We start from the raw sequence: 57,179 nt of genomic DNA on the forward strand, positions 1-57,179 counted from the left end.
AAGGACATTGTGGGCGGGAGGGGCCCACCTTCTCCTTCCGGGGGGGGGGGGGGTGGGTTGGGGGGGGGGGGGGGGGGGGGGGGGGGGGTTTTTTTTTTTTTTTTTTTTTTTTTTTTTTTTTTTTTTTTCCCCCCCCCCCCCCCCACCCCCCCCCCCGGCCCCGTACCCGCAGGAACACCGCTCCAGACGCAGATTCACGTCATGCCGCGGGCAAAACCGCGAAACTCCGGGCCATGTTGTCCGCGCCGTCGAGATGGCGTCAGATGGCATCCCATGCGTAGCGCAGTTCGTACGACTCTCCCGACATCACCATGTCGTTCACCTCGACCACTCGGTCGCCGCTCCACGTCCGGCGGCGAACCGCCAGCACGGGACCGCTGCCGAGGCCGAGCAGCTTCCGTTCGTTCGCGTCCGGCATCCGGGCGCTCACGATCTCCTCGTGCCGGGTGATCTCGTAGCCCTGTTCTTCCAGCCTGGCGAACACACCGCCCGGCCCGGTCTCCACCTCTTCCAGGGTGGTGCCCCTGGTGATCTCACGGGGCAGCCGCGAAACAGCCAGCATCACCGGTTGATCGTCCGCACTCATCACCCGGTCGCGAACGCAGAGCTCGGAACCCTCTTCAACATCAAGGAGTTCCGCGTAATCCTGAGCAGGCTCGAACCACACCCGGACCGAGGACGACGGGGCGAAGTCCTGTGCCGCCGCTTCCGCTAGGAAAGCAGCCTTGTTCGCTTCCCGCCGGGCCTTCGACAGACGTTCGCGGGAGTCCAGCCGCCGGACCACCTTCGGTGGTGCGACGAACACGCCCACTCCGTGACGCATCTGAACCAGGCCGGCGTCACGAAGCTCCTTCAGCGCCTGGCGGACCGTTGTGCGTGATGCGTCGAACCGGTCCTGCAGAGCCTGCTCGGTCGGCAACTGATCGCCAACCGACAACTCGCCCCGGTCGATCTGACTGCGCAGCGTCGCCGCGATCTCTTGGTACTTCGCTGCGGCGGACATTGAAACACCTCGCACTAGACGTCTGAGTCCTCCCGAACGAGTGTGCCACCAGGTGACCGCTCGCCCATAACCTCACAAGCCGGGTAGGTTTCCGCCGGTGAGACCGCTTGACTGTGCTGAGCAGGCCCTATCTTCCCAGCACCGGGACGAGGCCCCGGAGCAGGTACGCTCCGCACCACCGGGACTCGGCGTCGGAGTCCAGGAGGGTTTCCTTCGTCAGGGCCTTTGCCAGCTTCCGGGGATTCGGCGCGGTGGTTGGGTCTTTCGCAACCGCCTTGGACGTATCCCAGTCGTGTTGCATCACCTTGGACACCTCGGACGCCAAGGACAGGAACCGGACCTTCTCGTCCGTCTCCAAGCACTCCACGATGAGCTCGATGTCCTCGCGCATCGACATCTTCGAAAGCACCGCTAGCGCGTTTGCGCGCAGCGTCGACGTCTTCCCGGTGCGGACCCACTCCCGCAGGTGGTTCGCCCCCGACTCACCGAGCTTCGACGCGAGGAAGAAGTCGACGGCGCGGCTGGACGGCGCGGTCGCCAACGCTCCGGGGTCGCCGCTGTCGATCGAATGGGCCAGCTCGGTGAGCGTCGGTCGGTCAGCTTTCATGGTGCGAGGGTGCGTGATGTCCCGGCGACGCAGCATGTCGTCTCCCAACGGGCCGAGTTCGCGTTCGTACGCCACCACGATATCTACCGTGATCGGCCGCCGACCAGTCTCGATCAGCCCGAGGTAGGGCTTGGAGTAGTTCGTGAGCCGCGCCATCTGCGCAAGGCTGATTCCCGCGTCAACCCGCGCGGACCGGAGTTCGGCACCGACCTCATCACCGGCAGAAGACACCTGTAGACCCCCAGAAGCTTCCGAGTCACGCCCAGTAATCCGAAGACTACAGAAAGACACCTCTCCGTTGACCAGTAGGCGGGGTTGTCTTTCCAGAGATCGGGAGGCGCGATGTGGAAACGCTTGCTGGAAAGGCGTCAGTACCGGCGCGAGTGGGCCGCCATGCGGAAGCAGAGGAAACGGGTGGACCTGCGGAAGTGGCCCGTGCCTTGGGGGCTGCGATGAGCGAACCGCTGTCGCTTGAGCTGACGGAGCTGCTCACCGAGTTGCGCTTGCGGGGTTGGACGCTGATTCGCTGGGGTCCGGAGCACGCCCCTCAGCTCATGGCCTCGATGTTCCAGCACCCGCAGGACTGCGCCGACGTCTTCATCCTCCGCAGCCAGGACCGGGCCACCGCGTACCGCGTGCCCACGCCGGAGAGCACTGGGGTGTTCAACCCGCAGGCCGTGGCTTACCAGTACCACGCCCCGCCACTGTGGACGCTCCGGGCGATTCTGGCGCTTCCAGCGCCAACACACCCGCAAGCTCCGTTCTGCATCCAGGAACCGGCTCATGAGTGCTTCTTGCCGGAGAGGCTGGCCCGGCCGGTTCTGATCCGCCCGTTGTCACCGTCCGCGAGTTAGCGAATGGCAAAGCTCCCGTGTCAATGGCTGTACCTGGGCGGCTTCACCTTCCGCTGGGGGCGTGGGGACTCCGCTGTCGACGTCCTGCGCGGTGACACCGGACCAGTGCACGAGAACCACCAACGGGTGGCCTCGATCCCGGTCGATCACAGCTGGGACGACATCCGAGACCTGGACCAGAAGGCGCGAGGGTGGCTGCACGCCACCGCAGCGCAGCGCGCAGCCGTGAGCCGGCGGAAGTCGAGATGACTTCTCAACCCATCCCTCAGGATCGGTCTTGCTGGCGGCTGGTGGGGAGCAGCGTTCGGAGTTCCAGTGCTGCTCTCAGTCTGGTGGACAGTGGGCGGGTCGCTAGTGCTCGCCGGACCTGTCGGACCTCTTCCCAGGCTCGCCGGGGTTGGCCGTCCGCCACCGGGACTCCCGACCACAGCGCCATGTCCAGCACCTTCGCCAGCCTTACCACCGGCTCCGCCGTTCGCTCTCCGATCATCGCGCCCGCCGACTCCGCCAGATCTCGCGGTGTCATCCCGATCCGGTACGGCACGCCGTGGGCTCGGATCCGGTCGCGGGCTTCCGCCCATGCACCCAGCACGCCGTCGGCGCCGGCCAGGCGCCTCCTGCGGCGGGTTCGCACGGACTTCGCCAGCGGCACTCCGACCAGCCAGCAGGCGAGCAGGAGCAGGACCACGGCAACCGGAACCACCACTGCCCACAGCATCGGGGCGGCACCGGATTCCTGTTCGCCCGCGTCCTCCTGCTGTCCCGGCGGGAGTTGGGGCGGGCGCAGTTGGTTCTCCGGCGGTAGCTGCTGCCTGGCCTGTGCGGCCGCCATGGCCAGGCCGGACCGCTCCCGGCCGGACTGGGTCGCGGTCGCGGTCGGGTCCAGCGGCACCCAGCCGACTCCCTCGACCGCCACCTCCGGCCACGCCAGCACGTCGCCGTTGCGCACCACCTTGAAGTCGCCCTCGGTCTTGTTCGAGCCGCGGAACCCGACGACCAGCCGGGCCGGGATGCCGTTCAGCCTCGCCAGGAGCACGTACGCGGCGGCGAACTGCTCGCTCGTCCCGCGCTTGCTCTCGAGGAGGAAGTGCCGCAGCTGCGGCCAGCCGTGCCCGGTCGGCAGGTCTTCGCCTACCGCGACCTGGTAGTTCTCGCTCAGGAACCGGTCGAGCTGCAGGGCCGCCTGGAACGTCGGGCGCAGCCCGCGCACCGAATCCCTGGCCAGCCGCCCGATTTCCGGTGGCACCACGCCGAGTCCGCCGAGCCCGCCCGCCGCGTGCGGATCCACCGGGGCGACGCCGAGCCGCGCCGCGTCGACCTGGGGCGTCGACCAGCTCAGCCGGTAGGAGACCTCCTGCCCGGTGGGCACCGGCGGATCCACCAGCAGCGCGCCCGAGGACTGGTCCACCAGCGGCGCGAGCCCGGTCACGCCCACCGGAACCGGCTGGCTCGGCAACCACGGCCCGAGCCCGCCCCGCACCCGCAGGTCGGCCGCGCCCGCGGTGCCGCCCGGCACCCCGTCGAGGCCGGTTCCCATCCGGCGCAGCCGCGCGCCGGTCGACCAGTTGGTTCCGTCGAAGCCGTCCAGCACCACCAGTCGCCACCGGTCGACCGGCGCATCGCTGCGGTAGCGGAACACCTCCCGCTCGCGGTCGCCCAGCCGCGCCGCGATCTGGTCCAGTGGATTGCTGAGCCGGTTCTGCTGCAACGGCGCCAGTCGGCCGTCCGCCAGGCGGTACGGATCGCCGCCGACCGGATCGAAGCCGCCGATGAGGACCGAGCCGGCCACCACGCCCACGATCGTCGGCACCACGAGCAGAATCCGCGCCTTGGACCCCCGGCGCGCCGGTTGGAGCCCACTGCGGGGCCGGGCGGCCGGGCGCCCGGGGCGCTCAGCCCAGAGCACCACTCCGGCCGGGACCGCGTAGGCGATCGCGGCAAGCAGTGCGGCGAGCCCGGTCAGCGCCTGGTACGCCTGGGCGAGCGCGACCACGGCCAGGCCCGGCAGCAACGCCACCATCGGCCTTCGCAGGCGCAGCAACAATTCCAGGCCGAGCGCGACGGCGAGCAGCACCGCCAGCGGGACGAACAGCAGCTGCTCGGCATCCGGGCGGGCGGGCCAGGTCGACTGCAGGCTGAGCAGCCAGCCCTCGGTCAACCCGCGTTCCAGCACCCGCAGCGTCTCCCCGGTGGGCAGGCCCACCACGGTGGTCGGGAACAGGACCGACTCGATCAGCCCGAGAAGAGCGCCCAGCAGCACCAGAACCGGGCGCCACGGCGCGAGTTCCGGCCACCGCGCGGCCAGTTCGACGCAGCCGTAGCCGACGAGCCCCACGACGAGCACCGGGACGATCAGCGGCGCCAAGCCGAAGACCGGCGCGAACAAGAACCCGGAAACCGCTGCGGCGCAGAGCAATCCGGCGACCGCCAGCCGGTTGCGCGCGGTCATGAAGGACCCGCCTGCAAGACGTTCCACTTCGCCGCGGCATCGGCCGCGTCCGACGCGGCGATCAGCCCGTTGCCCGCCGACGACTGCCGGGCGCCGAGCCGGACCAGCACATCCGGCCGCCAGCGGTGCGCGGCCACATCGGCATCCGGCCCGGTGATCACGACCAGGATGCCGCCGGGACGCGTCGCGTCGAGCGCGGCCGGCACCAGCGGCGCATCCGCCGCCGCGTCCTGGCCGACCAGGCACAACTCATCCAGCAGCGACCTGACCGCCCGCAGGCCGCTGTCGACCGGCGTGTCGATGCCGTGGGACGTGATCAGCCGGCAGTGCTGTCCGGCCGAGGCCGAGGCGTAGAGCAGCGAGGCCGCCACCTCGACGGCTTCCTCGAAAACGGCCGGGCTCATCGCGGCGGGCCGGGTGTCGAGGACCGCCGTGAACCGCAGCTGCGCCGGGTCGGCGTACTCGCGCACCATGAGCTGACCGGTCCGGGCCGTCGCTTTCCAGTGCAGGAAGCGCACTTCGTCACCGATCACGTACGGCCGGACGGCGCGCAGGTCCGCCGAACCGCGCAGCGGCGGATCGGTGATCGGCCCGTCGTGGTGGTGCCGCGGATACCCGGCCCGCGCGGGGCGCACCTGGTGCCGGCGCGGATGCGCCCACAGGTGCGCGGTGCCACCCGCGGTCCGGTCGCCGTGGGCGAGGCCGAAGGGATCGAACCGGCTCAGCACGAGCGGGCCGACCTGGAGCCGGCCGCGCGCCGTGGTGAGCAGCTCGTAGTGGTAGGTGGCCTCCGCGCCGGGCGCGAGCGGGCGGACCCGCACCTCGTTCGCCTCGGTGCCGACCCGGTCGGCCGCGGCGAAGCCGCCGTGCCGACGAGTGGTGCCGTTGCGGACCACCAGCGACGCCAGCGCGGGCTTGCCCCGCTCGACCCGGTCCGGCGTGACGGAGCGGATGACCTCCACCTTCGGCTGGACGAAGGTGGTGGCCACGGCGGCCAGCACCGCGCCGACCGCGACCCCTGCCAGAGCCCGGAACAGCGGGTACCCGGCCACCTCGCCGAAGGCGAAACACAGTGCGGCCCCGAGGAGAACGAGGATGCCGCGGCGGGTGAGCCGCACCCCTACCTCCTCGCCGGGTCCGTCGGCACGGCGGTGTCCGCCAGCAGCTCCGCCACCACGTCGCTCGCCTGCCGCTGGCTCAGCTCCGCGTCCGGGGTGAGCACGAGGCGGTGGGCGAGCACCGGGACGGCCACGTCCTTCACGTCGTCCGGCGTCACGAAGTCGCGGCCGTGGGTGGCGGCGAGCGCCTGGGCCGCCCGGATCAGGGCGATGCTGCCGCGCGGGCTGGCGCCGTAGCGGACCGCCGGATGGGTGCGGCTCGCCGCGGCCAGCCGCACCGCGTAGGAGATGACCTCGGGGGCCAGGCGCGACTTGCGCACCTCGGCGATCACCTGCTGCACGCCGCTGATGTCGATCACCGGCTGCAGCTCGTCCGGGCTCACCCCGGCGCAGTCGCCCATCACCACGCGCACCTCGGCGTCGTGCTCCGGGTAGCCGACGGACAGGCGCATCAGGAACCGGTCCAGCTGCGCCTCGGGCAACCGGTAGGTGCCCTCCATCTCGATCGGGTTCTGCGTGGCCACGACGAGGAACGGCCGGGGCACGTCCTGGCTGACCGAGTCGACGGTCACCCGGCGTTCGGCCATCACCTCCAGCAGCGCGGCCTGGGTCTTCGGCGTGCCCCGGTTGATCTCGTCAGCCAGCACCACGTTGGCGAAGATCGCGCCGGGGTGGAACTGGAACCGCTCGGCGTTCTGGTGGTACACCATCACGCCGGTGATGTCGCCGGGCAGCAGGTCGGGCGTGAACTGGATGCGGCTCCACCCGCCGCCGATGCTGGCCGCGATGCACCGCGCCATGGTCGTCTTCCCGACCCCGGGCACGTCCTCGATCAGCAGGTGCCCCTCGGCGAACAGGGCGGCCACCGCGAGCCGGACGACGTCCGCCTTGCCGCGCATCACCACCTGCACGTTCTCGGCGATGAGGTCGTAGGCGACCTTGGGGGTGGGTGTCACAGCAGTTCCTTGCCCTTTCCTCGACGCGAACCCGCCGGCCCGATCCAGAACACGACGCCCCGGATCCGCCCGGCTATCCCGGCACTCCCGTCCAGCTGTCCGTGGCCTGACCCGCCGGGGTCGTCATGTTGACCGTGATCTTGATGCTGCCGAACCAGGCGGCGTTGTTGAAGACGATCTCGGAAGGCCCGTCGCAGGACGCGGAAGCCGACAGGAAGTCGATGAAGCGCGCCTCGCAGGTCGCCGACGAGCCCTTGGTGTCGGCGTTGACGCTCACGATCAGCTTGCCGTTCTCGCCCCGCACGCGGGTGATCTCCACGGTGGGCGGGCCCGACGGCACGGTGACGCTCTGCTTGCCGGGCTTCCCCGTGAGCACGGGAGAACCGGACGGGCCGTACCGGGTGACCGCCCGGACCGTGATGGTGGTGGTGCCCGTGATCCCCTGGAATTCCGCGCTCTGGCCGGAAACCTCGCGTTCGCCCTTGCCGGACGCGCTCACCAGGTAGTGCACCAGCTCCGCCCCGTGGCGTTCGGGTTCGGTCCACGTCACCGAGACCCGCCCGTCGGCGCCCGCCTTCGCGGTGACCTTCGGTGCTTCGGCCGCGCGTCCCGGCACCACCGCCTTGGCGCTGGCGCCCGAGCCGCGGCCCGCCGAGTTCTCCGCGGTCACGGTGATCACGTAGGACTTGCCGTTGGTCAGCCCGCTCACCGTGGCGCTCGACGCCGACCCGTCGACCGTGGTCGACCCGCCCGACCAGCTCAGCCGGTACCTGGTGATCCGCGCGCCGTTGTTCGCGGCGGCGCCCCAGGTCACCGTGGCCGAGCCGTCGCCGGCGACCGCCTTGACGTTGCGGGGCGCGCCGGGCGGCGTCGCGGCCGCGACGACATCCGACAGCACGCCCGGCACCAGCGGCTCGGAGTCCGGTGGGTCGTCGGTGGTCGCCTCGTCGGCCGTCCCGTTGCGGGCGGCGTCGTCGATGGACACCTCGGCCGCCGATCCGTCCTCGCCGTCGACCACCAGCACCCGCGAGCCGTCCGAGGTGTCGACGTAGATCCGGTCGTCCTCGCCCAGCGCCGGTCGCGGCGGTTCGCCGTTCTCCGGAAGCTTCTTCGAGCTCTTCAACTGGCCCTTGCTGTCGTAGGTGAGCACTTCGTGCCGGGTCTCGTCGACCACCATGACGACGTGCGAGGCCGCGACGGGTCCGGCGATCTTGCCGTCCTTGGGCAGGTCCACCGAGACGGGCCGGGCGGTCGGGCCGTTCTTCTCCAGCCCGGCGGTGTCGATCAGGTGCAGCTGCTTTCGGTCCGGGTCGACGACGGCGAGCCGCCCGTCGACGGCGCTGTTGGCGACCTGCGCCGTGGGCGGCAGTTTCAGCCCGATCTCGGCGGATCCGCCGAGCCCGTCGCCGCTGATGGTGTGCAGCGTGTCCGCCGTGGTGTCGATCACCACCGCCCGGTCGCCGACGACGGCCAGCGCGCCGCCGTGGCCCTTGGGCAGTTCGGCGGGACAGGCGAGCCGGGTGGCGTCTCGCGGCAGCTGGCAGATCGAACCGGTGTCGATCCGGTGCAGCCACACCGTTCCGTCGGAGGTCGCCACCGGCGTGGACAGCGGGCCGCCCGCCGGGACGGTGGCCGTCGGGTCGCCGAGGCGCGCTACCCGGCCCGCGTTGCGGTAGACCAGGTACGGGCCGCCCGCGACCTCCAGCACGACCGGCCGCTCGGCGGCGGGTGGGGCGACGCTGTTCTCGACGCTCAGCGTCGACTTGCTGAACTCCGTGATCCGCGACCGCTCGACGACGTATCCGGAGCGCTCGCCCTGCACGACCTGGCTGCCCTGTTCCGCGCCGGGCACGCTCGCCCGCGCATCCACCTGGCCGGTCGACCCGTCGACGTGGAACGCCGACTGCGAAGCGCTGTTGTAGACCCAGTGGCCGACCTGGACGAACTGCAGGCCGGGCGGAACGGACGCCTGTCCGGTCACGGCCAGGCCGACCAGTCCCACGCAGCCGGCGACCAGCAGCGCGATCGCCGCGCGGCCGCGCGCAACGGCCCGAAGCCGCTGCAAGGCCGGGGATTTCGAGCCGGACGAGTCGTCAGTCACCCGATGACATTAACAAGCGGTCGATGAAGATTTGATGATAATCGCCAACTTCGGGCGGGAGCGTTCCGCTGTCACCGAATCCTCATTTTCCCTGCGGACACTGGGCCCGGGGGAAGGCACGAGGAGGCAGCACGGTGACCGATCCAGGCGCGACCCGAGCCGGCGTGCGAATCAACGCACCGGCGATCCCGCAACCGCGACCGATTCCGGCGTGGCAACCGGCGCACCCGGTCGCCGCCCCGGCACCCGAGCCCCCTGCTCGTTCTGCCGCCGGGCCGCCGGAAACGACGCCCGCGCAAGCACGTCCGCTCGGCAGGATCGGGGTGCTGCAGATCATGTGCTGGCAGCTCGTGCTGATCGCGGTCGTGCTGGTCATCGGCCGGCCGTGGCCCGCGATCGCCGCGGTCGTCGTGGTGGCCGCGATCGTCCTGGCACTGACCGCCGTGCGCACCCGCGACCGTTGGCTGTACGAATGGCTCGCGTTGTCGTGGAAGTACTTGCTGCGCAAGCGCGACCGGGATCTGCGGAGCGCGGACGAGGCCGGGCGCGCGCTGCTGCGCCTGATCTCGCCGGAATCGGTGTGGCTCGTGGACGACGTCGGCGACGACGTGGTGTCGATGCTCAGCCGGGCCGCCGGGATCTCAGCGGTGCTGCAACCGAGAACGACCGCACGCGCCCCGAAACCGATGCCGCCGCCGGAGACGATGCTGCCACCGCTGAGCGAGCAGGCACCGGCCTTCGCCGTGCAGGTGGTGCACCACGCCGGGTTCAGCCAGGCGCACGCACCACGTGTCTGGCTGACCCTGCAAGTGCTGCGCACGGTCGAAGTGCATCGGGACGCGGAAGTCCGGCAGGCGCTCGGCAACGCCGTCCGGCGGGTGAAGCGCCAGCTCCGCCGCGACGGCACGCCCACCAGAGGACTCACCGAGCACGAGGTCCTCGGCACCATCTCCTCGCTCGCCCACGTCACGGCCGCCCGCAGCCGCATCCGGGAGCAGTGGCGGCTCTGGCACACCGGCCCGGTCTCGCAGGCGACCTTCGAACTCGAAGGCTGGTCGGGCCTTTCCCCGGCGGTCGCAACGCAGGCATTGCACCGGCTGCTCGCGGCCGCGCCGCACGCGGCGGTGACGATCGCCGTGACGGCCCACCGGTCGACGACCGACGCAGAGCCCCGCGTGAGCGCGACGATGCGCCTAGCGGCGGCGAACCTCCAGGCGCTGGAGCACACGACCCAGGTGCTGACCGGGCTGGCCCGCGGCTGGGGCATCGGCGTGGACCGCCTCGACGGACGGCACGTCCGGGGAGTGGCAGCCACCCTGCCGATCGGTCTCTCGGACGCACGTCGCCCGTGAGTGTTTTGGGGTGCCATAGCGCCCCAAAACACTCACGGGCAGTGCGCGAACCCGCGTCCAGGCGAGCAAATCTTCGCCGCACGTCATGTCAGCTCAGCGGCCGGATGCCCCAGACCTCTTCGAGCACCGGCGGGGTCAGGACGGCGGCGGGTGCGCCCGCGGCGATCAGCTTTCCGCCGTCGAGCACCAGGCAGTGATCCGCACGCATCGCTTCGGCGAAGTCGTGGGTCACCTGAACCACGGTCGCCCCTTGCGCTTTGGCGTTCTCGAGGGCCGCTGAGATCAGGCGGCGCGCTTCGGCGTCCAGTCCGGAACCCGGTTCGTCGAGCAGGAGCAGACCGGACTCCTGGGCGAGCCCTTGCGCGAGCAGGGCGCGCTGGCGCTGGCCACCCGACAACGAACCGAGCCGGCGGGCCGCCACCGGGAGGAGTTCCAGGCCGGCCAGACATTCCTCGACGACGGCCCGGTCGTGGCCGGTCAGGCGCCGCCACGGGCCGCGGTGCGCCCATCGCCCCATGGAAACCGCGTCGCGGACGCTGATCGGCAGCGAATCCGACACCGCACTTCGTTGCGCGACGAACGCGGGTTCCCGGTCCCGCTCGACCGAACCCGCGGCGGGCCTGAGCACACCCGCGAGCACGCCGAGCAACGTCGACTTCCCGGAGCCGTTGGGACCGACGACGGCTGTCATCCGCCCGCGCGGGAACGTGGCGCTGAGACCGCGCAGCACCGGTTCGCGCGTGTACCCGACCGTCAGGTCGCGGACGGTGATCTCCGGTTGATCGCTGGTGATCGTCACAGCACCCCTCGCACGGTGTTCGGCATCACCGAAACACTATCTACATTGATAATCATTTTCAATATAGAGTGCTGCCTCATGGATTGGCTGTTCGTCCCGTTCGAAGTGTCTTTCGTGGCGCGGGCGCTGTGGGCCGGGACGCTCGTCTCGTCGATCTGCGCGCTGGTCGGCACCTGGGTCGTCCTGCGCGGCATGGCGTTCCTCGGCGACGCCATGTCGCACGGGATGCTCCCCGGTGTCGCGCTGGCCTCGCTGCTGGGCGGGAACCTGCTGCTCGGAGCGGCGCTCAGCGCAGGCGCGATGACGCTCGGCGTGACCGCGCTCGGCAGGTCGTCGCGGCTGTCGCAGGACACCGCCATCGGCTTGCTGTTCGTCGGGATGCTGTCGCTGGGCGTGATCATCGTTTCGCACTCGCAGTCCTTCGCGGTCGACCTGACCGGCTTCCTGTTCGGTGACGTCCTGGCAGTGCGCGGGCAAGACCTCGGCTACCTCGTGGCGGCGCTGGTCGTCGCCGCGTCGGTGTCCGTGCTCGGCCACCGCTCGTTCGTCGCGCTCGCCTTCGATCCGCGGAAGGCGCACACGCTCGGCCTGCGGCCCCGCTTGGCGCACGCCTGCCTGCTCGGCCTGATCACGCTGGCGATCGTCGCGTCGTTCCACGTCGTCGGAACGTTGCTGGTGTTCAGCCTTCTCATCGCGCCGCCCGCCGCAGCCGTCCTCTGGGTCGACAGGATTCCCGCGATCATGCTCGTCGCGGCGTTGATCGGGGCCGCCGCGACGGTCATCGGGCTGGTCGGCTCGTGGCATTGGGGCACCGCGGCCGGGGCGACGATCTCGGCGGCCGCGGTCGCGCTGTTCTTCCTCTCCGCGCTCGGCGCGGAAATCCGCCACCGCGTGCAGCGGATCTCAACCACGTCAGGCGAGTAGAAGCCGGAATCCAGAGGTGATCGTGAGCCACATCAGAAGGAAATCCGTTGCCGTCGCGGGGTTGTCGGTCGCCGCGGTGGTCCTCGCGGGATGCGCCGGGCCGGACACGCCGACGCCGGCCGAAGAATTACCGCACGGCTACGTCGAAGGCGCGGAGGAGGCGGCCGAGGCGCAGTCGCGCCTGGTGGTCGCCGACGCGGATGCCGGAACCGTGCGCGTGCTGGACCTGATCACCGGCGACGTCACGGAGGCCGGTCAGGTGCACGGTGTCGAGGACGTCGTCGGTGACGGGCGGTTCGCCTACCTGACATCGGGCCGGTCGGTCCGGATCGTCGACAGCGGCTCCTGGATGGTCGACCACGGCGATCACGTGCACTACTACCGCGCCGCCGTTCGCGAGGTCGGCACGATCGCGGGAACCGGGCCGGTGCGCGCGTACCGCGATCCAGCGGTCGTCGCGGTGTCGTTCGGCGACGGCACGGCCAGCCTGCTGGATCGCGCCGAGCTGGACGCGGGCACGATCTCCGAGACGGGCAAGATCGAGGACGTGGCGCGTGGCGCGGCGGTGCTGCCCTTCGACGGCCACGTCCTCGTACCGGTCGAGCAGCCCGGTCGGGCCGGCGCGGTGCAAGTCCGGAGCCGGGACGGGCAGCCGGTCACGACCATCGACCAGCCCTGCCCCGGCCCGGCCGGTGCCGCTGTCACCCGGCGAGGCGTCGTGTTCGGTTGCGCCGACGGCGCTCTCCTGGTCGGTTCGAAGGACGGCAGGTTCAGCGGCGAGAAGATTCCGTACCCGCGGCCGGTTTCAGCGGACGAGCGCGCGCAGGAGTTCGACCACCGGCCGGGCAGCGACACGCTCGCGGCGAAAGCCGGTGAAGCCGGCGTCTGGTCGCTCGATGTCGCGCATCGCAAGTGGACGTACGTCGCCAGCGGCCCGGTGCTGGCGGCCAACGCGGTCGGCGCCGGCGGGCCCCTTCTGACCCTCACCGCGGACGGCGCGCTGCACGCGTTCGACGGCGAAACCGGCCAGGAGACGGCGGTCGTTCCGCTGCTGAACGATCCGGTGGCGGGCGGGGCCGCACCGACGATCGAGATCGACACCAGCCGGGCCTACATCAACGACGCGGCCGCGGGCGTCGTCCACGAGATCGACTACAACGACGCCCTCCGCCGCGCTCGCACCTTCGAACTCGGCGGCCGGGCCACTCACCTGGTGGAGACGGGACGATGAGCACTGGAACACGCAACGGCGGCCGGCGCTCCGCCCGGCTCCTCATCGCCTCGGGGATCGCCTTCCTGCTCGCGCTCACCGGCTGCGCCGCCGGGGAGCAGGACCGCTCGGGCGTGGTCGTCACGACCAACATCCTCGGCGACATCACCCGGCAGATCGTCGGCGACGAAGCCGAGGTGACGGTGCTGATGAAACCCGACGCGGACCCGCACTCCTTCGGGATCTCGGCGCAGCAGGCGGCGAAGCTGGAGCATTCCGGTCTTGTCGTCCACAATGGATTGGGCCTGGAAGAAGGCGTCGCGCGCAACGTCCAGGCGGCGGAAGCCGCCGGGATCCCGACCCTGGCCGTGGGCTCCGAGGTGGATCCCGTCCGCTACACCGCAGCGGGCACCAACGGCCGCCTTGACCCGCACTTCTGGACCGACCCGCAGCGCGTGAGCCGGGCGGTCGACGTGATCGCCGAGCAGGTCATCGCGCACGTCGAGGGCGTGGACCCGCAGGCCGTGCGCGCCAACGCGGCGCGGTACCGGGCCGCGGTCGACCGGCTCGATGCGGAAATGGGCCGGCAGTTCGCCGGCATCCCGGCCGAACGCCGCAAGCTGGTGACCAACCACCACGTGTTCGGGTACCTCGCGCAGCGCTACGACTTCGAGGTCGTCGGCGCGGTGATTCCCAGCGGAACAACGCTCGCCTCGCCCAGCGCGTCAGACCTGAAGTCCCTCGCGGACACGGTTCGCGCGGCCGGCGTCCCGGCGATCTTCGCCGACTCCTCCCAGCCGGACCGCCTCGCGCGAGTCCTCGCCGACCAGGCCGGACTGGACGTCGAGGTCGTGCCGCTGTTCTCCGAATCGCTGAGCCGACCGGGCCGGGGCGCCGGCGACTACCTGGAAATGATGCGGTCCAACGCCGAGTCCATCGCACGGGGACTCGGCCGGGGCTGAACCGCGCGAGCCCGGAGCCCGGGCACCTGCTGGATCCGTCCGTCCGAAGTGGAATGGAAGATGATGATGAATACGGGTTCTCGCAAGAAGATCGCCGCGGCGTCCGCGGCGTTATCCCTCACCGTCGTGCTGGGCGCCTGCGGCACCGCGCAGGCACCGCCCCGGGAGAACGCGCCGGTCACGGTGGCCGATCCGGTCACCGTGACCTACGACGGCGGCGTCTACGTCCTCGACGGCAGGACCTTGGAAGTCGTCAAGGACCTGCCGCTGGCAGGCTTCAACCGCCTCAACCCGGCCGGCGACGACCGCCACGTCCTGGTTTCCACCGCGACGGGTTTCCGCGTGCTCGACGCGGCCGGCGCGAACCTGAGCGACGTCGAGTTCAAGGGCGCCAAGCCCGGTCACGTCGTGCCGCACGCCGGCAAGACCGTGCTCTTCTCCGACGGCACCGGCGAAGTCACGGTCTTCGATCCCGAAGCGCTCGGTTCCGGCATGCCGCCGACCGAGGTGTACCGGACGCCCGAACCGCACCACGGCGTCGCGATCGAGCTGGCCAACGGCGAGCTCGTGGTCACGGTCGGGAACGAGGAGGAGCGGGTCGGCATCGCGGTGCTCGACGCCGCGCGCAAGGAGATCGCGCGCAGCGAGGACTGCCCCGGCGTGCACGGCGAAGCGACCGCGCAGGGCGAGGCCGTCGTGATCGGCTGCGAGAACGGTGTGCTGATCTACCGCGGCGGCACCATCACGAAGGTCGCCGGCCCCACCGAGTACGGCCGGATCGGCAACCAGGCCGGCTCCGCCGCGTCGCCGGTCGTGCTGGGCGACTACAAGAAGGACGAGCACGCCGAACTGGAGCGTCCCCAGCAGGTTTCGCTCATCGACACCACCAGCGGAAGCCTGCGGCTGGTCGACATCGGCACCAGCTACACCTTCCGCTCCCTCGCCCGGGGGCCGCAGGGCGAGGCCCTCGTCCTGGGCACTGACGGCCGGATCCACCAGATCGACCCGGCGACCGCCCAGGTCACGCGGACGATTCCGGTCCTGGATCCGTGGCAGGAGCCGCTGGAGTGGCAGCAGCCGCGGCCCGCGATCTTCGTCCGCGGCGGTACCGCCTACATCACGGATCCGGCGCAGAAGAAGATCCACGCGATCGATCTGGCATCGGGGAAGAACCTCGCCACCGGCGACCTGCCCGCCACCCCGAACGAACTCAGCGGCGTCCGCTCCTGACGCTCCAACGCCTCCGTCGCCCCCCCTGAACCCGCCCGGCGGTGGCCCCGCGGCTCACGACGAGCAGGGCCACCGCCGGGCGGGCAGCTCAGCGGAGCAGAGGCAGCGAGCCGACGAGCTTGTTGACCTGCTTGCGCGGGCCGTACAGGCCGACACCGACACTGGCCAGGTCGGCGGTCGGGGTGGCCGCCATCTTGTCGATGTATTCCTCGTACGTCTTGCAGCCCTGAGCCAGGGAACTGAAGCCGACGAAGAACATCCCGTCCTGCGCGGCCGAGGCCTGCACGATGGTGCCGACCTGCTCGCGCGGCGCCACCAGGATCGGCAGCGGGGTGTAGATGATGCCGGGGTGGGTCACGCCGTCGGCGTCCTTCACGTCCACGCCGACGAGGCCCTCGACGCGGTGCCCCATGGTCAGCGAGAGCACGCTCGCCGCGTTGACCGCGAGTCCCGTGGGCAGCTCGTCGCTGACCACGATCGCGCACTTGAACTCTGGCCGGCCTGTCATGCGTTGTCCTTCTCTGCGTTCGATTTCGCCGCGTTCGGTACTGCCGCGGGTCTGTCGTTCTTTCGTTGGTACAGGCCGAACACCACGCCGGCGATGACGACCGCACCTCCGATGATCTGTTGCACGCCGATGGATTCCCCAGCCAGCAACGCCGCCCACACCAGGCCCGCCACCGGGACGATGTTGAGCAGGTTGACCGCCACGCTGGGCAGCAGCCCGCGCAATCCGTAGTTGTAGAGCAGGAACGCGGCCACCGAGCAAAGCCCGGCCAGGAACAGCATGCGGCCGAGGTTGGCCGGGGACGGCCAGGCCCAGCGGTCCGTTTCGAACAGCGACATCGCGATGAAACCGAGCGCTCCGGCCAGCGTCTGGTAGTACGTCACCACGACCGGCGAGGCGCCCGAGGTGTCGCGCTGCGCCACCAGGTTGTATCCGGCCCAGACGAGCCCGCCGAGGATCAGCAGCGCGTCGCCCCACAACCGGTTCCGGAGATCACCGCCCGTTCCGCCCTGCACGACCAGCCAGACCCCGCCGATGGCGATGACCATGCCGGCCAGCCGGACGACCGAGAGCGTGGCCCGCCGCAGGATCAGCTCCAGGGCCAGGGTGATGATCGGATACGAGGCGACGATCAGCGTCGCGTCGGACGCCGTCGCCAGGTCGACGCCGAGGTTCTCCACGGCGAAGTACGCCGTGATGCCCAGCAGTCCGGCCAGGCCGATGAACAACCGCTGCCGGACCGTCGGCAGCCGCCGGTCCCGCCTGGTGTGGATCACTGCGGCGAGGATGAGGGCGGCGAAGCCGAACCGGATCGCGCCGATCGTCATCGGCGGGATCTCCGCCAACGCCACCTCGGTGACCGCGAACGACGCGCTCCAAATCAGCGCCGCCACCACGACGGCCGCGACGGCCAGGGTGTGCCCGCCCCCGCGAACGGGGTCTGCGGGGCCTGCCGCGGCGGTGAGGTCGGCGAGATCGCTGTCACGCAGGGTCATGGCGCCCAACGTAGCGATCACTGCGGATGTTCCAGGCATTCGTCGTGATAAGTTCGGCCACTCGCCGAAAATCTCGAATTCTGCACGGACGCGGGGTGCTGACGATGGTGCTGGACGAACTTGACACGGCGTTGCTGACGCTCCTGCAGGAGGACGCCCGGCTGACGAACAAGGAACTGGCCGCCCGCCTGCACGTGGCACAGTCCACCTGCCTGGAACGCATCCGCAGGCTGACCAAGCGCGGCATCCTGCGCGGCCAGCACGCCGATGTGGACCTGCGGAAGATCGGCCGCGGCACCCAGGCGATGGTGGCCGTGCAGCTGCGCCCGCCGGACCGCGCGGTGATCGAGTCGTTCCAGTCCTTCGTGGCGAGCCTGCCGGAAGTGCTGTCGTACTTCGTCATGTCCGGTGGCGACGACTTCCTGCTGCACATCGCGGTGGCCGACAACGATCAGCTCAGCGCCTTCATCCTGGACCGCCTCACCAAGCGGCGGGAGATCGTGAACGTGCGGACCTCGGTGATCTTCAGTCATGTCCGGAGTTCCGTGGTCGTGCCCCTGCCGGGCACGGAGGAACCATGACAGGCCGTCAGAGGTACTGGCCGAAGGAGTCGCTCCCGGTCGCGAGGTGGCTGATCTGGACTCCTGCCAGGTCGGCCGGGCGCAGGAGCCGGACTTCCGAAGGATCCTGCGGTTCGGATGTCGTGGTGATCCGCTCGCCCTGCAACGCGATCGCCCGGTCCAGGAGGTTCCGGACGACCCGGCCGTTGCCGAACGATTCGTCCCGGCTCGTCGCCCGCAGGATTCGGCGGACCTCCGCGCGGACGCCTTCGTGGACGGTGAATCCCGCCGTGCTCGCCAGGCTTTCGAAGATCTCGACGAGTTCCGCCTCGTCGTAGTCCGGGAAGTGCACCACCGAGGGGAAGCGCGAGGCCAGGCCCGGGTTGGTGCGCAGGAACTCCGTCATCCGGCTCTCGTACCCGGCCGCGATCACCACCAGGTCGTCGCGGTGCTCCTCCATCAGCCGCAGCAGTTCCGCGATCGCCTCCGGGCCGTAGGAATGCCTGCCGTCCGGCGGCGTCAGCGCGTACGCCTCGTCGATGAACAGGACGCCGCCCCGCGCTCGCTCCACCGCGGCGCGGACCTTCGGCGCGGTCTGGCCGATGTACTCGGCGATCAGGTCCGCGTGCGAAACCTCCACCAGGTGGCCGGAGGACAGCAGGCCGAGCTTCGCGTACACCGCCGCGACCAGCCTGGCGACCGTCGTCTTCGCCGTGCCCGGATTGCCGGTGAACACCAGGTGCCTGGTGCGGGCCGCGAGCGGCAGCCCGGCGCCGCGGCGCAGCCGGTCCGCTTCCGCTTCGGCGACCAGCAGGCGCACTTCGCGCTTCACCGACTCCAGCCCGATCAGGTCGTCGATCGCCGCCAGCGGGTCCGCCGGGAGGTCCGCGTGCACCGGCTCGACCGGCGTGTCCGGCACGTCCACGGCCTCGATCCGGTGCAGCGACTCGTCCGCGCTCACCACGCCGTCCGCGAGGATTCGCCTGGACTGCAACGAGACCGCGCGTTCCAGCAGGCTCACCGCGAGGCGGCCGTTGGTCATCGCCGCGTCGCGGCGGGCCGTGCGGACCACTGCCCGGGCCTTCTCCGGCACCCCGTCGCCGAGCGCGAAGCCCGCCGCCGCGGCCTTGCGCTCGAACAGTTCCACGACCTGCTCGTCGGTCAGGTCCGGGAAGCGCACCACCTTCGGGAAGCAGGCCGCCAGTTCCGGGGTCGCCTTGAGCAGGCCGTTCACCGCGGCGTCCGGGCCGCACAGGACCACCAGCAGATCCGCCGAGCGCGACTGCAGGCCCGCCAGCAGCGCGTCGATCACGCCCTGGTTGCGCGCCCGGTCGACGTCGATGCCCGGCCGGGCGAGCGTGCCCGCGTCCTCGATGCACAGCACGCCGCCCATGGCCCGGTCGAGCGCGCGCTGCACCCCGGTGGCCGCCTCCGCCACGTGCCGCCCGGCGAGGTCCGCGCAGTCGACCACCACCAGGTGCCCGGAGGACAGCAGGCCGAGATCCGCGCAGGTCCGGCCCAGGACCCCGGCCACGGTCGTCTTCCCGGTCCCCGGCGCACCGGTGAACACCAGGTGCCGCGGGCGCACCGCGCCCGGCATCCCCGCCTCCCGGCGCAGCTTCGCGGCCCGGACCTCGGCCAGGACCAGGTCCAGTTCGCGGCGGACCGAGTCCAGGCCGACGCAGTCCGCCAGGTCGGTGCCGGCCGAGTGCTCCGGCAGGTCGCGGCCGAGCACCTCCACCGGTCCCCCGCTGTTGCGGGCGCGGGCCGCGTCGACGCCGCGCCGCGCCAGGTCCTCGATCAGCCGGGCGCCACGCATGTTCTGCGGCCCCACCGCCGCCAGCCGGGCAGCCGACCGCGCGGCGTCGTCCGCGGTGGTGGCGCCCCGCCGGGCCACCGCGCGCCGGAACAGCTCGGCGAGGTCCTCCGGCGCGAATTCGGCGGTCCTGGCGACCCGGAACTGCTGGAGCAGCGCCGGATTCACCGCGCCCACCCGGTCGTCTCCACCGGCCCGGCACACCGCGATGACGTGCAGCTCCGGCAACCGCTTCACCAACCGCCGCAATTCCTCCAGCAGCGCGGTTCCGGACCGCTCCAGGCCCGCCAGCTGGCCGAGGCCGTTCACCACCAGCACGTCGTGGGCGCCGAGGCCCTGGGTCTTCTGCTGCAGGTGCACCACGGCGTTGCTGACGTCGAGGCTGGCGAACTCGGCCTCGGAAACCCACGCCTCGGTGCGGTTTCCGCCCGCCTTGAGCAGCATGCCGCGCAGGAGTCCCGCCGCCGTGCCCCGCCCCGTGCTTTCCGGGCCGGTCAACAACATCCGCACCACCCTGGTGCGGCCGTGCCGGAATTCCGCCAGCTCGGTGCGGACCGCCGCGGCCAGCTCCGGCTGGCCCACCAGGGCCGCCGCCGGATCCGCGGCCGCCGAGTGCAGTTCCTCGCCGCCGACCAGCTTCGGCACCAACGGGTTGAGCACCCTGCGCGGCCGGGCCAGCACCCGCAGTTGCCGCTGGAAGTCCCGCACCGGGACGAAGCAGCTCGGCGTCACGATGCCGTCCGGCAGGCCCTGCACCACGCCGCTGATCCGCATCGCCATGTCCAGCCAGGCGCGGCAGACGTCCGCCTCGCCCGCCAGCACCGCGCGCCCGAGCCACGCCAGCACGAGGTTGTGCCAGCGGTCGCCGTCGAAGTTCTCCTTGAGCCGGACGAACATGGCCTGCACGACCTCGAACATCGCGTGGCCCGTGGTGAGCGCCAGTTCGACCGGCACCTCCGCCAGCTCGGCCTGCAGCATCAGGCCGGCCAGCGCGATCTCGTGCTCCACCGAGTAGTCGATGTCGGGGATCGGGCCGGCGCCCGCGACGCCCGGCGACCGCTCCAGCAGCCGCTGGTGCGCGGCCAGGAACCCCGAGCACGCCCAGTCCAGGTAGCCGGCCGGGCCGCTGAGCTCGGGCAACGCCGCCAGGATCGACTCGTCGGCGCGCTGCGCCCACAGGTCCGCCAGCCTCCCGACCGGCGCGACGAGGTCCTGCTTGGCCAGCGCCGGGTCCGCCGCGCGCATGTCGTGCAGCGCGATCAGCGCCTGGCGGCGCGGTTCGAGCGGTTCGATCCCGGCGAACACGTCCAGGCAGCGGCGGGCCAGGCCGAACGCGAGCTCCCGCAGATCGGGGTCGTCACCGGCACCGTCGAGCAGCCACTCCACCGGCGGCCGGAACCGCGACGCGCTCGCGCTCCAGGACCAGGTGCGGTTGGGCCGCCACGGCTGGGCCGCGAAGCCGCCCATGGTCTCCCGCTGCAGGTCGGCGGCGTTGCCGCCGCGCACCGCCGCCGTGCCGACCAGGAACTCCAGCAGGAACCACAGCTCCGCTCCGATGACCGTGGTGTCCTCGGCGAAGAACTCGGGCAGTTCCACGGCCAGCGCCTCCGCCGCCGGGTCGCGGTTGAGCTCGACCGCGCGCTCCCGGATCTCCTCCCACAAGCCGTCCGGAACCCGCCACGGACCGTGGGAGTACACGTCCAGCACGGGCTCGTCGGACAGCAGCAGCTGGAGGTGCTCGGGCAGCAGGGGTCGGTCCACGGTCGGCCACCTTACTTCCGCCCGCCGGCCACCCGATTCCAGGCGAAGACCACCGATCACTCGCCGCCCCGAAGCGGATGACCACCAGTAGTCGAGTCGTCGCTGTCGGTCCGGCTTCGGCGCCGCGGCGGCTTCTCTCCGCACATGGCCGAGCACTGGGAATAACATTCCCAGTCACTGGGAAGAATTGCTGGGCAGCCGGTCACCGCCGACGTAGCGTGCCCGCCGTGACAAGCCCGGAAACCAACCGGAAAGCCGGTACGCGAGCAGCGCGGATCCTGGCCGTGTTCGCCGAACGGGAGAGCGCGACGGCGGAGGAGATCTCCGCCTGCACCGGGATTCCGTCGAGCGCCGTGTACCGGCACCTGACGACGTTCGTCGAAATCGGGCTGGTGCACCAGGCGCGCACGCGCGGCCGCTACTGCGCGGGGTCGCTGACGGTGCAGATGGCCGAGAACTACCGGCGCGAGGTGCTCAGCCAGGGCGGGGTGAAGCGCCGCCTCCGGCGGCTGGCGGCCGACACCGACGAGCTCGCGGCGTTCCTCATCGCCCGCGACAACGACGTGCTCTGCGTCGAAGCGGCCGAGGGGACACGGGTCGTCCGGTGCAGCTTCTCTCCCGGGCTGAGCAAGCCGCTCACCTTCGGCGCGAGCGCCCAGGCCCTGCTGGCGCACCTGCCCGAGGACCGGGTCGCGCGCGCCGCCGCGGCGCACGGGCTGACCCCACCGCAGATCCACAAGCTGGAGATCGACCTGCGGCGCGTCCGGGGCCAGGGCTTCGCGGTGAGCGTCGGGCAGGTCGATCCGGGCGTGTGGGGCGTGAGCGTGCCCGTGCTGAACCGGAAGCAGAACCTCGTCGGCGTGGTCAGCACGATGGCCCCGGACTTCCGCGTCCGGCCTCGGCACGAGTCCCTCGTCACGCTCACGCACGCCGCAGCGCAGGACATCAGCAGACTGGAGGAGTACGCGTGAGCACATCCGTTCCCAGCTGGACCGGACGCGTCGACGGCCCGGGGCCGGAACATCGCAGGTGGCACAACGCGATCAACGAGTCGCCCGGCGTCACCGGCGTTTCGCTGATCGGTTTTCCCTGCGACATCGGCGTCCGCCGCAACGGCGGTCGTCCAGGGGCTCAGGCAGGCCCGGGCGCGATCCGCGCGGCCCTGGGGAGTTTCGCGATCCAGCCGGAGGTCGTCGTGCACGACGCCGGCGACGTCGCGGTCGCCGGTGACGCCCTCGAAGCGGCGCAGGACGACCTCGCCGAGGCGGTCGCGGAACAGCTCCGCACCGGAAACCTCCCGGTCGTGCTCGGCGGCGGGCACGAGACCGCCTACGGTTCCTACCTCGGGCTCGCCCGCAGCGGCCTGCTGGACGGGCGGCGGCTGGGCGTGCTCAACCTCGATGCGCACTTCGACCTGCGGGAGGCCGATCGCCCGTCGTCCGGCACCCCGTTCCGGCAGATCGCCGTGGGAGAAGCCGAGCGCGGTGCCGAATTCACCTACGCGGTGATCGGAATCAGCCGGCCCAGCAACACCGCCGCGTTGTTCGCCACGGCGACCGAACTCGGCGTCCGCCACCTCCAGGACCTCGACTGCCAGGAACGGCACGTCGAGGACGTCCTCGATTTCGTCCGGGCCTTCATCGCGGACGTCGACGCGCTGTACCTGTCGATCGATCTCGACGTGCTCCCCGCCGCACAGGCACCGGGGGTCAGCGCTCCTTCGGCCCTCGGCGTACCCGCCGGTGTCGTCATCGAGGTGTGCCGGCTGATCGGCGGCGACCCGAAGCTCGCCCTGGCCGACATCACCGAACTGAACCCCGCCCACGACATCGACAACCGCACCGCTCGGATCGCGGCCCGCCTCGTGCACACGATCGTGACGAGCGCCGCCGACCGGTCTGTCCAGGAAGGACACTGAATGCCCCGTCAGCGAACCTGGGCGCGGCTCGCGACCGCGCTCGTCGCCTGCCTGCTCGTGCTCGTGCCCACGAGCGCGGCGTCCGCGGCAGAACCGCCCACCGCCAAGCTCGACGCGCTGCGTTCCGGGCAGGCCACGCTCCGGGTCGGCACCGACGCGACCTTCCCGCCGTTCGAGTTCACCGACGCCCGGGGAAAGCAGCTCGGTTTCGACATCGACCTGGTCCGGGCGCTGGCCGCGCGGGCCGGTATCAAGAACGTCGAGTTCGCCCAGATGCCGTTCGGCAACATCGTTCCCGCGCTGCAGGCGAACCAGATCGATGTGGGCGCCTCGGCGATCTACATCAGCACCGAACGCGCCAAAGCCGTTGATTTCTCGGACATCTACTACCCCGGCGGACTCGCGATCTTCGCGAACGAGAAGGACGCCTCCATCGCGTCGCTCGGTGATCTCGCGGGCAAGCGGGTCGCCGTCCAGGTGGGCACGAAGTCCGTCGAGTGGCTCAAGCAGCACCAGCCCGCCGCGGAGCTGATCACGGTGCAGACCAACGAGCAGATGTTCTCGTCGGTGCGGCTGGGACAAGCGGACGCCGTCGTGACCGGCGCACCCGCCGGGAAGTACTTCATCGCCCAGCAGGGCGGCCTCAAGCAGATCGGCGAGCGCCTGACCGAGGAGAACTACGGCTACGCCTTCCAGAAGGCCGATCCGGCCCTGCGGGACGCGTTCAACACGTCGCTCAAGCAGATGCACGACGACGGCTCCTACTCGCAGATCACCGAGAAGTGGTTCGGCGCGGAGACCACGGCGGCCAAGCCGGGCGGGCACCCCCTGTTCAACGTGGCCACCATCATCGAGTCCTCGGGGCAGATCTGGCAGGGCCTCCTCGTCAGCATCCAGGTCATCCTGAGCGCCCTGGTGCTCAGCCTGCTGCTCGGCACCATCGGCGGTTTCGCCAAGCTCAGCCGGATCGCGCCGCTGCGGTGGCTCGGCAACGCCTACGTCTCGGTCATCCGCGGGACGCCGTTCGTGGTGCAGCTGTTCTTCATCTACTTCGGGCTCCCCCAGCTCGGCCTGCAACTCCCGCCCATGGCCGCCGGGATCATCGCGCTCGGGCTCTACAGCGGCTCGTACGTGACCGAGATCTTCCGCGGTGCCGTGCAGTCCGTCGACCGAGGTCAGCTGGAAGCGTCGCGGTCGTGCGGGATGTCGCACGCCTCGGCCATGCGCCACGTGATCATCCCGCAGGCCTTCCTTCGCATGCTCCCGCCGCTGGGCAACGAGTTCGTCTCGATGACGAAGAACTCGGCGCTGGTGTCCTTCGTGACCATCCACGAGTTGTTCCTCGTGGGGCAGACCATCATCTCGCGCACCTTCGACGCGCTGACGGTCTACCTGTTCATCGGCCTCCTCTACTACCTGATGACCAACCTCATCGGTTTCGCGACGAGCACCATCGAGAAGAAGATGGCGGTGTACATCTGATGGCACTCCTGGAAGTCCGGGACCTGACCAAGGTCTACGGCGACGTCAAGGTGCTCGACGGGATCGACTTCACGATCGAGCCCGGCGAGGTGGTCGCGGTGATCGGCCCCAGCGGCGGCGGGAAGTCCACCTTCCTGCGCTGCCTCAACCTGCTGGAAACCCCGACCGCCGGCAGCGTGCGGTTCGACGGCGACGAGCTGACCGGACGCGGTGTCGACCTCGACCGGCTGCGGTCCCGGATGGGCATGGTGTTCCAGCACTTCAACCTGTTCCCCAACATGACCGCGCTGCGCAACGTCGTGCTGCCCCAGGTGAACGTGCTCAAGCGGTCGAAGGCCGAGGCCGAGGCGAAAGCTCGCGGCCTGCTGCAGCGCGTCGGCATGCTCGAACGCGCGGACGCTTACCCGAACAGGTTGTCCGGCGGGCAGAAGCAGCGCGTCGCGATCGTCCGCGCCGCCGCGATGGACCCGAAGCTGATGCTCTTCGACGAGCCGACGTCCGCGCTGGACCCCGAGGTCGTCCAGGACGTTCTCGACATCATGTCCGAGCTCGCCCGCGACGGGATGACCATGGTCGTCGTCACCCACGAGATGGGCTTCGCCCGCAAGGTCGCCGACCGCGTCGTGTTCGTCGACGGCGGGAAGATCGCCGCCGACCTCCCGCCGGAGGACTTCTTCTCGGACGGCAACGCGAATCCCCGCATCCGCACCTTCCTGGACAAGGTGCTCTGACCGGCTCCGCTGCCCGGACGCGCCTGCGCAAGGCGCGTCCGGGCAGCGGCCGCCGTGCCACGCCGCGCGATCGTCAGCCGGGCGGATCGGGCTCGGTCCGAGCGAGGACAGCACACCGAACCTCGCCGAGCCTTCCTCGACACCTCCAACCGACCCGGCGCGACCTTCGGTCCACTCAGGGGTCGCTTCAGGAAGGTTCCGGACGAGCCCGCCACGAAGGCGCCCGACGCCTGACAAGCCGCCGTTTTCGCGCGAAAGCGGCGCCCCGCCCTCACGAGGACCGCCGGTTTCGCGCGAAAACGGCGCCCCGCGCACCAGGCGGACACGTCTCGCACGCGCCCGCAGCCCGACTCTGAAACGCCCCCTCGAAACGCAGAAGACGCCCGGCACTAGCACTGCAGCTCGTACCAGGGGCGGCTGTCGTGCTCCGCCGGGGTTCCGTCGAGGATCCGGGCGGTGCGGCGGGCGGGGTCGAGCATGATCGTGGCGAGGCTGGCCCAGCGCTGGCCGAACTCCTTGCCCAGGTCCGGGTTGCAGGTCACGGGCGGTTCTCCGGGGCCGGTGATGAGCTGGCCGACGAGCTCACCGGCGCTCCGCGGCCGGGTGCGGGCGAGCCTGTCCTGGAGGAAGGCGAAGCGCTCCCCCGAATCGGGCTGGTACAGCCAGGACTTCTCGTGCGCGGCGGGCGCCGGGGTGAGGAAGTGGTTGGTGCGCAACCAAGTCCCGGGCACGACCTCCGGCACCTCGAAGATGCCTTCGGGGCTGATGTCGAGGAGGACCGCCCGCGCGGTGTCGAACAGCGCGAAGGAACCGGAGGACGCGATGGGCGCCTCGCGCAGGAGTTCCCGTGCGTGCTCGACGCTTCCGGCCTCTTCGAGGACGCATGCGGCGAGGACGTGCACGGGGATGCCGCCGACGCGATCGTCGCGGTGGCCGAGGATGTTGAAGTGGAGCGCGAGCCCGGCGTCGTTGACGCCGATCTTGGCGAGGATGCCGTGCTCGGTGATCCCGGCGTAGCGGTGCGTGCCGCCCGCGGAGTCGATGGTGTGCCAGTACGGGCCGAGTTCGACGTGCCAATCCCAGGTCTGCACGCCGAGGATCGCTCCGGCGCCGGTGTCCCGCACGATGGTGGAGCATTCGCCCGGGGGCACTGTGCGGCTGCGCGCGAGGATCTCGGTGCGCGCGTTCAGGGCCGCCACCCGCCACGTCTCGACGCCCGCACCGGCGGCGATGCCCTCGATCTGCTCGGCGAGCCGGGGGCGGAACGCGGCGATGGCGTCCAGCGCGCGGTCGGCATCCGCGCGAACGGTGTCCTCCTCGATGCTCCCCGCTGCGAAGAGGCGGTCGTAGGTGTCGATGGCGCCGGGAAGCGCGGTCGCCAGCTGACGTCCGCGCGCCCGGCCGCGGGCTCGCGGATCCGCCTCGTCGACCGCGATGCGGAGACGGGTGGCGGGCCGCTCGAAGGTGCTGTCGGTCATTTCCCGTGGTGCTCCTTGGCTGCGTGGAGGACGGCGCCGTCGACGACGGTCGCGAGGATCGGGTTGGTCGCTTGCCGTTCCGGCGACAGGGTCAGCGGGTTCTCGGCGAAGACGGTCAGGTCCGCGAGGTACCCGGGTGCGATGCGGCCCAGGCGGTCGTCCGCCCCGGCGGCGATCGCGGTGGCACGGGTCATGCCCGCGTGGGCTTCGCGCGCGGTGATGCGCTGGCCCGGCTGGACCGGGAGCGCGTCGGGCTCGTCCACGGGGCGGCGGAGCTGGGCGTCGGCCAGGGCGACGCGCGGATCGCCGACGCCGATCGGCCAGTCGGATCCGAGGGCCACGGTGACGCCGTGGTCGATGAGGTCCCGGGTGCGCCAGCCGTGGGCCACGCGTTCGGGGCCGATGCGGCGCGACCAGTTGTCGTTCTGGCCGGGATCGGTCATCCGCGTCCCGTGGACGGGCTGCAGGCTGGCGACCACGCCGAGTTCGGCGAACCGGTCGAGCAGGTCGTCGGGGATCGATTCGACGTGCTCGATGCGGTGCGGCGGCCCGGCCGCGGGATGGCCGGCCTCCTCGATCACGTCGAGCGCGAACCGGACGGCCTGGTCGCCGATGGCGTGGGTGGCGGTGGGGATGCCGCGTTCGGTGAAGAAGCGGACGGCGTCCCGGTAGGCGTCGAGGTCCTTCCACAGCGGACGGCGGTTCTGCCCGTGCACGTCGGGGTGCTCGAACCAGGCGGAACCGTTGTCCGCCGTGCCGTCGAGCATGAACTTCGCGCCCTCGACCGACCACCGCCGCCCGGACAGGGCCTGCTGCGCGGCGACCACCTCCCACGCCTCGCGCCCGGAGTCGGCCGCGACCAGCGGCGCGCAGCGCACGCGCAGGGGAAGGTCGCCCGCCGCCTCGATCTGCCGGTACACGGCCTCGGACGGCTCGTCGAAGTCCATCGCGTGCAGCCCGGTCAGCCCCGCCGCGGCCAGCCGGTGCAGCTGCTCGGACACGTACCGGGCCGCGGTCGGGACGGGGATTTCCGGGTAGTGGGCGAAGATCAGGTCCATCGCCCGGAGCTCGACGACGAACCCGGTCGGTCGCCCGTCGGCATCGGTGGCGATCCGGGAGGCGTCGTCGAAGGTCTCGGCCCCGGTGATCCCGGCCAGCTCGATCACGCGCGGGCTGACCACGAGGGCGTGGGCGTCCCGGGTCATCAGGGAGACGGGGACGCCCGGGAACCGCTCCCCGAGCACGTTCCCGGACGGCTCGCCGTCGAACACGTTGATGTCGAGGTCGAAGCCCACCGCCCAGGCCCCGTCGGGCAGGTCCGCGAGGTGCTCGGCGATCAGCGCGAAGACCTCGTCCAGCGCGCGTGCCGCGCCGAGGTCCAAGCCGCGGCCGAGCTCGATGGATCCCCACACGGGATGGGCGTGCGCGTCCGTCAGGCCCGGGAGGACGGTCGCGCCGGGGAAGTCGTGGACGACCGTGCCGGATCCCCGGTGGGTCTCCAGGATCTCGTCGCCGCCGACGGCGAGGATGGTGCCGTCGGCGATGGCGATGACGTGGGCGCGTTGGCCCGGCTCGCGGTCGAGGTTCTCGATGTGCGCGGCGCGCACGATGCGATCGGCGGTCATGTCGTTCCTGATCAGTTCACTGCGGACGGAATGGTGCGGAAGGCGCGGGAGAGGATCCAGTAGAGGACGGCGGAACCGGTGATCCCGACGGGCAGCGCGAGGTTCAGGCCGTCCATGGCGGCGGAGACGGGACCGACGAACGAGCTGGAGCTGGCGCAGAGCATCGCCGCGAGCACGCCGGCGGCGGTGGCCAGCGCGCCGGCCCAGTTCACCCCGCCCCGGTACCAGAAGGGGCCGCTCCTGGTCTGGTCGTGGAGCGCGACGCCGTCGTACCGGTTGCGGCGCAGGACGACGTCGGTGGCGTAGACGGCCATGCACGGGCCGGTGATGACGACGACCAGTTCGAACATGGTGTTCACGGCGGTGAGGAAGTCGAAGACGAGGATCGCGAAGAGCGTCATCGCGGTGCCGATGACGCCGACGACGAGCACGGCGGGAACGCGCGGCAGGCGCACCCCGATGGACTGCATGCACAGTCCGGCGCTGTAGGCCGTCATGCCGTTGTTGGCCATCGCGTTCACCACGACGGCGATGACGAAGACCGGGGCGAACCGGGCGGGCATGACGCTCTCCAGCGCGGCCTGGGGATCGCTCATGTCCACCTCCGTCGCCGCCAGGGCGCCGACGGAGGTGAACACGATGCTGGGCACGATCCCGCCGGCGGCGGCCCAGCAGGTGACGGCCGTGCCGCTGGTCGACCGGGGCAGGTACCGGGCCAGGTCCGGGCTGTTGGCGTACGACAGGGGCGTCGAGGCGACGATCGTGAACGCGGCCGCCAGCACCACGACGTGCGAGAAGCCGGTGAGCGGTTCGGCCGGGGCGTAGCTCCAGTCGGCGCGGGCCACGACGAGGGCGGAGACCACGAGGAACACGATGGTCAGGACGACGGTGAGCGCGGTGTAGAGGCGGACGATCGTGGCGTGGCCGTAGATGGCGATCAGGATCGTCGCGGCCGCGATCGCGCAGATCACGGCGGCGTCCACCGCCGCCGAGTCCGGCAGCCCGAGTCGCCCGGCCAGGCCGATGCCCGCGACCGACGCGGCGGACCAGTTCAGCGCGAGGTACAGGGCCGAGGTCAGCCACCCGGTGATCGCGATGACGACCTTGTTGCCGAGCACCCCGTACATGGCGCGCGAGATGACCGAGCCGGTGGTGCCCGCGGCGGGCCCGCTGATGGAGATGAAGCCGGTGATGAACCACAGCAGGTTCCCCGCGACGATGACCGCGATGGACTCCGCGAGGCCCAGTCCCATCAGGATCGTGGTCGCCCCGACCACGAAGCTCAGTTGACATCCTCGCCCCTGTGAACGGGGGTGATTCCTACCGCGCCGGGCAGCGCGGGACTTCGCGCTCACCCAGTCGCTTCGGTGGGTTCCTGCTTCATCGCGATGTGCCCCCACACAGGCGGGTGGTCTTACCTTCGCTCCGCAGGCTGTGACCGCTAGTCCAGCGGCCTTCGCGACGTTGACCGCCGCGTTGATATCACGGTCCAGCCACACCCCACATGACTGGCACTGCCAGGTGCGGACGTGAAGTGGCTTTCGGCTGTCTTTCACCTTGCAGTTCGAACACACCTGGCTGGTGGGCACGAATCGGCCGATCCGGATCAAAGTGCGCCCGTACACGGCTGCTTTGTATTCGAGCATTGCCACGAACTGTGACCATCCGGCGTCGTGCACGGACTTGGCCAGGCGGGTACGCGCCAGTCCTGATACCGCCAGGTTCTCCACCGCGATTGCTTGGTTCTCGCGAATCAACTGGGTGGACAGCTGGTGGTGGAACTCTCGGCGCGCGTCCGCTACCCGCGCATGTGTGCGAGCGACCTTGACCCGTGCTTTCTCCCGGTTGCTGCTGTCTTTCTCCTTCCGAGACAAGGCTTGTTGTGCACGCTTGAGCTTCTTTTCCGCGTGGCGCAAGAACTTAGGTGCAGTGATCTTCGTGCCATCCGAGAGCACCGCGAAATGATTCAGGCCCAGGTCGATGCCTACATCCGGTGCCGCCTCGGTGAGGGGCTCTGGGGTGGTGTCGATGACGAACGAGGCAAAGTACCGACCAGCGGCGTCCTTGATCACCGTCACCGATGATGGTTTCGACGGCAATGTGCGCGACCAGGTGACCGGGATGTCGCCGATCTTCGGTAACCGCAGCTTCCCGCCCGGGGTGATGTTCCAGCGGGCGTTCGCGGTGAACCGGATCGCCTGCCGCCGGTCGCGGCGGGTCTTGAACCGGGGTACGCCCATCTTCCGCCCAGCGCGCTCGCCGCTGATCGAGTCGAAAAAGTTCTTCAGCGCCTGGTCGCAGTCCCGTAACGCCTGCTGGAGCACCACCGCGGACACCTGCGACAGCCAGGCACGTTCCGGGGTGTTCTTCGCATCAGTGATCAGCTTCTTGGACAACTCGCCTGCCGAAGGGGCTTTCCCACCCGCCTTGTGCGCGTCCTGGCGTGCACGTACGGCGTCGTTGTACACCACCTCGCGCACCCGAACGCCCGCGCCAGCGCGGTTTGCTGGCCCGGCGTCGGGTAAAGACGGAAGGAATATCGAAGCCGCACCCCAAGATCATATGATCTTGGGTTATGGAGCTCGACACAGGCCTTCGTACAGGTCGTCACTGCTGCTTCATCCTTCACGCACACTTGGTTTTCGTTACCAAGTACCGGCATAAGGTCTTCACCGACACCCACCTGAGGCGCATGGCATGCAGCAGGTGTGTACGGACTTCGAAGTGGAGTTAGCCGAGTTCAACGGCGAAGGCGACCACGTGCACCTGCTAGTCAACTTCCCAACCAAGGTCACCCTCTCGAAGCTCGTCAACAGCCTCAAAGGCGTGTCCTCACAGCTGCTACGGAAGGAATACCCCGAGTTAGTACAACACTACTGGCGCGCCAATCCTGGAGGCCGCGGTCCGCCTCGCCCTCGAGCAGGGGCTCGAGCGGGTCACCATGAAGGCGGTCGCCGACGAGCTGGCGGTCCGACCCGGGCTCATCAGCCACTACTTCGACACGGTCGACGCCCTGCTGTGCCAGGCCTTCGCGCATGCGGCGTCGCGCGAACGCGCCTCCCTGCTGCCTCCCCCCGCGACAGCCTGCTCCGCGCCGCCGAACCGGACACCGCCCGCTCTTGATCCACAGCGGACTGTCCCCCTCCTGCGGCGCGAAGGTCGTCGTGCAGACCTCTACCGGTCGAGGGCCCCTCCAAGCCCGCTGGCCCCAGCACACCGACTCCGAAGCCCGCCGAACGTTCCTCGACGCCATCGGCTGACCGCGTTCTGTCCTGTTCGGACACTGCGCCCCGTGCGAACGGCCCTGCCGCGCGAACGCGGCAGGGCCGTTGGTGAACTACCCGCCGGGCCGGTCTTGAAACGACCTGCCACCGCCGGTCGGCATCGTCACGGCGAAAGCTCTTCGAGCGTGCGCCCCTTGGTCTCCTCGGCGAACACCGCGGTGACGAGCGTCCCGACGAGGGTGATGCCGCCGATCAGCAGGAACACCGTCGACAGACCCGTGCCGCCCGCGTAGACCAGGGCGACCAGGATCGGGCCGGTGATGATGCCCAGCCGGTTGAGGACGCCGCCCAGGCTGCAACCGAGCGCCCGGCTGCGGGTCGGGTAGAGCTCCGGCGTGTAGAGGTAGAGGCTGATGTTGGCCGCGAAGCTGAACATCGCCGCGAACGCGGAGAACACCGCCAGCTGCCCTGCGGAGTTCGCGCCGAGCACCGCCAGCACGCCCATCGCCACCGTGGTGCCGCCGAGCCCGATGCTCAGCACCATCCGCCGGCCGAGCCGGTCGATGGTCAGCGCCGCCAGCACGCAGCCGGCCAGCCCGGCCACCGACGCCAGGGTGCTGTACCAGAGCGAGACGTCGGTCGGCAGGCCGAACACCTGCTTGTAGAGCGTCGGCAGCCACGAGGTGAGCCCGTAGTTGGCCAGGTAGCCGACGAACCAGATCGTCCAGACCACCAGGGTTCGGCGCCGGTAGCGACCGGTGAACAGGTCGCGCAGCGCGCCGGTGCGCGCGGACTCCGCGCCGGCGACCGCGGGAGCCGGTGCGGGCGGCGGCAGGTCCCGGCCGGTGGAGCGGCGGACGTTCTCCTCGATCCGCGCCATCACCTCCTGAGCCTCGGCGGACCTGCCGCGGGCGGCCAGCCAACGCGGCGACTCGGGCACCCGGCGCTGCAGGAAGAACGCGGCGACGCCGGGGATCGCGGCGATCAGGAACAGCGTGCGCCAGCCCCAGTTCGGCACGATCCACGCCGACGCCAGCGCGCCGACGGTCAGCCCGGCCGGGAAGACCACCTCGTACATCAGCACGAACCGGCCGCGGCGCTTGGCCCGGCTGAGCTCGGCGATGTAGGACGCCGCGGTGGGCACCTCGCCGCCGATGGCGAGCCCCTGGATGAACCGCAGGATCAGGAACGGCAGCAGCGCCGGGCTCAGCGCCATGCCCAGGTTGCCGAGCGCGGTGATCACCAGGCACAGCGTGATCACCCGGACCCGGCCGATGCGGTCGGCGAGCCAGCCGGAGGCGAGCGCCCCGAGCAGCATGCCGATCGAGCCGACGGTCAGGGTCGCGGTGGCGCCTGCCGTGGACAGGCCCCACTCGCGGGAGATCTCGGGCAGCGAGAAGGCGATGAGCAGTTGGTCGAACGCCTCGAAGAACGTGACGACGCCGATGATCAGCCGCACGCTGACGTGCCAGCGCGACATTGGCAGCCGCTCCAGGCGGGCGGCGACGTCCTGCTGGACGGTGTGGTCGGGGGCCGTGATGCTCATGCGTCCCTCCTTCGTTGGGACACGCATGCCACGAGTGCGTGGCATGGAACGGTAGTTGCCGGGAGGTTCGGCGAGCGCGGTGGACTCGCGTTTCGCGCCTCCCCGGGTCGGGAGGCGACCGGTGGGGCCGATGGGATCAGGGCATCCGGGCGTCGAGGAGCCGGATCGCCCGGGCGGGGTCGGCGGCCGGGGACTCGTCGAGCGGATCGCACTCGACCGCCGCGGCCAGGTCGTGTTCGGCGGCGGCCCGGGTCGCGAGCGGGCCGGTCTCCCCCACCCCGAGCGCGCCGGTCGCGCGGGCGGGGATGCCGAGCCGGGAGGCCAGGTGGTCGAGGGCCCCGGTGATGTCCGCGGCGAGGTCGTCGGCCGCCAGCAGCGACATCGCGGCCCGCGCGGTTTCCTCGTTCTCCGGGCGGAATTCCTTGCCGCCGGTCTCGTAGTACAGGTAGGGGGCGACCGCGACGTGCCCGCTCCGGGCCAGCGCCCGGCAGCAGTGCTCGATCGGCTCGGTCAGCCCGTAGGCGTCGTGCAGCACGATCACGGCCGTGCGCGGGCGGGTTCGCGGGAACCGCACGAACAGCGGTGCTGCGGTGCGCAGCACCCGGCGGCCCCGGTTGGCGGGCCCGTGGGCGTGGTGGTGGTCTTGGCTGGCCGGTTCGGCAGGCATCTCGGATCCTGTTCAGCTGGGCACGTGGACCGGGGGCACGAACGGCGACGGCGTCGGTTCGAGCGCGGTGACGTCGACTTCGAGCAGGAACGGGCGGTGCTCCGCCACCGCCTTGGCGAACGCCTCGGCGAACGATTCCGCCCTGTTGACCAGCGCGTACGGCAGGTCCAGCGCGTCGGCCAGGCCTCCGAAGTCCGGCGTGAACAGGTCGACGCCGGAGCGCCTGCCCGCATGCTTGTCCTGCATGTTGCGCAGCACGCCGTAGCCGCCGTCGTTGAACACCACCAGCACCAGCCACGGCCGCTCCTGGGCCAGCGTGGCGAGCTCGCCGAGGTGCACCGCGAGTCCGCCGTCCCCGGCGAACACCACGGTCGGCGCCTCCGGCGCGCCGATCGCCGCGCCGATGCCGGTGGCCAAGCCCTGCCCGATGCCGCCGCCGACCGGGAAGACGTTGGTGTTCGGCCGGTAGATCTCCAGCAGCCTGTTGCCCCACTGGCTGGACGGGATCGTCACGTCCCGCGCGATCACCGACTCGGCCGGCAGTTCCTGCCGCATCGCATCGCAGATCAGCGCGTACTTGCCGATCGCCGCGCGCAGGTGCGCGCGCACCCGAGCGCGGGTGCCGGTGACCTTCTCGCGCCAGCCGGGCCCGGCGCCCACCGCACCGGTCAGCTCGGTGAGCAGCTGCGGGAGCACCTGCTCCGCTGCGCCGGTCAAGCCGACCTCGGCCGGGTGGACGCGGCCGATCGCCGCCGGATCGACGTCGATCTGCACGTGGTTGCGGGGCAGTTCCAGCGCGTAGTGCCTGGTTTCGTTGGAGCGGAAGTGCGTTCCGATGGAGATCAGCAGGTCGGCCTCGGCGAGCAGCGGCCCGGCCTCGGGGTTGGCGGCGAAGTTGCCGATCACCAGCTCGTGGTCCTCCGGCACGCTGCCGCGGCCGGAGTTGCTGGTCAGCACTCCCGCCCCGAGCAGCTCCGCCAGCTCGCGAACGCACTCGCCCGCGCCGGTGCCACCGCCGCCGACCCACAGGATCGGCCGCTCGGCGCTCCGGATGATCTCGGCGGCGCGGCGCACCGCCCCCGGATCGACCGGCGGCACGGCCTCGCCCTGCTCAGCGGGAGCTGCCCGGAGCCGCTGCCCGGCGTACTGGAGATCGATCGGCCATTCCACGCTCGACGGTCCACAAGGGAGCGACAAGGCACTGCGAACCGCTTGGCGGAGCGCGGATTCCGCCGCATCGGACGAGGTCACCGTGGCGGCATGCTTGGACACGGCGGCGAGCATCGCGGCCTGGTCCTTGGTCTCGTGGATGACGCCGCGGCCCTGTCCGAGGAACGGCGAGTCGATCTGGCCGGTCACGTGCAGCACCCGGCTGCCCGCGGTCAGCGCCTCGACCATCGCGCCGGCCGCGTTGCCCGCGCCGGTGCCGGTGCTGGTGATCGCCACCCCGAGGCCGCCGGTCGCCCGGGCGTAGCCGTCGGCGGCGTTGACCGCCGCCGCTTCGTGGCGCACCGGGACGAACCGCAGTTCCCGGCTCACCGCCTCCACCAGGGGCAGGTTGTGCACACTGACCACGCCGAAGGCGGTGTCGACGCCGTTGTCGCGCATGACCTGGACGAGCAGATCGCCGCCGTTGGTACTGGGCATGACAGTCCTTTCTCTCGTGCGTGCGAAAGCCGCTTTCGCACCCACGACCGGGGGGCTCAGAGGTAGCGGGCGATGCCGCCGCCGACGTCGACGGCGGAGCCGGTGATGTAGGAGGCGCGCGGGGAGAGCAGCGACGCGATCGGGAAGGCGACCTCGTCGGCGGTGCCCAGCCGTCCCAGCGGGATGCCGCGGTCGGCGGCCAGTTCCGCGCTCCACGCGGCGAAGTCCGATGCGGAGCCGGACTGCTCGTATCGGCGGCGCCACTGCCCCGTGTCGATCAGGCCGAGGCACACCGAGTTGACCCGGATCCCGTCGGCGGCGAGCTCACCGGCGAGCGTCTTGGTCAGGTTGAGCAGCGCGGCCCGCGCCGCCGAGGTGGCCGCCAGGCGCGCTTCGGGCTGCCGCGCCAGGATCGCGTTGATGTTGACCACCGATGCGGCGTCGGAAGCGCGCAGCCACGGCTGCGCGGCCCGGATCACGTTCAGGACGCTGAAGATCTTCAGCTCCAGCTCATCGCGCCACTGCCGGTCGGCGGTTTCGGACAGCCGCGCCATCAGGGAACGCCCGGCGTTGTTGACCACGCCGTCGATCCCGCCGAATACCTCGGCCGCCCGCGCGACGAACTCCTGCACGGCCGCTTCGTCCAGGACGTCGCAGGCGCCGATGTGCACCGGCAGCCCGTCCAGCGCGGCCGTCAGCCGGTCGGCGTCGCGTGCGCAAGCGGCGACGTTGGCCCCCTCCGCGAGCAGCATCTTGGTGGTGGCCAGGCCGACGCCGGAACTCGCGCCGGTCACCACCACGGTGCGGCCGGTCAACCCAAGATCCATCGTTTCCTCCTCATCGGCAGACGAAGCCGCCGTCCACGAGCAGCGTCTGGCCGGTGATGTACGCGGCCGCGTCGGACAGCAGGAACCGCACCGCGCCCACGAGGTCCTCGGGTTGCTGCGGCCGGGCGAGCGCGCGGTTCTTCCGGTACAGCTCGTGCCGTTCGGCCGGAACGGCCTGGGTGGCCTCGCATTCGGTGATGCCCGGGGCGACGGCGTTCACGGTGATCCCGTCGGGCCCGGCGTCGCGGGCCATCGCGCGCGTCATGGCCACGATCGCGCCCTTGGAGGCCACGTAGTGCATCAGCCGGGGCGGGCCGTAGAACGCGACGTCCGAGGCGATGTTGAGGATCCGGCCGTCTCCCCTGGCCCGCAGCTGCGGGTAGAGCGCCTTCGAAACCAGCCAGGTGCCGCGCAGGTTGACCGACATGATCCGGTCGAACTCGTCGGGTTCGATGTCGTGGAAGTGCTTCCCGCCGACGCCGTCGGCCAGCGCCGCGTTGTTGACCACCCCATAGGCACCGCCGAGCTCGGCGACCCGGTCGGCGAGCCGCTGCACCGAGTCGGCGTCGGACACGTCGGTGTCCACGCGGTGCACCGGAACGCCGTGCTCGGCGAGTTCGGCGGTCGCGGCGGCGGCGAAGCCGGGGTTCCGCTCGGCGATCACGAGATGCGCCCCGGCGGCGGCGAGATCGTGGGCGATCGCGAGCCCCAGGCCGCGGCCGGCGCCGGTGACCACGACCAGTCGTCCGGTGAGCGTCACAGCACTCCTCCCCTGGTGTCGAGTTCGGCCAGGAACGCCCGCACCGCCGCGTTGAACTCGGCGGGGCGCTCCTGGTTGGCGGCATGCCCGGCGCCGGGGATCTCGACCAGCCGGGCGTCGGGGATCTGCTCGGCCAGCACCCGGCTTTCGGCCACGCCGGTCACGGCGTCCTCGCCGCCGACGACCACCAGCGTCGGCGTGGTGATCACCGCCAGCTGCGCCGAATGGTCGGTCGCCGCCATCACCCGGGCGGCGTTGCGGTAGCCGCGCGGCCGGACCCGCGACATCAGCGCCACGACCCGCTCCCGCACCGCCGCGTCCGCACCGGGCGCCACCAGGCGCGGTCCGCGGGCGGCCGCGAACGCGTCCGCGCCGCGGGTGGTGAGCTCCCGGACCCGCGCCGCCATCGCCTTCCGGCCGTCGGCCGTCCGGCCCGAGCCGCGCGAGGAGTCGGCGAGGATCAGCGACCGCAGCACCTCCGGTGCCTTGATCGCCACCCGCGTCGCGATCACCCCGCCCCAGGAAACCCCGAGCAGGTGCGCCGGTTCGGCGTCCAGCCCGCGCAGCGCCGACACGACCGCGTCTGCGTACGCGTCCAGGTCAGGTTCGCCGGGCAGGTCGGCCGAGCCGCCGTAGCCGGGCGCGTCCCAGGCGATGACCCGGTGGTCGCCGGCCAGCCCGGACAGCTGCGCGTCGAACGCATCGGCGGCACCGCCGATGCCGTGCAGCAGCACCAGCGGCGTGCCGCTGCCCGCCACCACGAAGTCCACATCGGACACCATCGTCCGGATCATGCGAACGCTCCGGTCGGCGCGGCGAGCCGGCCCACGGCGGCCAGCACCGCGTGCGGAACCACACCGCTGGTGGCCGGGTTGGCCGGGGACGGGTGGTTGCGGACCTCGAAGCGGTAGTCGCCCGCGCCGCCTTCGGCGGTGATCACGTGGCTGGTCAGCGGAGCCTTCGGGTCGGCGACGACGGCGGCCTCCACCAGATCCCAGTCCCCCACCGCCAGCGCGACCGAGGCCGCGACGTTGGCCGAGGCCGGGAAGGCGGCGGTGACCTCGCGGGCCGGTGCGCGCATCAGCTCGACCGGCTCGACGGCGGTGCGCAGCCGCTGCGCGGCGGGCTCGTCCATCCACTTCTGGATCAGCGTGGGCGCCTTCTTGGTGGTCACGATGCGCACCGCCGACAGCCCGCCCATCCGGGCGGCCGCCGCGAGCACGTCCAGACCGCCGATCGCGCCGCTGCACAGGTGCAGCCGGCCGGGTCCGGTGTCGCGCAGCTTCGCCAGCAGCGCGTCATCGGCCAGCGCGCCGATGGACACCGCCAGCAGGTCCGTGCCGGCGGCCACGATGGACGGCCCGAGCTCGGCGAGCGCGCGCTGGCCCGCGCACTCGACGATCAGGTCCGCCTGCTCGATGGCGGCTTCGACGTCCAGCACCGGCAGTCCCGGCGGGTCGGTGCGCTCGGCGTGCACGACGCCGACCAGATCGGCACCCGGGACCTCGCCGTCCCGCACCGCGCGCGCCACGACGCCGCCGATCGCGCCGCAGCCGAGGATCGCCACCTTCATGCCCGCACCAGCTCCCGGTGACCGGCGTCGGGCTTGCCCGCCATGTGCGCACGCGCGTCCTTGGACGGCGGGCCCGCGGTGCCCCACTGGTCGGAGAGCTCGGCGGTGCGCCGCCACACTCGGCACAGCCAGGCGTCCTCCTCGACCTGTGCGACGTCGGAGGTGTACTCGCAGACGAGTCCGGCCGGATCGGCGAAGTAGGAGAAGGTGTTGGATCCCGGGCCGTGCCGCCCCGGGCCCCACAGCGGGGTGATCCCGTTGTGCTTCAGCCGCCCGATGCCGCGCATGAAGTGGTCCATCGACGGCATCTCGTAGGCCACGTGGTTGACCGAGGTCCACTGCGCCTGGTTGAACGCGATCACGTGGTGGTCGGAATTGCACCGCAGGAACGCCATCTGGTGCTCCGACCAGTCCGAGATCCGCATCCCCAGCACGCGCGTGTAGAACTCGCAGGCGGCGTCGATGTCGACGGTGTTGAGCACGACGTGCGCCACCTTGCGCGGCACCGCGGGCAGGCCGTCGGGATCCTTCGCGACGACGGCTTCCACGTTGCAGGACAGCTCGATCAGCCGACCCTCGGGATCGACGAACCGCAGCCCGTAGCCGCCGCCGATCTGGTCCAGCGGGCCGGGTTCGGCGAGCATCGGGACGCCGCACGCGGTCAGCCGCCGACCGGCCTCGTCGATCTCGGCGGGCGTCCCGACCGCGAACGCGATCTTGCCCAGCCCGTTCTGCTCGGCCTGCCGCAGCTCGACGATGTGGTGTTCCGAGCCGGTTCCGCGCAGCCACGCGGCGTCCCGGTCGGTCTCCACCGGGGTCAGGCCCCAGACCTCGTGGTAGAACTCGGCGGCCTCGGCGAACCGCTCGATGCGCAGGCCGACCGACCGCAGCGACCGGAGCCGCACCACCGGCTCGGCGTCGGGGAATCGCATGGTGTGACTCCAATCAGAGACTTTATTCGAAGCACCGGAGGCGCTTGGCCCGCCCTCGCAGCTCGCACCGGCACCGGCATGCAAAAGAGGTTCGGAGACGAACGATCAGCGGGCGGGTTCGCGGGCGGCGGCTTGGCGCTTGGCTTCTGCGCGCAGCATCCGGCGCAGCCGGACGAGGGCGATGTCGTGCTGGTAGAGGTTCTCCCGCGCCCAGGCGTCCTCGGGCATCACCTCGGCCATGACGCGGTCCTGCTCCAGCACCTGCCAGTGCCGTGCCTCGATCCGGTTCTTGTACAGGAACCGCCAGCTGTCCCGCTGCCAGCCGCTGACCTTGCGGCAGCGCCAGAAGAACCCGGCGTGCTGGCGTTCGTTGATCGCCGTCACGCAGGCGACGATGGTGAACGGCCCGCCCGGCCCGGCGGTGTCCGGGTACGGGATGTCCAGCGTGACCGACTGCAGCCCGCCGGTGTCGAGCCACTCCGACCAGTCGAAGTTGACGCCGCGCTGGTCGGTCTTCTCGAACACGAAACCGGTGTCGGTGTCCCGGATCTGGAACGTCGCCTCCCGCTTCCCGGTGAACATGGTGTGGCTGTTGCGGTGCAGGAATGCGCCGTGCATCGGGTCGAGCAGGTTGTCCAGCGAGAGCAGGTAGGAGGCGTCCCACTCGACGTAGCAGAGGAAGTTGTCCCACTCGCCGCCGGCGATCGGCGCGGGCACCTGCAGCGGAGTCGGCTCGGCGGCCTCGTCCGCGCCGAACCAGGCGAAGATCGCCCCGGCGTGCTCCTGCGCCGGGAAGGTGCGCAACGCCTTGCGGCCTTCCAGCGCGCAACCCGGGCTGCCCGGCACCGAGGCCACGACACCGTCGCCGTCGAGCTGAACACCGTGGTAGTTGCAGGCGATCCGGTCGCCCATGTGCACGCCCAGCGACAGCCGCGCGGAGCGGTGCGGACACCGGTCCTCCTGCACGTGCACGACACCGGAACTGTCGCGCCACAGCAGCAATTCCTCGCCCGCGCGCTCCAGCCGGGTCAGTTCGCCCGCCCGGACCTGGCCCGACGGGCACAACGGGTACCAGCGGTCCCGCAGCCCGAGCAGCAGGATATCTTCCTCGTTCCGCAGCCTGGTCATCGTCAGATCTCCTTCGCGCCGAGGCGGGCGAGCTCGGCGGTGAACGCCTGCTCGGTCCAGTCGGAGCCGTCGGCCGGGCGGACGCCGGTCTCGTTGAGCGCGGCCACGATGCCGGGCAGGTCGTGCACGCCCCGGCCGTAGATCGCCTCCAGTTCGTCGGCGAAGGCATCCGCATAGCTCGTGGTGGGCCCGAGCCGGGTCTGCACCGGCTCCAAGGTCAGCGACATGTCAGTTCTCCTCCAGTGTTTCCAACGGGACACCGGCGCACCCGGATCTTTGATGGGTCGTTTCGGACTGCGGGGTACGGGCACGCGCGAGACGTGGCCGTCTGGGCGTCGATTTCGCGCGAAATCAACACTTCACGTGGGGGCGGGGTGGCGTTTTCGCGCGAAATCGCCGCCGGAGTCGGGTGCGCCTGCCCGGGTCCATTCCGGAACGGCCCCTAATGCAGTGCCGCCCGGCCGAGGTCGGTCAGGGCCGGGTCACGCGCCCGCCGCTCGCGTCGGGCGGGGCCGCGCGCAGCAGGCCGGTCTGCACCGGCTCCCGGGCGCTGCCCTACTCGTTCACAAGTCCAGTACCAGCTCGGCCGAACGGCAGCGGGACACGCAGATCATCATCGTTTCCCCGGCATCCCGTTCCGCCTGGCTCAGCACGAAATCGCGGTGCTCCGGCTCGCCGCCGAGCACCTTGGTCTCGCAGGTGCCGCACACGCCTTCCTGGCAGGAGCTCGGCACCGGCACCCCGGCGCCGGACAGCGCGTCGAGCACCGAGACGTCCGGGCCGACGAACACCCGTGTGCCGGACGCCTTGCAGGCCACCTCGAATCCTCCGTCTGAAGTGGACGCGGGAACCTCAGGCGCCCGGAACCGCTCGACGCGCAGCACCGACGGATCGGGCAATGCCGATTCGACCGCGTTGATCAGCGGTTCGGGGCCGCAGCAGTACACCAGCGCGCCGGGCGGCAGGTCGGCGAGTTCGGCACCGAGGTCCGGCGGCCCGCCGTGCTCGTCGTCGGCGTGGACGCGGACCCGGTCACCACCGATCTCCTGCAACTGCGGCAGGAAGGCCATGCTCTCGCGGGACCGTCCGCAGTAGAGCATCCGCCAGTCGGCGCCGCGGTCGGCGAGTTCGCCGGCCATGGCCCGCATCGGCGTCACGCCGATGCCGCCCGCGATGAGGAGGTGGCGCTCGGCGGGTTCCAGCGGGAAGTTGTTGCGCGGCCCGTCGACCGTCAGCAGGGTGCCCGCGGTCAACCGCTCGTGCACCCAGCTGCTGCCGCCGCGCGAGTCCGGCTCGCGCAGCACCGCGACCGTCCAGGTGCGCCGGTCGGCCGGGTCGCCGCACAGCGAGTACTCCCGCGTCATCCCGTTGGCCAACCGCAGTGCCAGGTGCGCCCCCGGTTCCCACGCCGGGAGGTCGGTCCCGGCCGGATCGCGGAATTCCACCTGCACCACACCGGATGCCAGCCACGTCGTGCTGTGCACCCGAACCTCGTGCGCCATGCTCCTCACCCCGGGCCTTCCTCGACTGACGTCTGTTCTCCAATGCGGCGCCGACCGCCGGCGGCTTGGACTTCGAAGCGGACTCGGTTCAGTCGCGGGTGACGCCGTGCATCGGCGAGGTTGCCGGGTAGGTCGGCAGCTGCGGCTTCTGGGCGCCGATGACGACGCAGAACAGCGCGTCGGTGTCGCCGATGGCCTTCAGGCTGCGCGGCACCCCGGCGGGCACCCGGATCAGGTCGCGGTAGCCGAGCACGCGGGTCGCGGTCTTGATCCCGTCCTCGACGTCGTGGACGCTGACCTCGAGCTGCCCCTCCAGCACGAAGAACACCTCCTCCACGTCGTGGTGGGTGTGCTCCGGGCCGATCGCGCCCAGCGGCAGGCGCATGTTGGAGAAGGTGAAGTGCTCCGACGGCAGCGTGCGGCCGTCGCCCTCGTGGTTGCCGGTGGCGCCGGAACCGATGTAGCGGATCTGCGCGCGGCGGAACTCGTCGCCGGCCTTGGCCTGGAACGCGAGGGTGTCCCAGTCCTCGTGCCGGCTCTCCCGCGAGGCGATGCAGGAGTCGATCAGGTCTTCCAGGCCGGTGTGGGCCTTGGCGTCTGCAGCGGTCATCGGGCGACCTCCAGAATTTCTTAGCAGTAAGCGAGCGAGTGGTGAGCAGTATGAGCACGACACTGTGACGACCGCAACCCCCGGCGCAGAACTTCTTTCCAGATCATCTTGTTTTTGCAGCTAGATGCCGGTCGACCGAACGCGCCCATGTCACACCTTGTTGCCTCATTCATCTTAGTTCTAAGCTAATAAATCAACGTTGCTCAGACCTGGAGGTGCAGCATGACGAGTCCCGGGGTGCCGGACGAGATCCACGTCGCGGGCCGCTGGCGGCCCGGCCGCGGCAACCCGCTGGAGTGCGTCGACCCGGCCACCGGCGAGGTCATCGCGAAGATCACCGCCGCCGCACCGGAGGACGTCGACGAAGCCGCCCGCGCCGGGGCCGCCGCCGCGGCGGACCCGGCCTGGCGGAACCTGCTCCCGCACGAACGAGCCCGGCTGCTCACCCGGGTCGGCGACCTGATCGAGCAGCACGCCGGCGAACTCGCCCTCCTGCAGACCCGCAACACCGGCAAGGCGCTGGCCGAGACGCGCGCGCTGGTGGGCAGCGCCGCAGGCACTTTCCGGTTCTACGCCGCCGCTTTGGAGACCACCGAGACCCCGCTGACCCCGCAGCGCGGCCCCTACCTGACGATGAGCGTGCCGGAGCCGATCGGCGTGGTCGGCGCGATCACGCCGTGGAACTCCCCCATCGCGAGCGATGCGCAGAAGGTCGCGCCGGCACTGGCCGCGGGCAACGCCGTGCTGCTCAAGCCCGCCGAAGCGACCCCGCTGGTGTCGCTGGCGCTCACCCGGCTGGTGGTCGAGGCCGGGGTGCCCCCGGCGCTGCTCTCGGTGCTGCCCGGCAAGGGGTCGGTGGTCGGCGACGCGATCGTCCGGCACCCGGCGGTGGGCAAGGTGTCCTTCACCGGCGGCACCGACACCGGCCGCGCCATCGGCCAACTCGCCGCGGCCAAGTTCATGCCGCTGACCAGCGAACTCGGCGGCAAGTCCCCGACGATCGTGTTCGACGACGCCGACCTGGACCAGGCCGTGGCCGGGGTCCTGTACGGGATCTTCTCCTCCAGCGGGCAGAGCTGCATCGCCGGATCCCGGATCTTCGTGCCGGAGCGGATCTACGCCGAGTTCGTCGAGCGCCTGGTCGCCGGGGCGCGGCGGCTGCGGGTCGGCCCCGGCACCGACCCGGCCAGCCAGGTCGGGCCGCTGGCCACCTTCGCGCACCGCGACCGGGTGGCCGCGCTGGTCGACCGCGCTCGCGAGGAAGGCGCCAACGTGCTCTGCGGCGGCGGGATCCCCGACGATCCGGAGCTGGCGCGCGGCGCGTACTACCTGCCGACGCTGCTGGACGGACTGCCCAACGACGCGCGCACGTGCCAGGAGGAGATCTTCGGCCCGGTCGGCGTCGTGCTGCCCTTCCGCGACGAGGACGACCTGATCGCCCGGGCGAACGACACGATCTTCGGCCTGGCCTGCGGGATCTGGACCCGGGACTACCGGCGGGCCTGGCGAGTGGCCCGGCGCATCGACGCGGGCACCGTGTGGATCAACACCTACAAGCAGTTCAGCATCGCCACCCCGTTCAGCGGGATGAAGGCCAGCGGCGTGGGCACGGACAAGGGCCGCGACGCGATCCTGCGGTACACCCGGCAGAAGAGCCTCTACTGGGGCCTCGACGAAGCCCCGCTCCCCTGGGCCACCTGACCCGGCGCCCCACCGGAGGTCGACAGTTTCAATTGACGTTTTTGGGCGACAGTTTCAATTGAAACTGCAGAAACCTCGGGCTCCGGGGGGTCGGAGGTCACCATGCGCCGTGGTGATCTCCCGGCCCTCGCCGGAAGATCACTCGCCGTCGCGCCTGGCCACCGCGTGGTCGAGGGAGCCTTCGAGCCTGCTGAGCAGGTCCGCGAGGCGTTCCTGCTCCGTGGTGGACAGGCCGCTGAGCATCTCGCGTTCGTTGGCGAAGTGGGCCTCGCTGACCCTGTCGGTGAAGGCGAGGCCTTCCTCGGTCAGCTGCACGTGAACGGTGCGCCGGTCGTCGGCGTCGCGCTCCCGCCGCACCAGGCCGGCGGCTTCGAGCTTGTCGACGCGCTGGGTGATGCCGCCCGTGGTCACCAACGCGGCGTCGGCGAGCTCGCCCGCGGTGCGCCGGTACGGGCTGCCCGCCCGGCGCAGCGACGCGAGGATGCTGAACCCGGCCATGGTCAGGTCGAAGGACTGGAAGATCCGGTTCAGCTGGTCCTGGTAGCTGTGGTAGGCGCGGTGCAGGCGGCCGAACACGGCCATGCCGGAAGCGTCGACGTCCGGAACCTCGCGCCGCCACTCCGCCAGCATGAAGTCGACCGCGTCCGGCCGGGACCGGTTGCGTCGGACCACCTTCGCCCACCACCCGAAACTCGACGAACAAGACGAACTAAGAATAACAGAGCTAAGAGAATTTCCCAGGCAAGTGCCGACCAGGCCCGCAGCTCGGGAGAACCGTGCCACCAGGAGCGAACCCGGGCAACGCGACCGGCAAGATCGCCTGCCCCCATGCCACAATGCGCCCGCCACCACTCCCCTGACCGGGGGTCCGCAATTTCAATGGAAATCGGACCTTCGATTTCCATTGAAATTGCGGGAGTTGTCCACAGGTACCCCGGGTTGTCCACAGCCTCCGGCGTGTCGGGGCAGCCGTCCATCCTCTGCGGACCACCGAACGCGAATGCAACACCGGGACCCGGTATCCGGCCACCGACCGAGGTCAGGCCTGGAAACCGCGACGGCGTTCGGCCAGCCGGGCGCGCAGCGGCGCGTAGTCGTGATCGGGGAACAACGTCGGGAAGACCTCGAGCATGATCTCCGCGAACCGCCCGGAGACCTCGTGCTCACCGTCGTCGTCCAGCGAGACGTCGGTGAACAGGAACTGCCAACCGTAGGTGCCCTTCGTGATGCGCAACGCCTCGAGGTAGCCGGGGAAGTCGAGGTCCATCCGGTGGTAGCCCTTGGTCGTCGCGTCGAACCACAGCTCGGGGTTGGCCACGCCCGGCTGGATCCGCAGCATCGACAGGTGCCCGACTCCGGCATGCGGGGTTCCGTCGAAGCTGCGGAACCCGGAATACAGCTGCAGCTCCTCGGGCGTGGGGTCGTACAAGCGCTCCACCAGCGGACCCGACTGGACCGCCCGGTGGATGTTGTCCAGGTAGAACTCCCCGGCGATGAGGCAGTCTTCGTCGTAGTCGGGGTCGGGATCGGGCACGTCCCACACCGCCGCAAGGCCGGAGAACCGCAGGTGGTAGGGCTTCAGCGACGGGTCCAGCACGATGCCGTCCCGGTCGGCGAGTTCACCGAACGCCCGGTCGGCGTCCGCGGCGTCCAGCTGCCCCCGATCGGCGCTTTCCAGCCTGATCCCCGGGCAACTGCGCAGTTCTTCCAGCACACCAAGCCACGTCGTCTCGTACGCGGTCAGCTCGCTCGTCATCGGTTCCTCCGGCTCGCGGCATTGGCGGTGTGTCACGCCGGAATCCCGATTCCGGTGATCGACTGCTGCGACGTAGCGCAGGATCGGATGGTTCCACGCACGGCACTTCTCAACCGTCGACGACGTGCGCCCAGAGCGGTTCTTCGTCCTGGCCCATGGGGCAGAACGAGGACACGTTCGCGGCTCCTCAGTCGAGGCAGAACTCGTTGCCCTCGATGTCCTGCATCACGATGCACGACTCGTTGTCTTCATCGGCAAGCAGTAGTCGCACGCGTACCGCGCCGAGCGGGACCAGTCGTGCGCACTCGGCCTCGAGTGCGGCGAGGCGCTCATCACCCACGAGCCCGGTGCCGGCCCGCACGCAGAGGTGCACCCGATTCTTGACGACCTTGCCTTCGGGAACGCGCTGGAAGTACAGTCGCGGGCCCTCACCTGAGGGATCAAGGCAGACGAACGCCGAACCCTGTTTCTCAGCAGGCAGCGTGCGATTGAAATCGTCCCAAGTGGCGAACCCCTCCGGTGGCGGCGGTACGACGTACCCCAACACCTCGCACCAGAAACGAGCGACGCGCTCAGGTTCTGCGCAGTCGAAGGTGACTTGGAACTTCTTGATCGACGTCATCGGTCCAGCATAGTCGCGCGTGCCGTTCACCGAGACCCGGATGTCATCGCCGCGCTGGTCGACGTTCGCCCTGATCCGCAATGGACCAGTCGCGGACTGTGCCGCGTGGCGGCTTCTGCCTGCCGGGCCTTGGTACCGAAGGCTTACGGATTCGGCTTTCGATGTGGGGCCTGATCGATCTGTTCGCGAAGGATGTCACCGTGTCCTGCGTGCCGGGCGAATTCTTCGATCATGGCGAGCAGGGTCCATCGCATGCTGACCGTTCCTTCACGGGGGTTGTCCTTGGTGTCGTCGAGGTTGAAGCGGGCGGCGATCTCACGTGATCGTTGGCTTGCGCGTTCGAACTCGGCGATCACGTCGGCCAAGGGCTCGTCGTCCGCAACGGTGAAGGTGCCCTCGTCCCGGCTCGAGTATCCGTCGCATTCGGATTCGTCGAGGCCCGCCCAGAATCGCTGGAACCAGATCCGTTCGGCGGCCGCGGCATGCTTGATCAATGAGATCGGTGTCGTCAGTGAAGCGACGAGTCGGCGGCGGGCGTCGGCTTCGGAGAGGCCGCGTGCGGTCTCGATCAGGGCTTCGCGGTTGCGGTCGAGCATGTTCTCGATGATCGCTCGTTCGATGCCGTTGGTAATTCTGTTGGTACTCATGGGCTTTCACTCCGTTCTTGTGCGCGGCCGAAGAACCTGTGCGGGCCCACGTCCGATCGGTCTGGTCGACGCGGGGTTCGAGGGCAGGGACGATGCACCCAGAAGCTGGAACGAGCTGGGGCCGTCGAGGCGTTCGAAGTGCTCACCGCTTTGATGCGCAGGGAGCGTGTCGATGCGGGCAGAAACTGAAACACCGCAACCGAGATCAGTCGCCGGGCAGATCCGGCGAAGGCGCCGACGTCATCATCCTACCGTGTCCTCGACGGTGGGGCGATGCGGTCGGCGAAGTGGGTGAGTACGCTTTCGGCGGTCATGCCGAAGGCGGCGGAGACCAGTGTGGGGTCGAGGTTGCTGACCAGGTCGACCAGTCCGGTGGAGCGGAACCTTTCGGCCGAACCCTGGGCAGTTGGCCGGCGCGGGTGACCTTGGCGATTGTCCGCATCCGCTCGGCCTTTCAGCAGGCGCCTCCATCTCCTGGGTCGAACGGGCCAGAGGTGGGGGTGAGTTTGAAGGCGGTCGCCAGGTCGATCAGCGGGGCGTGCTCGGCCGGCAGCTGCGGGTCGATCATGGTGAAGATCATGCGATGGTCGTCGCCCTCTGGCGTGAACTTGAATCCGGACGTCGTGTTCAGGCCGTCACCTCGGGGTTTGCGGTAACCGATCAGCCGCGGTGTCGTCGATACCGGGTAGGGCGGAAGGCCGACGACCTTGACCTCCGATACCGGGCCCTCCTGCATGTCGAACGCGTGCATCGTCAGGCCGTGGTAGGTGTTGTCGCCGTTCAGCCTGAGAGTGGTCTGGTAGACCGGAATCCAGGGATCGCCCAGCCGGTAAACGCGTGCCCGGATGTTGGCGTCGACGTTCAGGCTCAGCTCCGTCATCCCGACGCTGAAGTCGGAGTAGTCGCCGTCGACGCCGTAGGCGAGGTAGTTCTCGCCGGGCAGCACCACTAGTTCGCCGACGTCCTCCGCGGCGAGCCAGACCTTGCCGATGTCGAGCCGCTCGACGTCGACGTAGGCCTTCTCCCGGCCGGGCTCGTCCGAGTCGATGTTCAGGGTCAGCACACCGCAGATGTCCTTCGCCGGGTCATCGATCGGAGCCTCTTCGATGCCCAGCTTCAGCCCGCCGCCGACGAGCACCGAACCGGCCTTCGGCGTGGACGTGATGGTCGTGGTGAAGGTCTTCTCATCATTGCTCTTCACCCTGGTGCGGACCTCGGTGCCCATGTCGGTCAGGTTCGCGAACACGTCGCGCAGGCCGATGACGATCGACGTCTCCTCGCCGACCGCGAAGGTCAGGCGGCCCTGCGCGTACGCATCGAGGTCCATCCCGCTCTGCGCCGTGTCCACCGTGACCGACGCCGTCTTGAGCGCGTCCTCCCCGCCATCCTCGGTGTACTTGCGGCTGAGCTCGACGACGCACTTCGACCCGGCTTCACCCGTGCAGGCCGGGACATCGCGCAGGACCATCCGTCCGGTAGCGGGCCGGAAGGCGATGCCGCCGTCGTTCTCGGGTGCGCCCACGTAACCGGAGACGCGCGCGGCGAGCTCGCCGATCCGGTCCGCCGAGGTCACCTCGATCCGCGACTTCTCGTTGAACCTCCCGTCGACCCGGAATTCCTCCGGGACGCCGGACACCTCGACCCGGCCGCGCAGCTGGTCGAGCTTCGGCAACGCTTGCGACGCCACGTCGAGATCGACGTCCATCTGCGCGGTCAGCCGGCCGGTCGGCGCCGAGCTGCGGTAGGCGACTTCGTACTGCCGCTGCGCCTCGTCCTGGAAGCCGAACGGTCCGATGTGGAGGTCGTAGGGCGAGGGCATGTCGTGCACGTCCACCCGCCCCGCCAGACCGGGAGTGCCGTCGATCAGCTCGCCGAGCCGGATGTAGGCGGTCAGCTGTTCACCGGGAGGCGGCCGGTAGCCGACGATGTCGATCTTCTGCTCGGCCATGTCGATGTCGACGGTGGTCGGCAGCCCCGGCAGGTGCACCGTGCCGACCGCGCCGAAGCACTTGTCCAGCAGGGTGCAAGTGGCTTCGTCCTCGGAGCAGCCCGGGCCGGGCGCGCAGCCCATCGCTTCGACCGCGACGCCGTGCGGGTAGAGCGGCACGTCGCCGATCTTCTCGATGGCCGCGACCTTGCCGATCCACGATTCCGCTTCGAGGCCGACAGGACGGTCGGTGCGGTAGGAGACGTGGCCGTCGCCGTAGTCGACCTCCAGGTGGCTGGGCAGGCTCACGCGCCCCAGTGCGGCGTAGCGGGTGTCGTCCGCGCCGTCCGCGGCGAAGACCAGGTCTCCGTCGAACGCGAAGGTGCCGTCACCGGAGCGCATGTCGAACCCGAGCCCGTTCTCGGTCTTGCCGACCTCCACCAGCGTGAGATCGCGGACCAGCGCGCTCGCGTCGATGTCGCCGGTGAGCTCGCGGTAGTGCGCGGCCACGTGCTGCTCGACCGGTGCGCGTGCCCCCGCGTGGTTGGTCACCGCGAACCTGGCCGAACCGATCGGACCCGAGACGCCGCGGAACCGGAACGATCCGTCGGGCCAGTCCGCGTCGAACCGCGTGGGCACCCCGGTGAGTTCGCCGGTGGCCGTGTAGTCGCGACCGTCGAAGGGCACCCGGGCGACCGCGGTGACCCCACCGAGGGGCGCCGACGTGGTGCCTTCGAGGTGCTGGGCCGGCAGGTCGATCAGCAGGTCCGCTTCGGTCGGGATGTCGGTCATCGCGGCCGAGAGGTAGTGGTGCGCGCCGGGGTCGAGCACCTCCACGCCCTGGGCGCTGGCGAACAGCTCCGCCCTCGGCACCGCGCTGGACGCCCGGTAGCCGACCTTCGGGCGGGATCCGACGTCGTAGCCGATGTCCACGGATTCCGGCAATCCGTTGATGGCCGCGAGCGTGCTGGGGCCGTTGGCGGTGTTTACGAACGCCGCCTGCACCCGGTCGACCACGGAACTCGCCCGGAACAGGACCTGCCGCTCGCCGGAGTTGACGTCGAACGACAGCCGCGCCGGCAGGTCGGACACGTCGAGCCGGCTCTTCAGGTGCCCGTCGACCTGGCCCGCCAGGGTCATCGGCCGGCCGCCGGGATCGAACTCGACCGTCCCTCGTGGACGGTCTCCGAACCGGATGTCGAGGCTTCGCAGCCCCGTGACCCGCGCGCTGGCGCCGAGGGCCGATCCGTCCAGCACGAGCGTGGTGTGGTCGCCGCCGAGCGGGGCGAACGAGCCGAGGTTCCGCGAGAGGAACACCTCGGCGGAGCCGAGCGCATCCGCCGCGTCGAACCGGACCTGCCTGCCGGGAACGTCCGCGTCGACGGCCACGACGGTGGGGACGTCGCGCAGCGAACCGCGCAGCGCGATCGACGGGTTCCGGTCGAGGAAAGCGATGTCCAGCGCGGCGAGTTCGCCCGCCGCCCGGTAGTCCAGGGTGACCTTCTCCTGCTGGGACGACGTCAGGCGGCCTTCCCACTGCGCGGGCAGCGACTTGGCGGTCGCCTGCATCGCCTGGTCCAGCTTCGCGCCGGAGTACACGTAGTCGGCGAAGAAGACGTCGTCGATCGCCGAGCCCGCCTGGTAGTTCACGGTCGCGTCGCCGCTGCCGGCTTCCCGCGTCAGCGCCGCCGAGACCTCGGACGGCAGCACGTCGACCTTGAGCTGGTCGAACCGGTCCGCGGGAGCGGTTCCCCCGCGCCGGTTGGACAGCACCTGCGTGTCCAGGTGCGCCCGGGTGGAACTGCGGGCGTCCACCGTCGCCTGCTGATCCCGGTCCGCATCCCCTGGATCGATGCGGGCGCGGGCGTCGAACGACGCCGGTACCGGCGAGAACCTCGCGCTGGCGACCGTCGGATCGAGCGCCTCACCCTGGCCGGTTTCCGCGACGTCGGCCATCCCGGCCGTCACCGCCAGCGATTCACCGGCGCCCACCTGGAGCAACGACGCCTTGACGTCGTAGATCCCGCGCACCGCTTGGGCCGGGTCGAACGTGTAGATGCCGAGCGCCGCGGCCGGCAGGCTGGAACCGCGGCGGAATCCGTCGAAGCCCAGCGAGAGGCGCTTGCGGGTGGGCAGGTCGTAAACCGCCCACACGTGACCGGGCAGGTCCTTTCCGGCGAACTCGCTGGTCGGCAGCCGCACCGACAGCAAACCGAGCCCGACGTCGATGAGCCCGAGCAGCGCCTCGGTCTTCTCCCGGACGGCATCGTGCAGATCGGCGAGCAGTCCTTCCAGCCGCAGCTTCTCCACCAGCAGTCCGGGGTGTTCGACGAAGCGGCCCGGGTCCGCCAGGATCTCGCCGATCTCTGTCAGCCGCGCGGAAATCCCGTCGACCTGCTTCTCCAGATCGAGAACCTCCCGCGCCACGGCGGCGATGTCGTTCACGCCCGCGGCCGGGACCAGGTCCGCCAGCACGTCCGGGGTGCGGTCGCCGGTCACGTCCACGATGGCCGGGACCGCCAGCGGCAGCGTGTTCGAACAGCTCACGGCCTTGGTCTCGGACTCGGAGCAGATCCGGTAGGTGACGCGCGGAAGGCCGTCGGGCAGCTTCTCCAGCAGGGCCAGCGGGTCCACCGGCAGATTCGGCGGCAGGTTCCCGGAAAGCAGGGCATCGATCAGCTCGCGAATCGTCCCCGGGCGGGCCGGGTCGCCCAGCTGGGCGGATGCGACCTGCGGCTGCAGGTCGCCGGCGTCCAGGTCGGGCTTGCCGTCCGCACCCAGCCGGCCCGCGCGGCCGAGCGCGGCGAGCGCATCCGCGCCGGTCGCGTCGACCAGTTCCTGGCCCGGGCGGGTCGGCAGGTCGATCGGCGCCGGCCGCACCGGCGGATCCGCGGCGATCGGCGCCCGTTCGACCGCCACGTGACCGTCGGGGCCGGGGTCCAGCGGGTCCAGCGTGCTCGGGGCTTCGGGCGCCGGAACCGGGTCCTCGCCCATCAGGGCGGGCTCGGTGACCACGGTGTGGATGGGCTTGCGCAGGCCGATGACCTCGCGCTCCGTCGGTGGTGGCTCTTGCGCCGCGGCCGGCACGCCGCTGCCAACCAAGCCCAGGAGCACTGCGGCGACTAACGAGCGGCGAAGCCGCCGAACGCCGGCGGTCCCGATCCGGTGCCCACCAAACATGGTTCCCCCAACCATCCAGTGGCAGCAGAAGCGGAGCAGAAGCTCGAACAAGCCGCAGTGCTGCGCATTCCCGTCGACCGCGATCCCCAATGCCGACTGGCGCGACAGCACACCACCGGCCGCATCGCCCCGTCAAGGACATCGGAACGTCTGGCGAGAACTCGCAAATAGGACGAACGAACACTCCGGAACGGTTAAAATCCGCGGCCTTTCAGCCGACGAAGTGACGACGTCGGCACAGATCAACTGAAACTCCCGAGCTCCACCGACGAACCGGCTTCCCGGCATCGGATTCCCCTTCTGCTCGGCTGAACTCACAGCAGCCGCACGGTGTCGCAGCGTGATCTATCCACTGTGGTCTGCTGCCGCGATCCCCCGTGCGGCCGGGTTTTCCGGCTGGACCGGGCTCGATCCGGCTTCCGGCGAACTAGGGTGGGTCCATGTTGGTCGGTCGCGAAGAGGAGCGGCAGCGCGTCGAGAGCTTGCTCTCCTCGGCCGCTGCCGGTCGCAGCGGATCCCTGGTGATCAGCGGTGAAGCCGGGATCGGGAAGACGACCCTCCTCGAATGCGCCGTGCGCGCCGCCGCGGACATGCGGGTGCTGCGCGTCGTGGGCATCGAGTCCGAGGCCGAGCTGCCGTTCGCGGCGCTCCACCTCCTGCTCCACCCCCACCTGGACCGGCTCGACCAGTTGCCCGGGCCGCAGGCCGAGGCGCGGCGCGGCGCGTTCGGGCTGGCCGACGCGCCCGTGGTCAACCCGTTCCTGATCGGCGCGGGCACGCTCACCCTGCTCGCCGAACTCGCCTCCGACTCTCCTGTTCTCTGCGTCGTCGACGACGCGCAGTGGCTCGACCGCGGCTCGCTGGACGCCCTGCTGTTCGCCGCCCGGCGGTTCCGCGACGATCCGATCGCCATGATCTTCGCCGTCCGCGATCCCGCGATGCCGTTCCCCGCTCCGGGAATCGAGGCGCTGCAGCTGACCGGGTTGTCGCCGGACGCGGCGGCCAGCGTGCTGGACACCTGGGTCCGCGGCCTCGCGCATCCGGTGCGGGAACGCGTGCTGGACGAGGCCCACGGCAACCCGCTCGCGCTGCTGGAGCTCGGAGCGGCGCGCCTGGCCGCGCAGCGGGCGGGGCACGCCGAACCGGCGCAGCAGATCGCCCTACGACCCCGCCAAGACCGGCCCGACCGACGGCGAGATCGACGACTGGCTGGCGCTCGACAAGCAGATCCGCGACGCCGGCATCTTCGTGTACGAGGCCGGCTTCCACCCCGCCGAGGCCGCTCGCACCGTGACCGTCCAGGACGACGCCGCGGCGACCACCGACGGCATCGAGCACCGCGCGGGCGAATACCTGGCCGGCCTGTACGTCATCGAGGTAGCCGACCTCGACGCGGCGACGAAGTGGGCCGGGCAGATCCCCACCGGACGCTACGGCAGCGTCGAGGTGCGCCAGGTCGTCGAGTACTGAGACGTCGTTCCAGAATTGTGCGAGGGCACGCGTAGGACGTGACCGCCTGGGGCGCAGGGCGCCGATTTCGCGCGAAATCACCGCTCCACGTGGGGACGGGATGGCGATTTCGCGCGAAATCGCCATCGGTGCCAGGCGCCTTCGGGATGAGCCTGGCGGAGCCGTTCTGAAACGAATTCTGACGCCGGGAAGCGCGCAGGGGCGGCAGGTCCCGGCGGACCCGCCACCCCTTCTACTGTCCACAAGGGACAGTTTGGCTGCGACACGATCAGGCCGTGGCCGGTTCCCGGATCGTGCGCAGCTCCTCGTCGAGCAGGACCCACCGGGTGATGCCGATCGATTCGAGGAACGGCATGTCGTGGCTGGCCACGATCAGCGCCCCTTCGTACGACCTCAGCGCCGCGACCAGCTGACGTGCGCTGGCCATGTCGAGGTTGTTCGTCGGTTCGTCCAGCATGAGCAGCTGCGGCGCCGGTTCGGCGAGCATCAGCGCGGCGAGGGCCGCGCGGAATCGCTCACCACCGGACAGCGTCGCCGCCTGCTGGTCGGCCCGCGCCCCCTTGAAGAGGAAGCGGGCCAGGCGGGCCCGGATCTCGTTGTTGGTCGAACCCGGCGCGAACCGCGCCACGTTCTCGGCGACGCTCAGCTCCTCCTGCAGGACGTCGAGCCGCTGGGGCAGGAAGCGCAGCGATACGTGCGCGATGGCCTCCCCCTCCAGCGGTTCCAGTTCCCCGGCGATGGTGCGCAGCAGCGTCGTCTTGCCCGAGCCGTTCCGGCCCAACAGCGCGACCCGCTCTGGCCCGCGCAGGTCGAACTCGCCCCGCACCCGAGCCCCGTAGCGGAGGCGCAGGTCGCGCAGGGTCAGGACGGTTCGCCCGAGCGGCACCGCCGTGTGCGGCAGATCGACCCTGATCTCGTCGTCGTCGCGCACCGCCTCCACCGCCTCGTCGAGCCGCTCCTTCGCCCCGGCGAGCTTCTCCTCGTGCATGATGCGGTGCTTGCCGGCGGAGACCTGGGCCTGCCGCTTGCGCTCGCTCATCACGACCTTCGGCTCGCGCTTGGTGTCCCACATCTTCTGGCCGTACCGCTTCCGGCGGGCCAGCTTGATGTGCGCGTCGGCGAGTTCGCGCTTCTGCCTCCGCAGATCCGTCTCGGCGACGCGGACCATCCGCTGCGCCGCCTCCTGCTCGACGGCGAGCGCCTCCTCGTAGGCGGCGAGGTTGCCGCCGTACCAACCGATCTCGCCGTCCCGGAGGTCGGCGATCTGGTCCACCCGCTGCAGCAGTTCGCGGTCGTGGCTGACCACGACCAGGACGCCCGACCAGTTCTCGACCGCCTCGTACAACCGTCGCCTGGCGTGCAGGTCGAGGTTGTTGGTCGGCTCGTCGAGAAGCAGGACGTCCGGCCGCGTCAGCAGCAGCGCGGCCAGCCGCAGCAGCACCGACTCGCCGCCGGAGACCTCGCCGATGGTGCGGTCGAGCCCGATGTGGCCCAGCCCGAGACCGGCGAGCATGGCCGCGGCGCGCTCCTCGACGTCCCAGTCGTCGCCGATCGCGGCGAAGTGCTCCTCGCGCACGTCACCGGCGCCGATGGCGTTGAGCGCGGCGCGGATCCCGGCTATGCCGAGGGCCTCGTCGACGCGCATCCTGGTGTCCAGCGCGACGTTCTGCGGCAGGTAGCCGACATCGCCGGACACGCGGACCGCGCCGGCGGTCGGCGCGAGCTCGCCCGCCACCAGCTTCAGCAGGGTGGACTTGCCCGACCCGTTGAGCCCGATGAGGCCGGTGCGGCCGGGCCCGAACGCCGCCTGCAGCCCGTCGAAGACCCGGCTGCCGTCCGGCCAGGTGTAGCCGAGCTCGGTGCAGGTGATGGCGGCGATGCCGGGCAGGTGCGTGGAAGTAGACATGAGGGCCTCGCAGTTGCTCGAAGTAGCGGTGTGGGTGCAACGCGTTCGAGACGCCGCGAGCGACAGCAGGCGAAGCGGGAAACGCCGACTCACGGTCCGTTGTCGGGGCGGAGGAACGGCTCACATCGCAGAGGTCGCAACCGGGTCGGCGCTTCGGGAACGAGCGCGACGCACGGCGTCTCAGGACCTCAGATGAGCAACGTTCCTCTCCAATCGACGGCAGCAGAAGCTCGGTTACCTTAAGGACACCTCGGGAAGAAAGTCAAGGAGAAAACGAACCTTCTTTCATCGGCACGAGCATGCGCAGCGAAACCACCACGGCTCGCGCTCGACGGGGTCGAACCCGCGGGGAGAGCCCACCGGGACGACAGGCCCTCCCCCCGCCTATCTCAAGGCGCCTCGACAGGCACCCGGCACCGCCGCCGTGGCCTGCTTCCTCAGCGACAGCACCCCTTCCGGCGGGCCCCACCGTCCAGAAAGGACACGTTCTCGGGCGGCCCCGAAACGGGAACCCCGAGGTTCGCCGGCGACGCGATCGCGTCGGGCTCAGGCGTTTTCGGCCGGTTTGGCAGTGGCCCGGTCGCGATCGAGCTGGTCGCCGAAGTGCTCGAGCAGGCGGCGGAGTTCGCCGGTGAGGTGTTGGTAGTCGGCGGGTTCGTAGTCCGGGAGCAGCCGCGCCTCGTTGGCCAGGTGGAGCCGGAAGACGCGGTCGACGACCTCGATCCCGTGCGCGGTCAGGCGCACGCGCACCGAGCGCCGGTCGTCGGGGTCCCGGACACGTTCGACGAGGTCTTTCGCTTCCATGCGGTCAATGCGGTTGGTGACCGTGCTCGAGGTGATCATCGCCGCCTCGAGCAGCGCTCCGGGGGTCAGTTCGTAGGGCGGACCGGACCGGCGCAGGGTGGTGAGGACGTCGAACTCCCACACCTCGAGACCGTGCTCGGCGTAGAAGTCCTTCAAAGCGCGGTCGAGGATGCGGGCGAGTCGTTGCACTCGCCCCACGATCGCCACGGGCCACAGGTCCTCTGCCAGCTCCGGCGCTTCGTCGCGCCAGAGATCCATGATCATGTCGACGGTGTCGGCCACATCCACTCCTTGATAACTCGATGTCGAGA

At 70.5% G+C, this 57,179-nt stretch carries 47 protein-coding genes and 4 pseudogenes; 17 read left to right on the forward strand and 34 right to left on the reverse strand.

Going from position 1 to position 57,179, the window contains the following annotated elements:
- Positions 1-259 precede the first annotated feature (259 nt).
- Positions 260-1,003 carry a GntR family transcriptional regulator gene (locus tag AC07EQ_RS28335; RefSeq protein WP_478390920.1) on the reverse strand — a complete coding sequence of 248 codons (744 nt, stop codon included), beginning with the start codon at positions 1,001-1,003 and terminating at the stop codon, positions 260-262.
- A gap of 127 nt (positions 1,004-1,130) precedes the next feature.
- Positions 1,131-1,901 carry a helix-turn-helix domain-containing protein gene (locus AC07EQ_RS28340; protein WP_478390921.1) on the reverse strand — a complete coding sequence of 257 codons (771 nt, stop codon included), beginning with the start codon at positions 1,899-1,901 and terminating at the stop codon, positions 1,131-1,133.
- A gap of 161 nt (positions 1,902-2,062) precedes the next feature.
- On the opposite strand from AC07EQ_RS28340, the gene AC07EQ_RS28345 reads away from it, so the two are divergent.
- A complete protein-coding gene (locus tag AC07EQ_RS28345) occupies positions 2,063-2,464 on the forward strand; it encodes a hypothetical protein (protein WP_478390922.1) in 402 nt (133 codons plus the stop codon).
- 3 nt (positions 2,465-2,467) lie between these two features.
- Complete coding sequence (locus AC07EQ_RS28350; protein ID WP_478390923.1) at positions 2,468-2,713, forward strand: hypothetical protein; 246 nt, start codon at positions 2,468-2,470, stop codon at positions 2,711-2,713.
- A gap of 16 nt (positions 2,714-2,729) precedes the next feature.
- Here AC07EQ_RS28350 and AC07EQ_RS28355 read toward each other — a convergent pair whose 3' ends face one another.
- The 4 genes from AC07EQ_RS28355 to AC07EQ_RS28370 form a co-directional block, all read right to left on the reverse strand.
- Entirely contained in the window at positions 2,730-4,913 is a 2,184-nt protein-coding gene (locus AC07EQ_RS28355) for a transglutaminaseTgpA domain-containing protein (RefSeq protein ID WP_478390924.1), read from the reverse strand.
- Entirely contained in the window at positions 4,910-6,031 is a 1,122-nt protein-coding gene (locus AC07EQ_RS28360; protein WP_478390925.1) for a DUF58 domain-containing protein, read from the reverse strand. Before AC07EQ_RS28360 ends, AC07EQ_RS28355 begins: the two co-directional genes overlap by 4 nt.
- Before the next feature lie 2 nt (positions 6,032-6,033).
- On the reverse strand, positions 6,034-6,987 hold the full coding sequence (locus AC07EQ_RS28365) for an AAA family ATPase (protein WP_478390926.1): 954 nt from the start codon (positions 6,985-6,987) through the stop codon (positions 6,034-6,036).
- 73 nt (positions 6,988-7,060) lie between these two features.
- Positions 7,061-9,088 carry a fibronectin type III domain-containing protein gene (locus AC07EQ_RS28370; protein ID WP_478390927.1) on the reverse strand — a complete coding sequence of 676 codons (2,028 nt, stop codon included), beginning with the start codon at positions 9,086-9,088 and terminating at the stop codon, positions 7,061-7,063.
- 134 nt (positions 9,089-9,222) lie between these two features.
- Here AC07EQ_RS28370 and AC07EQ_RS28375 point away from each other — a divergent pair, with 134 nt between their 5' ends.
- Entirely contained in the window at positions 9,223-10,440 is a 1,218-nt protein-coding gene (locus AC07EQ_RS28375; protein ID WP_478390928.1) for a type VII secretion protein EccE, read from the forward strand.
- Positions 10,441-10,528: 88 nt separating this feature from the next.
- Here the strand turns inward: AC07EQ_RS28375 and aztA are convergent, their stop codons facing one another.
- Positions 10,529-11,239 carry a zinc ABC transporter ATP-binding protein AztA gene (aztA, locus tag AC07EQ_RS28380; RefSeq protein WP_478390929.1) on the reverse strand — a complete coding sequence of 237 codons (711 nt, stop codon included), beginning with the start codon at positions 11,237-11,239 and terminating at the stop codon, positions 10,529-10,531.
- 78 nt (positions 11,240-11,317) lie between these two features.
- Here aztA and aztB point away from each other — a divergent pair, with 78 nt between their 5' ends.
- The 4 genes from aztB (at position 11,318) to aztD (ending at position 15,565) form a co-directional block, all read left to right on the forward strand.
- Positions 11,318-12,163, forward strand: a complete 846-nt coding sequence (aztB, locus tag AC07EQ_RS28385; RefSeq protein ID WP_478390930.1) for a zinc ABC transporter permease AztB — start codon at positions 11,318-11,320, stop codon at positions 12,161-12,163.
- A 22-nt stretch (positions 12,164-12,185) separates the two neighbouring features.
- On the forward strand, positions 12,186-13,394 hold the full coding sequence (locus tag AC07EQ_RS28390) for a hypothetical protein (protein ID WP_478390931.1): 1,209 nt from the start codon (positions 12,186-12,188) through the stop codon (positions 13,392-13,394).
- Positions 13,391-14,335 carry a zinc ABC transporter substrate-binding protein AztC gene (aztC, locus tag AC07EQ_RS28395; protein WP_478390932.1) on the forward strand — a complete coding sequence of 315 codons (945 nt, stop codon included), beginning with the start codon at positions 13,391-13,393 and terminating at the stop codon, positions 14,333-14,335. Before AC07EQ_RS28390 ends, aztC begins: the two co-directional genes overlap by 4 nt.
- Before the next feature lie 66 nt (positions 14,336-14,401).
- Positions 14,402-15,565, forward strand: coding sequence for a zinc metallochaperone AztD (gene aztD / locus AC07EQ_RS28400; protein ID WP_478390933.1), 1,164 nt, complete (start codon positions 14,402-14,404; stop codon positions 15,563-15,565).
- An 88-nt stretch (positions 15,566-15,653) separates the two neighbouring features.
- On the opposite strand, the gene AC07EQ_RS28405 is transcribed toward aztD, so the two are convergent.
- On the reverse strand, positions 15,654-16,073 hold the full coding sequence (locus AC07EQ_RS28405) for a DUF2000 domain-containing protein (RefSeq protein WP_478390934.1): 420 nt from the start codon (positions 16,071-16,073) through the stop codon (positions 15,654-15,656).
- A complete protein-coding gene (locus AC07EQ_RS28410) occupies positions 16,070-17,068 on the reverse strand; it encodes a DMT family transporter (protein WP_478390935.1) in 999 nt (332 codons plus the stop codon). The genes AC07EQ_RS28405 and AC07EQ_RS28410 overlap by 4 nt, the downstream gene beginning before the upstream one ends.
- 110 nt (positions 17,069-17,178) lie before the next feature.
- On the opposite strand from AC07EQ_RS28410, the gene AC07EQ_RS28415 reads away from it, so the two are divergent.
- Positions 17,179-17,649, forward strand: coding sequence for an Lrp/AsnC family transcriptional regulator (locus tag AC07EQ_RS28415; RefSeq protein ID WP_478391036.1), 471 nt, complete (start codon positions 17,179-17,181; stop codon positions 17,647-17,649).
- 7 nt (positions 17,650-17,656) lie between these two features.
- Here the strand turns inward: AC07EQ_RS28415 and AC07EQ_RS28420 are convergent, their stop codons facing one another.
- Complete coding sequence (locus tag AC07EQ_RS28420) at positions 17,657-21,205, reverse strand: AAA family ATPase (RefSeq protein ID WP_478390936.1); 3,549 nt, start codon at positions 21,203-21,205, stop codon at positions 17,657-17,659.
- Positions 21,206-21,432: 227 nt separating this feature from the next.
- Here AC07EQ_RS28420 and AC07EQ_RS28425 point away from each other — a divergent pair, with 227 nt between their 5' ends.
- From AC07EQ_RS28425 to AC07EQ_RS28440, 4 genes are read left to right on the forward strand one after another with little or no spacing between them, the layout of a single operon-like run.
- Positions 21,433-22,176 carry an IclR family transcriptional regulator gene (locus AC07EQ_RS28425; protein WP_478390937.1) on the forward strand — a complete coding sequence of 248 codons (744 nt, stop codon included), beginning with the start codon at positions 21,433-21,435 and terminating at the stop codon, positions 22,174-22,176.
- Entirely contained in the window at positions 22,173-23,123 is a 951-nt protein-coding gene (gene hutG / locus AC07EQ_RS28430) for a formimidoylglutamase (protein ID WP_478390938.1), read from the forward strand. The genes AC07EQ_RS28425 and hutG overlap by 4 nt, the downstream gene beginning before the upstream one ends.
- The gene (locus tag AC07EQ_RS28435; RefSeq protein WP_478390939.1) at positions 23,124-24,605 is read left to right on the forward strand and encodes an ABC transporter substrate-binding protein/permease; all 1,482 of its coding nucleotides are present in this window, start codon (positions 23,124-23,126) and stop codon (positions 24,603-24,605) included.
- The gene (locus AC07EQ_RS28440) at positions 24,605-25,336 is read left to right on the forward strand and encodes an amino acid ABC transporter ATP-binding protein (RefSeq protein ID WP_478390940.1); all 732 of its coding nucleotides are present in this window, start codon (positions 24,605-24,607) and stop codon (positions 25,334-25,336) included. The genes AC07EQ_RS28435 and AC07EQ_RS28440 overlap by 1 nt, the downstream gene beginning before the upstream one ends.
- 389 nt (positions 25,337-25,725) lie before the next feature.
- Here AC07EQ_RS28440 and AC07EQ_RS28445 read toward each other — a convergent pair whose 3' ends face one another.
- The 5 genes and pseudogenes from AC07EQ_RS28445 to AC07EQ_RS28465 all read right to left on the reverse strand — a co-directional run bounded on the left by AC07EQ_RS28445 (position 25,726) and on the right by AC07EQ_RS28465 (position 31,101).
- Positions 25,726-26,814 carry a C45 family autoproteolytic acyltransferase/hydolase gene (locus AC07EQ_RS28445; RefSeq protein ID WP_478390941.1) on the reverse strand — a complete coding sequence of 363 codons (1,089 nt, stop codon included), beginning with the start codon at positions 26,812-26,814 and terminating at the stop codon, positions 25,726-25,728.
- Positions 26,811-28,439: an amidohydrolase gene (locus AC07EQ_RS28450; RefSeq protein WP_478390942.1), complete on the reverse strand. Its 1,629-nt coding sequence runs from the start codon at positions 28,437-28,439 to the stop codon at positions 26,811-26,813. The genes AC07EQ_RS28445 and AC07EQ_RS28450 overlap by 4 nt, the downstream gene beginning before the upstream one ends.
- Before the next feature lie 11 nt (positions 28,440-28,450).
- Positions 28,451-29,716 carry a purine-cytosine permease family protein gene (locus AC07EQ_RS28455; RefSeq protein WP_478391037.1) on the reverse strand — a complete coding sequence of 422 codons (1,266 nt, stop codon included), beginning with the start codon at positions 29,714-29,716 and terminating at the stop codon, positions 28,451-28,453.
- Positions 29,717-29,953: 237 nt separating this feature from the next.
- Positions 29,954-30,919, reverse strand: a pseudogene (locus AC07EQ_RS28460) (RNA-guided endonuclease InsQ/TnpB family protein); the annotation flags it as partial.
- The gene (locus AC07EQ_RS28465) at positions 30,820-31,101 is read right to left on the reverse strand and encodes a helix-turn-helix domain-containing protein (protein ID WP_478391038.1); all 282 of its coding nucleotides are present in this window, start codon (positions 31,099-31,101) and stop codon (positions 30,820-30,822) included. The pseudogene AC07EQ_RS28460 and the gene AC07EQ_RS28465, both read right to left, overlap by 100 nt.
- Positions 31,102-31,136: 35 nt before the next feature.
- On the opposite strand from AC07EQ_RS28465, the pseudogene AC07EQ_RS28470 reads away from it, so the two are divergent.
- Both AC07EQ_RS28470 and AC07EQ_RS28475 read left to right on the forward strand, forming a co-directional pair.
- Positions 31,137-31,262: pseudogene (locus tag AC07EQ_RS28470) on the forward strand (IS200/IS605 family transposase); the annotation flags it as partial.
- A 67-nt stretch (positions 31,263-31,329) separates the two neighbouring features.
- Positions 31,330-31,446, forward strand: a pseudogene (locus AC07EQ_RS28475) (helix-turn-helix domain-containing protein); the annotation flags it as partial.
- A 380-nt stretch (positions 31,447-31,826) separates the two neighbouring features.
- Here AC07EQ_RS28475 and AC07EQ_RS28480 read toward each other — a convergent pair.
- The 12 genes from AC07EQ_RS28480 to AC07EQ_RS28535 all read right to left on the reverse strand — a co-directional run bounded on the left by AC07EQ_RS28480 (position 31,827) and on the right by AC07EQ_RS28535 (position 42,855).
- Positions 31,827-33,209: an MFS transporter gene (locus AC07EQ_RS28480; protein ID WP_478390943.1), complete on the reverse strand. Its 1,383-nt coding sequence runs from the start codon at positions 33,207-33,209 to the stop codon at positions 31,827-31,829.
- A 136-nt stretch (positions 33,210-33,345) separates the two neighbouring features.
- Positions 33,346-33,876 carry a dienelactone hydrolase family protein gene (locus AC07EQ_RS28485; protein WP_478390944.1) on the reverse strand — a complete coding sequence of 177 codons (531 nt, stop codon included), beginning with the start codon at positions 33,874-33,876 and terminating at the stop codon, positions 33,346-33,348.
- A 12-nt stretch (positions 33,877-33,888) separates the two neighbouring features.
- Entirely contained in the window at positions 33,889-35,523 is a 1,635-nt protein-coding gene (locus tag AC07EQ_RS28490) for a thiamine pyrophosphate-binding protein (protein WP_478390945.1), read from the reverse strand.
- A gap of 56 nt (positions 35,524-35,579) precedes the next feature.
- Positions 35,580-36,350, reverse strand: coding sequence for an SDR family oxidoreductase (locus tag AC07EQ_RS28495; protein ID WP_478390946.1), 771 nt, complete (start codon positions 36,348-36,350; stop codon positions 35,580-35,582).
- A 10-nt stretch (positions 36,351-36,360) separates the two neighbouring features.
- Positions 36,361-37,110, reverse strand: a complete 750-nt coding sequence (locus tag AC07EQ_RS28500) for a 3-oxoacyl-ACP reductase family protein (RefSeq protein WP_478390947.1) — start codon at positions 37,108-37,110, stop codon at positions 36,361-36,363.
- Entirely contained in the window at positions 37,107-37,904 is a 798-nt protein-coding gene (locus AC07EQ_RS28505) for an alpha/beta fold hydrolase (protein ID WP_478390948.1), read from the reverse strand. Before AC07EQ_RS28505 ends, AC07EQ_RS28500 begins: the two co-directional genes overlap by 4 nt.
- Positions 37,901-38,683, reverse strand: coding sequence for an aspartate dehydrogenase domain-containing protein (locus tag AC07EQ_RS28510; protein WP_478390949.1), 783 nt, complete (start codon positions 38,681-38,683; stop codon positions 37,901-37,903). The genes AC07EQ_RS28505 and AC07EQ_RS28510 overlap by 4 nt, the downstream gene beginning before the upstream one ends.
- Positions 38,680-39,615: a VOC family protein gene (locus tag AC07EQ_RS28515; protein WP_478390950.1), complete on the reverse strand. Its 936-nt coding sequence runs from the start codon at positions 39,613-39,615 to the stop codon at positions 38,680-38,682. Before AC07EQ_RS28515 ends, AC07EQ_RS28510 begins: the two co-directional genes overlap by 4 nt.
- 105 nt (positions 39,616-39,720) lie before the next feature.
- The gene (locus AC07EQ_RS28520; RefSeq protein WP_478390951.1) at positions 39,721-40,743 is read right to left on the reverse strand and encodes a Rieske 2Fe-2S domain-containing protein; all 1,023 of its coding nucleotides are present in this window, start codon (positions 40,741-40,743) and stop codon (positions 39,721-39,723) included.
- A 2-nt stretch (positions 40,744-40,745) separates the two neighbouring features.
- Positions 40,746-40,970: a recombinase-like helix-turn-helix domain-containing protein gene (locus AC07EQ_RS28525; protein WP_478390952.1), complete on the reverse strand. Its 225-nt coding sequence runs from the start codon at positions 40,968-40,970 to the stop codon at positions 40,746-40,748.
- 336 nt (positions 40,971-41,306) lie between these two features.
- Positions 41,307-42,245, reverse strand: coding sequence for a PDR/VanB family oxidoreductase (locus AC07EQ_RS28530; protein WP_478390953.1), 939 nt, complete (start codon positions 42,243-42,245; stop codon positions 41,307-41,309).
- 88 nt (positions 42,246-42,333) lie between these two features.
- Entirely contained in the window at positions 42,334-42,855 is a 522-nt protein-coding gene (locus tag AC07EQ_RS28535) for a cupin domain-containing protein (protein WP_478390954.1), read from the reverse strand.
- A gap of 222 nt (positions 42,856-43,077) precedes the next feature.
- Between AC07EQ_RS28535 and AC07EQ_RS28540 the strand changes: the two genes are divergently transcribed.
- Entirely contained in the window at positions 43,078-44,556 is a 1,479-nt protein-coding gene (locus AC07EQ_RS28540; protein WP_478390955.1) for an aldehyde dehydrogenase, read from the forward strand.
- A 138-nt stretch (positions 44,557-44,694) separates the two neighbouring features.
- On the opposite strand, the gene AC07EQ_RS28545 is transcribed toward AC07EQ_RS28540, so the two are convergent.
- The 5 genes from AC07EQ_RS28545 to AC07EQ_RS28565 form a co-directional block, all read right to left on the reverse strand.
- Positions 44,695-45,228, reverse strand: coding sequence for a MarR family winged helix-turn-helix transcriptional regulator (locus AC07EQ_RS28545; protein WP_478390956.1), 534 nt, complete (start codon positions 45,226-45,228; stop codon positions 44,695-44,697).
- A gap of 367 nt (positions 45,229-45,595) precedes the next feature.
- Entirely contained in the window at positions 45,596-46,312 is a 717-nt protein-coding gene (locus AC07EQ_RS28550; RefSeq protein ID WP_478390957.1) for a hypothetical protein, read from the reverse strand.
- A 187-nt stretch (positions 46,313-46,499) separates the two neighbouring features.
- On the reverse strand, positions 46,500-46,934 hold the full coding sequence (locus tag AC07EQ_RS28555) for a VOC family protein (protein WP_478390958.1): 435 nt from the start codon (positions 46,932-46,934) through the stop codon (positions 46,500-46,502).
- 143 nt (positions 46,935-47,077) lie between these two features.
- Positions 47,078-47,581 carry a DinB family protein gene (locus tag AC07EQ_RS28560; RefSeq protein WP_478390959.1) on the reverse strand — a complete coding sequence of 168 codons (504 nt, stop codon included), beginning with the start codon at positions 47,579-47,581 and terminating at the stop codon, positions 47,078-47,080.
- Between the two features lie 454 nt (positions 47,582-48,035).
- On the reverse strand, positions 48,036-52,622 hold the full coding sequence (locus AC07EQ_RS28565) for a hypothetical protein (RefSeq protein ID WP_478390960.1): 4,587 nt from the start codon (positions 52,620-52,622) through the stop codon (positions 48,036-48,038).
- Between the two features lie 506 nt (positions 52,623-53,128).
- On the opposite strand from AC07EQ_RS28565, the pseudogene AC07EQ_RS28570 reads away from it, so the two are divergent.
- Positions 53,129-53,539 (forward strand): annotated as a pseudogene (locus AC07EQ_RS28570) (ATP-binding protein); the annotation flags it as partial.
- 346 nt (positions 53,540-53,885) lie between these two features.
- Positions 53,886-54,158, forward strand: coding sequence for a YciI family protein (locus AC07EQ_RS28575; RefSeq protein ID WP_478391039.1), 273 nt, complete (start codon positions 53,886-53,888; stop codon positions 54,156-54,158).
- A gap of 268 nt (positions 54,159-54,426) precedes the next feature.
- Here the strand turns inward: AC07EQ_RS28575 and AC07EQ_RS28580 are convergent, their stop codons facing one another.
- Both AC07EQ_RS28580 and AC07EQ_RS28585 read right to left on the reverse strand, forming a co-directional pair.
- Entirely contained in the window at positions 54,427-56,064 is a 1,638-nt protein-coding gene (locus tag AC07EQ_RS28580; protein WP_478390961.1) for an ABC-F family ATP-binding cassette domain-containing protein, read from the reverse strand.
- Between the two features lie 546 nt (positions 56,065-56,610).
- A complete protein-coding gene (locus AC07EQ_RS28585; protein ID WP_478390962.1) occupies positions 56,611-57,150 on the reverse strand; it encodes a MarR family winged helix-turn-helix transcriptional regulator in 540 nt (179 codons plus the stop codon).
- Positions 57,151-57,179: the final 29 nt, after the last annotated feature.

The sequence above is a fragment of the Saccharopolyspora sp. NPDC045839 genome (assembly GCF_056431645.1).

Excerpts from the sequence above, each read along its gene's own strand:
- AC07EQ_RS28495 (WP_478390946.1), bottom strand. The coding sequence starts at position 36,350 with ATGGATCTTGGGTTGACCGGCCGCACCGTGGTGGTGACCGGCGCGAGT.
- AC07EQ_RS28410 (WP_478390935.1), bottom strand. The coding sequence starts at position 17,068 with ATGACCCTGCGTGACAGCGATCTCGCCGACCTCACCGCCGCGGCAGGC.
- AC07EQ_RS28530 (WP_478390953.1), bottom strand. The coding sequence starts at position 42,245 with ATGGCGCACGAGGTTCGGGTGCACAGCACGACGTGGCTGGCATCCGGT.
- AC07EQ_RS28540 (WP_478390955.1), top strand. The coding sequence starts at position 43,078 with ATGACGAGTCCCGGGGTGCCGGACGAGATCCACGTCGCGGGCCGCTGG.
- AC07EQ_RS28480 (WP_478390943.1), bottom strand. The coding sequence starts at position 33,209 with ATGAGCATCACGGCCCCCGACCACACCGTCCAGCAGGACGTCGCCGCC.
- AC07EQ_RS28560 (WP_478390959.1), bottom strand. The coding sequence starts at position 47,581 with ATGAGTACCAACAGAATTACCAACGGCATCGAACGAGCGATCATCGAG.
- aztB (WP_478390930.1), top strand. The coding sequence starts at position 11,318 with ATGGATTGGCTGTTCGTCCCGTTCGAAGTGTCTTTCGTGGCGCGGGCG.
- AC07EQ_RS28350 (WP_478390923.1), top strand. The coding sequence starts at position 2,468 with ATGGCAAAGCTCCCGTGTCAATGGCTGTACCTGGGCGGCTTCACCTTC.
- aztD (WP_478390933.1), top strand. The coding sequence starts at position 14,402 with ATGAATACGGGTTCTCGCAAGAAGATCGCCGCGGCGTCCGCGGCGTTA.
- AC07EQ_RS28440 (WP_478390940.1), top strand. The coding sequence starts at position 24,605 with ATGGCACTCCTGGAAGTCCGGGACCTGACCAAGGTCTACGGCGACGTC.
- AC07EQ_RS28555 (WP_478390958.1), bottom strand. The coding sequence starts at position 46,934 with ATGACGTCGATCAAGAAGTTCCAAGTCACCTTCGACTGCGCAGAACCT.
- AC07EQ_RS28405 (WP_478390934.1), bottom strand. The coding sequence starts at position 16,073 with ATGACAGGCCGGCCAGAGTTCAAGTGCGCGATCGTGGTCAGCGACGAG.
- AC07EQ_RS28435 (WP_478390939.1), top strand. The coding sequence starts at position 23,124 with ATGCCCCGTCAGCGAACCTGGGCGCGGCTCGCGACCGCGCTCGTCGCC.
- aztC (WP_478390932.1), top strand. The coding sequence starts at position 13,391 with ATGAGCACTGGAACACGCAACGGCGGCCGGCGCTCCGCCCGGCTCCTC.
- AC07EQ_RS28490 (WP_478390945.1), bottom strand. The coding sequence starts at position 35,523 with ATGCCCAGTACCAACGGCGGCGATCTGCTCGTCCAGGTCATGCGCGAC.
- AC07EQ_RS28505 (WP_478390948.1), bottom strand. The coding sequence starts at position 37,904 with ATGATCCGGACGATGGTGTCCGATGTGGACTTCGTGGTGGCGGGCAGC.
- AC07EQ_RS28345 (WP_478390922.1), top strand. The coding sequence starts at position 2,063 with ATGAGCGAACCGCTGTCGCTTGAGCTGACGGAGCTGCTCACCGAGTTG.
- AC07EQ_RS28450 (WP_478390942.1), bottom strand. The coding sequence starts at position 28,439 with ATGACCGCCGATCGCATCGTGCGCGCCGCGCACATCGAGAACCTCGAC.
- AC07EQ_RS28535 (WP_478390954.1), bottom strand. The coding sequence starts at position 42,855 with ATGACCGCTGCAGACGCCAAGGCCCACACCGGCCTGGAAGACCTGATC.
- AC07EQ_RS28465 (WP_478391038.1), bottom strand. The coding sequence starts at position 31,101 with ATGCCGGTACTTGGTAACGAAAACCAAGTGTGCGTGAAGGATGAAGCA.
- AC07EQ_RS28445 (WP_478390941.1), bottom strand. The coding sequence starts at position 26,814 with ATGACCGACAGCACCTTCGAGCGGCCCGCCACCCGTCTCCGCATCGCG.
- AC07EQ_RS28525 (WP_478390952.1), bottom strand. The coding sequence starts at position 40,970 with ATGTCGCTGACCTTGGAGCCGGTGCAGACCCGGCTCGGGCCCACCACG.
- AC07EQ_RS28335 (WP_478390920.1), bottom strand. The coding sequence starts at position 1,003 with ATGTCCGCCGCAGCGAAGTACCAAGAGATCGCGGCGACGCTGCGCAGT.
- AC07EQ_RS28355 (WP_478390924.1), bottom strand. The coding sequence starts at position 4,913 with ATGACCGCGCGCAACCGGCTGGCGGTCGCCGGATTGCTCTGCGCCGCA.
- AC07EQ_RS28520 (WP_478390951.1), bottom strand. The coding sequence starts at position 40,743 with ATGACCAGGCTGCGGAACGAGGAAGATATCCTGCTGCTCGGGCTGCGG.
- AC07EQ_RS28510 (WP_478390949.1), bottom strand. The coding sequence starts at position 38,683 with ATGAAGGTGGCGATCCTCGGCTGCGGCGCGATCGGCGGCGTCGTGGCG.
- AC07EQ_RS28515 (WP_478390950.1), bottom strand. The coding sequence starts at position 39,615 with ATGCGATTCCCCGACGCCGAGCCGGTGGTGCGGCTCCGGTCGCTGCGG.
- AC07EQ_RS28580 (WP_478390961.1), bottom strand. The coding sequence starts at position 56,064 with ATGTCTACTTCCACGCACCTGCCCGGCATCGCCGCCATCACCTGCACC.
- AC07EQ_RS28550 (WP_478390957.1), bottom strand. The coding sequence starts at position 46,312 with ATGACGAGCGAGCTGACCGCGTACGAGACGACGTGGCTTGGTGTGCTG.
- AC07EQ_RS28485 (WP_478390944.1), bottom strand. The coding sequence starts at position 33,876 with ATGCCTGCCGAACCGGCCAGCCAAGACCACCACCACGCCCACGGGCCC.